The sequence below is a fragment of the Halostagnicola kamekurae genome (genome assembly GCF_900116205.1).
In the GTDB taxonomy this organism is placed as follows: domain Archaea; phylum Halobacteriota; class Halobacteria; order Halobacteriales; family Natrialbaceae; genus Halostagnicola; species Halostagnicola kamekurae.
This window is the reverse complement of sequence record NZ_FOZS01000001.1, coordinates 1,456,964-1,498,774: the sequence shown is the minus strand read 5'-3', so window position 1 is coordinate 1,498,774 and position 41,811 is coordinate 1,456,964. Positions and strand designations below refer to the sequence as shown.

Genomic DNA, 41,811 nt, shown 5'->3' with positions numbered 1-41,811 from the left:
CGTTCGGCCGTCGGGGTTCTCACCCGACTAACGCTGCTACTATGACCAGAATTTTCGTTACTGCACGGTCCACACGAGATCTCTCCCGTGCTTCCACCCGAACAGTATGCCAACCTACGGAATCACCCTCTGACGGGTGTCGCTCGGTCTCGGTGGTGGACTTGAGCCCCGATCATTTTCAGCGCGCCGAACCTCGGCCGGTAAGCTGTTACGCTTTTCTTAGAGGGTAGCTGCTTCTAAGCTCACCTCCCGGCTGTCTAGGGCTCGGCACCACTTTCGATCGCACTTAGTCCACACTTGGGGACCTTAACCCAGCTCTGGGTTGTCTCCCTTACGGTACACAGGCTTACCCCGCGCACCGGTCTCCTCACGTCAACAGCGTTCGTAGGTTCGGAGTTGGACAGGGAGGCGAACTCCTCTCGGAGGCCGGTCTCCCAATCCGTCGCTCTACCCCACAAACTACCTCGGTGAAGGTCATGCTTCGACATGTTTCGGTTGGAACCAGCTGTTTCCGGACTCGATGGGCCTTTCACCCCTACACATAAGTCACGAGAGGGTATTGTAGGACACCAACTCTAACGGGCCTCCACGTGCCTTTCGGCACGCTTCGCCCTGCTCATGCGTAGATCGTCCGGTTTCGGGTCGTGTCCGGTCGACTCCCCGCGCTTGAACACGGTGACCCTGGTGCAAAGCACTGCGGTCATATCGGTTTCCCTCCGCCTTCCCCGATGATCGGGTTAGACTCGTCGAACAGACACACTCTCTGGTTCGTTTTTCAAAACGTACGACAGAACACCGGCTTCCCACACGGCTTACTACAGGTTCGCACCTGATTCATTTCGTGTCGGACCTTTCGTGCCCTGTCGTTCTATCGCCAACTGATTTCACGCCCTATTGCACCTCCCTTCTTGGGGTGCTTTTCAGCGTTCGCTCACGCTACTTGTTCGCTATCGGTCTCAAGGAGTATTGAGTCTTTGCGGTCAATGCCCGCAACATTCACGAGGAATATCCAATCCCCGCTACTCTGGTACTGACACACACCATACTAACCTACAGTACGGGACTGTCACCCTGTCTCGTACTCCATTCCAGGAGATTTCTCATAGATGGTCTGGTGCTGCAAGTCAGCCCGAACACCACATTGCCCGTGAAGGCTTCGGTTTGGACTGTGTCGGGTTCACTCGCCGTTACTAACGACATCGCGAGTTGCTTTCTTTTCCTGTCGATACTAAGATGTTTCAATTCTCGACGTTCCCCATTGCGCGAAGCAATTGCGGTGGGGATTCCCATTCGGAAATCCTACGTTCTTCCCCTCCGTGCGGGTCCCGTAGGCTTATCGCAGCTTGGCACGTCCTTCTTCAGCTCTTGAGCCGAGCGATCCACCAGCTGGCACAGTAGCCACGTTCTTTCGGATCAGTAGTGACCCGGGAACGGGTCCAGTGGACGCCTGGACTACACGTACACACGGTCTCATCTGCACGCCCGTAGACAGCGGGCCTGCATTAACCCTTCCCACCCACGCTTGCGCGGAGTGGTGCATCGGTTCTTGCTTCGGATTAGATCACAGCGCCGTCACCCACTTAAGGGGCACGATTCGCTTCGACCTAACCCGACTCATGGACCCACAGGGATTCGAACCCTGGGCATCCTCCTTGCAAAGGAGGCACTCTACCACTGAGCTATGGGCCCACCCCCGCCTCAACGAGGCCGGGGATCAAACGCGACGTTAGCCTTGACAGTTCTAAGGTGCTCGCTCGGCCCTGCGCGGGTCCGAACTGTGGACGCACGACTGCTGCTGTGGGCCGGGGCAACGCCCCGGTCCCGGTCTGTGGAGGTGATCCAGCCGCAGATTCCCCTACGGCTACCTTGTTACGACTTAAGCCCCCTTGCGAAGCCCAGATTCGACCGCCGGATGACGGCCTCATCCGGACCTCACTCGGGTGCTTTGACGGGCGGTGTGTGCAAGGAGCAGGGACGTATTCACCGCGCCCTTCTGAGGCGCGATTACTACCGAATCCAGCTTCATGCGGGCGAGTTTCAGCCCGCAATCCGAACTACGATCGAGTTTCGGAGATTAGCGTCGCCTCTCGGCGTAGCATCCCACTGTCTCGACCATTGTAGCCCGCGTGTAGCCCAGCACATTCGGGGCATACTGACCTACCGTTGCCCGTTCCTTCCTCCAGTTTGGCACTGGCAGTCCTCTTAATGTACCCAACCACCTCAAGGGTGTTGCTGGCAATTAAGGGTGCGGGTCTCGCTCGTTGCCTGACTTAACAGGACGCCTCACGGTACGAGCTGACGGCGGCCATGCACCTCCTCTCAGTGGCTCCCGTAAGCTCATCACACTGACGTTCACTGCACACTGTCGATGCTGGTGAGATGTCCGGCGTTGAGTCCAATTAAACCGCAGGCTCCTCCGGTTGTAGTGCTCCCCCGCCAATTCCTTTAAGTTTCATCCTTGCAGACGTACTTCCCAGGCGGTCTGCTTCACGGCTTCCCTACGGCACAACACAGGCTCGTAGCCTGTGTCACACCTAGCAGACATCGTTTACAGCTCGGACTACCCGGGTATCTAATCCGGTTCGTGACCCGAGCTTTCGTCCCTCACCGTCGGATCCGTCTTTCCAGAGCGCTTTCGCCACCGGTGGTCCGTCTCGGATTACGGGATTTCACTCCTACCCCAGACGTACCCTCTGGATCTTCCGGTCCCAAGCCACACAGTTTCCACCGGACGCCTCTCCGTTGAGCGGAGAGATTTCCCGATAGACTTGCGTGGCCAGCTACGGACGCTTTAGGCCCAATAATAGCGGTCATCACTCGTGCTGCCGGTATTACCGCGGCGGCTGGCACCGGTCTTGCCCAGCACTTATTCTGTGACCATCCTACGGTCACGAAAAGCGAGGACTATATGCCCTCGCACCTGGAGTCCCCTTATCGCACTCGCGTGCAGTGTAAAGGTTTCGCGCCTGCTGCGCCCCGTAGGGCCCGGTATCTTGTCTCAGATACCGTCTCCGGGCTCTTGCTCTCACAACCCGTACCGATTACTGGCACGGTGGGCCGTTACCCCACCGTCTACCTAATCGGCCGCAGCCACATCCTATCGCGCCTGAGCATTTCTGGCTCGCGTCACTCCAGACGCCGAGCCGTATGCACTATTAGCCTCAGTTTCCCGAGAGTATCGTGCTCGATAGGGTAGTTTGGCCACGTGTTACTGAGCTATCTGCTACGAGCCTCAACTCGTACAACTAGCATGGCTAAATCGGACTCCAATAGCAATGACCTCCGGCAGGATCAACCGGAATGCTATAACTCCCTCGAAAGGGAGGGTTTGGCGGTGAATGTTAAAACACACTCACACATTGCGTGGTCCACAGTCCAGTGACCCCATCGCCGACCGATCGAGCGTCACCGAACTGTCAAGGCTAACATCAGATCCCATCTTAACGGCGGACCGCAGGGGTGGAATCCTCATCTCCTTCGGACTCAATCATACGCCCTCAGGGGTACAAAACCCCTTCGGACCCAGACCGTCCGACCCGGCACGCCGACCATATCGGCCACCGGCCACGTGTTCGTTGCGTTCACATCCGAACCGACCCATCCATATAAGGCCGTCGGATCACACCCACGCCGAGAACCACACCCCGGCGCCGGCATCCACGTACCCAACCAAAGACCACGGCCCCATAAAAGGCCATCGTCTTCACCTCGACCACTACCGGCCGAGCACGAGTACGTGTCAACGCACGCGAACCAACTCAACCCTCCGTGCTGGAACGCAGCCAGAGGGGACGTGACATCCCGCGTCACGTCGATTACATCCTTACCGAGAAGACATCCACATAAAAGGCCGTCGAACCAAACCCGGTTCGAAAGCCGATACCATGAGACGCTATTCCAGAGACTCGTTCTAACAGAACGCCGCTACTCGTGTGCCGCGTCCCACTCGGTCGGCTTACGGAAGTTCCCACACTGGTTGCACTTGATCCGGCCCATCGAGTCCATCGCGTTGTCGATCCGCTCGCAGTTCGCACAGAACCAGCCGTATCGTCGATCGCAATCTCGAGACTCGTATGCGACGAGAAACGGCGCTTTCGACCCCGTATCACCTTCCCGCTCGGAGACGAAGACCGTCCCGTCGTCGGTGGATACCGTTTGCATACGCCATCGTAGGGGCGCTCGAGGTAAATGCGTATCTCTCCGTAATCGTTGCGTGCACGGGCACGCGCTAGCAACGGTGAGAACGAGAACCGACGGAACCAAGCCGGTAGTTTCGTAACATCCGGCGAATGTCTGTCCGGCTGGTACAGTACTCCGACGTCGAAAACGCGTGTGACTACCCGAGACAGATCGGACGTCTCGTCCGGGCGATCCGCGAGCGCTCGAGCGAAGACGCGCTCGTTCTCGGGACCGGAGACAACACGTCGCCCGGAGTGTTACCGCTCGTAACCCGGGGAAAACAGGCGATCGAGTTCTACGATGCGGTCGAACCGGACGTCGAAACCTTCGGCAACCACGACTTCGATTACGGGGTCGAAGCGACCCTCGAGATCGTTCGGAACTCGCCCCAGCAGTGGGTGAGTGCGAACGTGTTCCGGCACGGTGAGCCCTTCGGCGCCGAGGTCGGGGTCGAGCCGTGGGTGACGATCGAACGAAACGCCACGACGGTCGGGGTGACCGGTGTCACGACGCAGCGAACCGGTTCGCTGAATCCGACGGCGACGGAAATCGAATTTCGGGATCCGATCGACGCTGCGGAGGAGGCCGTCGCCGACCTTCGCCGCGAGGGTGCCGATATCGTCGTGATCTGTTCGCACCTCGGCCGGGGCGACGACGATCTCGCGCGCGAAGTCGACGCGGACGTCATCCTGGGCGGACACGTTCCGAGCACGCGACTCGAGCGGATTGAGGGGACGCTGGTGACTCGCCCCGGCGATGGAGGGGACGCGATCGTCGAGGTGCGCACCGCGAGCGACTCCGAATCGAATATCGTCCGAACCGACGCGTACGCCCCTGCGATGGATGCGGTCGAGACGTTTCGAGATCTCGAAGCGTCGGCCGGCCTCACGGAGGTGGTTGCGACCGTCGACGAGCCGATCGAGCGGACAGAATCGACGCTGTTCGGTGGCGAGAGCCGCGTGGGGAACTTCGTCGCCGACGCCTACCGGTGGAAGACTGGCGCCGACCTCGCGCTGCAAAAGAGCGGTGGAATCCGTTCTGGGGAAGCGCTGGCGGGCGAGGTGACCGTCTCGGAGCTGATCGGTCTGGTCCCGTTCGACGAACCGATCGCGACCGCGTCGCTCACGGGCGAGCAACTGGCGGCTGTGTTCGACGGCGCTGTCGGTCTCGACCTGGGGTTCGCCGAAACCGACTGGTGGCACGCCCACGTCAGTGGAGTCCGCCTCGAGTGGGACCCGAACGACAACGATGTCTCGATTACGCAAGTGAACGGTGATCCGTTCGACCCCGACGTGACCTACGAACTGGCGACGTCGGAGTATCTGTTTCACACGGACGACGAGTTCCCGGTGCTTCGAGAGGGGGCACAGACGGAGATCACCGACAGCACTCAGTACGAGGTGCTGGTCGAGTACGCGCGCGAACGCGGCATCGATCCGTCGATCGAAGGGCGAGTCAGACGCCGATACTGAAACGTTTACCATCGCGGCTACTCTTGGAGTGGGTAATGACGCTGGTCGTGGTTCCTGTTCGATATCCCTTGACTTCGCGATCGAAGCAGACACTCGAGCGGGCTATCGGAGTCGCACGCGAACGCGACGGTTCGCTGACCGTCTTGCACGTCAACCTGTACCAGAACGGAAAGAACGTGACGCGGACGGAACTGAAAAAGGCGGTCGAACGCCACTTCGGACAGCTCGAGAACGTGCGCTACATCGTTCGGTCGGGCTTTTTGATCGAAGAGAGCATCCTCGACGAGATCGCGGCCGAAGAGGCGGACGTAGCGGTGATCGGCACCAAACAGGTGAGCCGACTTCGGCGGATATTCAGGCGGTTCGCGGGTAACCCGGACATCGACGACTACCTCCGTTCACACCTCGATTGTGAGATCATTACGGTTGATGCGGCCAGAGAGTGAGCCGCCGCTCGTTTCTCACCGAGACGGACCGTTCCTCGACCGATCGATCAAACGTCGCGAACGACGAGCACCGGGATAGACGCGTTGTCGACGACTCGCTCCGAGACGCTCCCGAGGGAGACGATTTTTTCGCGCGGACTCTTTCCGTGCGTCCCGATCACGATGAGATCGATATTCCGCTCGTCCGCGTACTCGAGAATCGTCTTCGACGGAATCCCGCGCTCGAGCGCGGTGGTGACGTCGATCTCGCGTTCGTCGGCCGCGCGTTCGATCGCTTCGATCGCGACCGTTCCGTCCGACTCGAGCGATTCTTCGAGATCGGTTCTGGTATCGTCGGTCGCTGCGGTCGTAATGCGGGTGTCGACGACGTAGAGTCCGTGGACGGTCGCGTCGTTGTCCGTTGCGATTGGGAGAGCGTGGGCGAGCGTCTCGGAGACGGTATCGCTGCCGTCGGTCGGGACGAGGATATCGTCGTACATCTGTCGTTCTAGGGACGAAGTCGAACTCCGGGTGTATAAAAGAACCCCAGCGGCCCCCTACGATCCCGTCGAATCGGGGTTGGCATCGGTCGGCGGGCCCGTATCAGACGGTTGTCTCGAGTCCGGTCGCTGGCCTTCCTGTGGAGATGGCGGCCCGGAGGCGTACCCGCTTTCGATGGTCGTTCGGGCGACGCCGCTCGTTTCGTCGAAGACGTGATGGGTGTGAGGGTACGCGAAGTCGATGTCGTGTTTCGCGAACCGCCGTTGGATCTCGTCTTGGACGTCGGAGCGGGCGATCGTTTGCTTGTATGGGTGTTCGGTCCAGAACCGGACCTGCAATCGAACGCCGTGCTCGGCGAACTCGAGGATGTCACAGATCGGGGCGGCGCCGTATCGCGCGCTGCCGATCCGGATATCCGGTCCGCCGGAGATGACGGTATCGATGCTGCGTGCTGCCCGCTTTGCGTGGCGTCTTGCTGCGTCGAGATCGCTCTCGTAGGTCACGTCGAAGGCCACGGAGACGCGCGTTCGCTCGTCTTCGGCCGAGTAGTTGATGACGTCTCGACGGTGGATTTCCGAGTTGGGGATCACGAGAAACGTGTTCTCGAGCGTGAATATCTTCGTGTACCTGATAGTGATGTCCTCGACGAACCCGCGGTGGCCGGCGTCGGAAACCTCGATCATGTCGCCGATCTCGAACGGCCGGTCCGAGAGGACAAAGACGCCGTTGATGAAGCTGCTGATAAGCGGCGCGAGAACGACACCGACCACCGCCGAGAGGACGGCGACCGAGAAGAAAATCTCGCCGCCGCCGACCCCGAAAATGGTTGCGATGAGCGCGAACGTAACCAGGAGGACGCTAGCGCGGACGCCTCGAAGGACCGTTCGAGTCACGCTCGGTCGATCGATCTGTCTCGCGACGGTCCGACCCGTGAGGCGAACGGCCAGTTTCGAGATGTACCAGCCGATACCGAAGATAATACACGCGAATGCGATGTCGAGCCCGATGGTGACGAGCGCGTCCGAGTTCCAGTCCGGAAGTCTGCCGAGGAAGTCCTCGAACGCCGTCTGTTGACCGATCCGTGACTGTCCCTCGAGCATACGTCACAGTACCGGTGGCGCTGGTTAAGCGTTCTGACCACCGCACGTCGACAACCCGATTTCGAAAACGAGTGTTACTCAATCCATAATAAATCATTTAGCCTTCGAGAGCCTAGGGGAGGATATGTCACAGGACGAGCTTCGCTCGACGGTCGAGCGCGTCGGGGACCGGTTCAACCTCGGCGAGTACGAGATCGATGCCTATCTGACGGTCCTAGAGCAGGGCCAACTGACCGCGAGCGAGATCGCGGATCGAACGGACATTCCCCAGCCGCGCGTGTACGATACGGTTCGAAGCCTGAGCGATCGAGGACTGGTCGAACTCCGAGAATCTCGTCCGATGAAAGTCGTCGCGATAGATCCCGAGGAGGCGTTCGAAAACGTCCAGAGCTCGCTCGAGCAGATGATCGACGAACTCGAGTCGCGGTACACGGCGCCCGCTCGAGACACGGAAGCCGTCTCGCTCGTCAAATCCCGATCGACCATTCTGCGCTATCTCGAGGAAGTGATCGACGCCGCGGAGTACGAACTCGCGCTCTCGCTGACGCCCGATCTGTTGACCCGCTTCGAGGATGAGTTGCGAACGGCCGTCGACGCGGGTGTGAGTATCGATCTGATCGTGACGCCCGCGGCTGAGGCGCCCGACCAGGCGGAGTTCGACTACCTCGAGGTCGCGACGACCGTGCGCGCGCGACGCGGGATCACCACGCCGGTCGTCGCCGTCGCCGACGGAAACTACTCCATCTACGCGACGCAGGACGCGTTGCGTGACGATCAGGACAGATACGGCGTCATCTTCAATCGATCCGCGCTCGGATTTCTGGTGTCCGGGTTCTTCGGTACCGTGCTCTGGACGACGGCCGAACAGACCCTCGGCGAGAACGGGAAGGGGCGGCCGTATCCGCGTCGATACGCTTCGATCCGTCGCTGCGTGAAAGACGTCATCGACGAGGGCGGCGAGTTCTACGCGACCATCGAGGGACGAGACGTCGCCGTGGGCGGGTCGCGCGTCGTGCAGGGACTCGTCACCGACGTCTCCTTCGAGGTCTCCGAGGAGGTCGCGTCGTTGACCCTCGAGACCGAAGACGAGCAGCTCACGATCGGCGGTCGGGTCGCCGCCTTAGAGGACATCGAAGCACACGAGATCAGAATCGGTCGACACAAGCCGCCGGCGCTTGAGGACTGACCTGACGATCCGCTCACCGGATCGCACCTCCGTCCGATCGCTCGTCCGGCGAGGGATCGTTCGTTTCCAACGGTATTTTTCCCGCCGGTAAACTCGATGAGAGCGTTCGTCATCGGCCAGGTTCGTCCGTTCGAGTGGGTATCGAGCCGAAATAGATCGAAACGAGTAGCGCAGCGATCGGCGCACTGGACGCGTCACCGACGCAACGTAAGCCGGTATTAGACGAGTGGCGAATCCGGACAGTCAGCCTTTATTACACCGTTGCCTGCGAAGGATTATACGGGAGAGGAGCCTCTATTGTGAAGCGATGGCCTCGAAGCCGACCCCCGATCGATCCGCACGCGGGATATCCCGTCGCACGTTCGTCAAAGTAGCGTCGGCGTCCGCGGGTGCGGCGGGCGTCGCCGTCGCCGGATGCCTGGGACGGGCGCGCGAACCGGGAACGATCGTTATGTCCGGGGACACGGACTTCGAGAGTATCATGCACACCGAGGGGGACGCCCCGTCGGTTCAACAGGCGCTCTGGGACGCGGGCCTCGACGAGGACATCACAGTAGAGGTGCAGGCGGGGGTCGACGACTCCGCCCAGCGGATGCAATCGTACCAGTCTGCGCTGCAGGCCGGTCGATCGCCGCCGGACATCTTCATGATGGACAGCGGGTGGACGATCCCGTTTATCCTCAGAGAACAGACGACGCCGCTCGAGGAGGCACTCGCGCCAGAGGTACTCGCGCGCGTCGAAGACGAGTATCTCGAGGCGGCTCTGGAGACGGCGCGCGATCCGAGGACCGACGTCCTCCACGCGCTCCCCCTGTTCCCGGATTTTGGCCTAATGCTGTACCGACAGGACCTCATGGCTGATGCGGGATACGAGACGGACGGATGGGCGACGGAGCCACCGTCGTGGCGGGAGTTCTCCGAAGCGACTGCCGACGCCCGCGATGAGAGCGGCATCGATTTCGGCTTCACGACGCAGGCGGCGGCCTACGAGGGGCTCTCGTGTTGTACGTTCACGGAGGAGATGTCGACCTGGGGCGGCGGCTACTTCGGCGGCACCGAGAACCTGTTTACCGCCGGCGACCGCCCGATCACCGTCGAGTCGGAACCGGTCATCGATGCGATTCGAATGATGCGGACGTTCATCCGCGGGGCCGACGACGAGTACGCCCTCGAGGGCTATCGGCAGATCTGTCCGTCGGCGATCGTCCAGTGGACCGAAGAGCAGTCCCTGAGTCCGTTCGCGAACGGGGACGCGGTCGCGCATCGAAACTGGCCGTTCGCGGTCTCCCAGACGGGCGCGGAAGGCGCCTTCGGCGACGATCTGGGAGTCATGTCGATGCCGTACGCGGTCAGCGAGGACGAGGCAGAGTTCGAGGGCGTCGGCGGGACCGCCGCCGGGCTGGGCGGGTGGCATCTGACGCTCAATCCACACTCTGACCGGCTCGAACGGGCCGCCGATGTCCTCGAAGCGTTTACGAGCGAGAACGTCATGCTCACCATCTTTGAGCAACTGGGGTATCTCCCGCCCGTACTCGAGTTACTCGAGCAGGCGAGCGCCGACCAGATCGGCCCCGTCGCGCGGTACACAGAACAGATACGGATGGCCGGAGAGAACGCGGTCCCGCGGCCGGTCACCGACCTCTGGCCGGAGCAATCCGCGCTGATCGCCCAGGAGGTAAACGCAGCGTATCGAGCCGTAAAGCCGCCGGACGAGGCCATGTCCGACTTAGCCGAGCGTCTCGAGGCGAGCGAAGCGAGCGTGGAGGGACAGAATGGCGACTGATACTGACACCGAGGGAGGGGGACTGGTCAGCGGCGGCGGTGACGAAGCCGAGTACGACCGAACCGGGAACCCGGTCACGAACTGGATGGAGGGGTTGAGCGAGGCGGCCTACGCCTACCTGCTACTGCTTCCGGCGTTCGCGCTGCTGTCGTTTATCGCCTTCTACCCGCTTCTTCGGACGTTCGTGATGTCGCTTCGGGAGAATCGGACGCGGGGTCACGCGCCGCTGGGAGAGTTCGTCGGAATCGAGAACTACGTCGACATTCTGACCGGAAACGCGCGACTCGCGCGGCAGTTTCTCGACGTCTCGATCTCGTCGTCGTTCCCGTTCGTCGAACTCGGGGTTCCGTTCTTGCAGCAGGCGATTTTCGTCACGCTCGCGTTCGCCGTCGTCAGCGTCGTCCTCGAGACCGTGATCGGGTTCGGGCAGGCCTACGTCCTCGATCAGGACTTTCGCGGCCGGCGATGGGTTCGGGTCGCGATCATCCTGCCGTGGGCCGTGCCGATCGTGATCCAGGGGATGATCTTCTTCCTGCTCTTTCAGCCGACGGTCGGCTTCGGAAGCGACCTCATGCAGTCGATCGGACTGTTCGGAGCGACGCCGCTCGCGAACAGCCGCGACTCGTTCATTATCATCCTCATCGCCGACATCTGGAAATCGTCGGCGTTCATGGCGCTGCTCATCCTCGCCGGCCTCCAGAGCATCGATCGAAGCCTCTACGACGTTGCAGAAGTAGCCGGAGCGTCGCCGTGGCAGCGATTTAAGCTGATCACGCTCCCGCTGGTGTTACCCGCGTTACTCGTGGCAATGTTGTTCCGGACGATGGATGCCATGCGAGTGTACGGGCTTATCGAGTCGACTGCGGGCTGTACGACGGTCCCATCGTTGACCTGTCTGGTCGTCGAAGCGATGTTCGGCGGGACCCGCATCTACGCCACTGCGGCGGCCGTGGCGTTCGCGACGGCGCTGGTGATCGGACTGATCATCGGGGTGTACGTCGTCCTGTTCCGAGATACTGAGAGAGGTGTCTACTGATGACAGACGACGACTCGAGAGACGAGACGAAACCCGAATCGACTACGAAACGGATCGGCCGTGGATCTGCAAACACAGGCGTTCCGGGCGACGAATTTCCAAACGCGGGCATCCCGGACGGCGGACGCGCAGGTTCGCCCGACACGGACCGTGATTCGACGGGCGAATCCGCGGCTATCGACGGCTCGAGTGACGAACCCCTGCGTCGCGGTCCCTTCCAACGGTGGGTCGACGAGTCGATTTCGAACCCGGGTCGCCTCTACAGGTCGCTGTTCTACGTGGTGACGATATTCTTCCTGCTGACGACGCTGTTCCCGTTCTACTGGCTTCTGATGGTCGCGCTGACGCCGGAGGGGCGCCAGCAGGACATCTTCCTCACGCCGAACGGGTTCAACCCCGGCGCGTTCGTCGAGGTCTTCGAGGTCATCCCGTTTCACTGGTACATGTTCAATAGCTTCGTCATCGCGAGCGCGTCGACCATTGTAGTACTCGTCATCGCGAGCCTCGCGGGCTACGCCTTCGGTCGCCTCGAGTTCCCCGGAAAGGTGCCGCTGTTGTTGCTCGTGTTGGTGATCTCCTTTTTCCCGCCGGCGGCGTTTTTCATCCCGCTGAACGATCTGTTCAACACGCCCGTCGGCATCCTTCGCCCGATCACGGGTAACGGAACCCTCTACAACACGCCCGGCGCGATGGTCCTGCCGCTGTCGGCGATCTTCATGCCGCTGTCGATTTTCATCCTGACGACGTTTTACTCCCAGATACCGGAGGGGCTCGAGGACGCCGCGCGAGTCGAGGGGACCACGCGACTGGGGGCACTGATCCGGGTCATCATCCCGCTGTCGGCACCCGGCGTCGCGACTGCGGGCGTATTGACCTTCATCGCCGTCTACAACGAGTTCTTCTTCTCGTTTCTGATGACGGACGGCCAGCCCCAGAACTGGGCGCCGATTCTCGAGGGGATACTGGCCTACCAGGGTCAGTACGAGGTGCTGTACCACCTGATGGCCGCCTCGAGCATCATCGGGGTCATTCCCGTCGCGATACTGGTTATCGTGGCACAGGAGCGAATCGTCAGCGGACTCACCGCGGGCGCACTCAAAGAGTAAGAGACCACCAATGGCACGAGTACGACTCGATAACGTCACGAAACAGTACGAAGACATCACCGCAGTAGACGAGATCTCGCTCGACATCGAGGACGGGGAGTTTCTCTGTCTCGTCGGCCCGTCGGGTTGTGGGAAATCGACGACGATGGAGACCGTCGCCGGCCTGACGAAACCGACCGACGGCTCGATCTACATCGGCGAGCGCGAGGTCACGAACCTCGCGCCGAAAGACAGGGGCATCGCGATGGTGTTTCAGAACATCGCGCTGTTTCCCCACATGAACGTCTTCGAAAACATCTCCTTCGGGCTTCGTCTCAGAACCTACGACGACGAGGAGATCGAACGGCGCGTCTCACAGGCCGCGGACATCGTCCAGCTAACTGGCATGGAAGAGCGAATGCCCAACGAGCTATCGGGCGGCCAGCGCCAGCGGGTCGCCATCGCTCGCGCCATCGTGCGGAATCCGGGCGTGTTTCTGATGGACGAACCGCTGGCGAACCTCGACGCGAAGCTTCGGGTCCACATGCGAACCGAACTCCAGCGGCTCCACCGCGAGTTACAGACGACGGTCATCTACGTCACGCACGATCAGGCAGAGGCGATGACGATGGCCGACCGGATCGCGGTCCTCGACGGCGGGCGACTCCAACAGGTCGATCCGCCGCTTGGCTGTTACAACGAACCGGACAACCTGTTCGTGGCCGGTTTCATCGGCTCGCCCTCGATGAACTTCGTCGAGGGCGAACTCGTCGATGACGGCCTCGAAACGCCGAATTTCCGCGTCGCGTTCGACCCGTCTCGAGTACCCGACGTGGCCGTTGGCCGCGAGGTGACACTCGGCGTCCGTCCGGAAGATGTCCACCTCTCTGCGAGTTCGGATGCCGTTTCCAGACCGACCGAGACGATCTCGGCCCGGACCGACGTCATCGAACCGATGGGCGACGAAGTGTTCGTTTACCTGTTGCTCTCGGATACCGTCGACCGCGGTATGGACCGAGATCCAGCATCGTCGCCGGACCAGTTACTGATGAGTCTCCCTGCCGACACGCAGATCACGGACGACCAGCGGGCCGAGGTCGTCTTCGACGCCGCGAGGATCCATCTGTTCGATACTGAAACGGGAACGGCACTCACACACGGACTCCCCGAGTCTGATGGGACGGCCGAGGAGGGGACGATGACCGAGGCAGACGGGTGATAGACCCGGTTTCTACACCGATGGGGTGCGAACGGCCGCGTGCTTCTTCACCGGCGATTCCCGAGATTCGGTCGGCACAGATCGTTGCCGTTCGTTCGTGCAAACCTCCGACGCTCGTTCGGTGCAAATCGGCGATGGACCAAAGACCACAGAGATACTATGATCGGTACTGTCGGCCAATCGGTACGCACGCAATCGCCGACACGCGCGATACGCACCCAAATGGGGCTGATCCGTCCATATGACTCCCGATCGAAGCGACATCGAAACCGGAATCGTCGGACTCGGAAACATCGGCCAGTACCACGCCGAGCGGTTGCTCGAGCTCGAGGTCCCGCTGGTCGGCGGGATGGACGTCGCCCCGGAGGCCAGAGAGCGCTTCGAGAACCGCTACGGCGTGGACGTGTACGATAACTACGAGGATCTGTACGAGACTGTCGACGCCGTCGTCATCACGACGCCGAACAAGTTTCACGAACAGTACGCAGTCGCGGCCCTGGAGGCGGATCTTCACGTCCTTCTCGAGAAGCCGCTCGCTCACACGCTCGCGAGTTCCGAACGAATCGCCGCGGCAGCGGCCGGCTCCTCGGGCGTCGCGATGGTGGGGTTCAACAATCGCTTCGCAAACACCGTTCAGATCGTGAAAAACCGGATCGATCGTGGCGAGTTGGGAACCGTCACGCACGTCGAGGCGAACTACGTTCGCAGGCGGGGCATCCCGGGTCGAGGGTCGTGGTTCACCCGGCGCTCGATCGCGGGCGGCGGCGCGCTCATCGATCTGGGCGTGCACGCGATCGACCTCTCGATGTACCTCCTCGAGTACCCCCCGGTCGCGGAAGTAACCGGCGTCTCTCGCGGCGAGTTCGGTTACCGCGACGAGTACGCCTACCTCGACATGTGGGGGACCGATTCCGGGTCGAACGAGTTCGACGTCGACGACTCCGCGAGCGCGTTCGTGCGCTGCCCCTCGAATCGAACGATCTCCCTGGAGGTCGCCTGGGCGACGAACCGACCCGAAAACCACGAGTTCGTGGTTCGAGGGACCGACGCAGCCGCCAGATTCGATCTACTCGAGAACGAGTTGACGTTCCACGCCGCGAGTTCGAGCGGTCCGGACCATCTCGAAGACACGTCGATAACGACGCGACAAAACGACACCCACACCGACGAACAGATCGCGTTCTTCGACACGATCGCGACCGGCGACGATCGCGAAAACAGCGTCGACGAGGCGCTCGAAGTCCAGCGAATCGTCGACGCGATCTATCGCTCGAGCGATCAGGAACGCACGGTGTCGCTTTCGAACTGAGAGTCTCGGAGACGATCGTGAGGTCTTCGAAGGCGATCAGTGTGTGAAAGGGATTCTACGGACCGCTCATCGCTCGAGCGCTCGACGCGTCGACCGAAATCAGTTTCCGAGAGAATTTACCCTCCCGTTGGAGGAGGTCGCCTCCGAAACGCTGACCTGTCCGTCGCCGTAGACGACGATGTCGTATCCCTCGTAGACGAACGAGACACGCGTTTCGGAATTGCTTGCGTCGTTCGGGTGGGCGAACAGGAGATCGAGCGCTTCGGGATCGACCACGGAGTATAGCGGTTCGTAGGCGGGTGGTCGCAAATCGATCACATCGACGCCCTCGGCGTTCGCGACGGCCTCGATGATGGCTTGGCTCGGGGGAAGCTGCCGACCGACCGGGGAAGTGTCTGTCGGATCGACCATATCCCATGGTAACTTTTGACAAGGTATAAGTTTGCTGGTTGCTTTCGCGCGAATACGACGTTGTATCTCCGGGAGAGGGATCAATTCTTTCACAAGACCGGCTTACACGTCGTCGATTCAATCGCGATTTATACTCCGAGCGAGGGGTCGGTTCGACCTCGGTACGTTCACGGATCGATGAGAGTATTGATCGATTGACTGTCTTTTCATCGATCGTATGTGGCCCATAACAATACTCCAGATTCCGGATTTCTCGAGCGTGGAAACCGTTCTCGACCCGACCGGGCAGGCACCGCACCGGTCGATCGCGGAGAACGGCCACAATCGCAAGCTATGAAACTCGCACTCATCGGCTTCGGACAGGCGGGCGGGAAAGTTGTCGACGAGTTCCTATCGTACGAGCGGACGATCGACGGGAACTTCGTCGAATCGGCGATCGCGGTCAACTCCGCGACCGCGGACCTACACGGGCTCGAGGAGATTCCGACGGAGCATCGGGTTCTCATCGGGCAGACGCGGGTCAAAGGCCACGGCGTCGGCGCGGACAACGAACTCGGAGCGACGGTCACCGAGGAGGATATCGATGAGATACAGGGCGCTATCGACCGAGTTCCGGTCCACGAAATCGACGCGTTCCTGATCGTCGCGGGGATGGGTGGCGGCACCGGTTCGGGCGGCGCGCCCGTCCTCGCGAAGCACCTCAATCGGATTTACTCCGAACCCGTGTACGGACTGGGAATCCTGCCGGCGACCGACGAGGGCGGGATCTACACGCTCAACGCCGCCCGGTCGTTCCGGACGTTCGTCCGCGAGGTCGACAACTTGCTCGTCTTCGACAACGACGCCTGGCGACAGACCGGCGAATCGGTTCGCACCGGTTACGGAGAGATAAACCGAGAAATCGCAGAGCGGTTCGGGCTCCTCTTCGCGGCGGGCGAGGTCGAAGAAGGAGACCACGTCGCCGAGAGCGTCGTCGACTCCTCGGAGATCATCAACACGCTCTCGGGTGGCGGCGTCTCGACCGTCGGCTACGCTCGAGAGACCGTCGAGAACGCGAACGACGGACTCATCTCCAAGTTCCGAGACGGGGATTCGCCCGACGAACTGTCGGCGACGAGTCGGATGACGAGTCTGGTTCGGAAGGCGGCCCTCGGCCGCCTGACGCTGCCCTGTGACGTCTCGAGTGCCGAACGCGGGCTCGCGGTCGCGACCGGTCCGCCCGCCCACCTCAACCGGAAGGGAATCGAACGCGGACGCACGTGGCTCGAAGAGGAGACCGGTAGCATGGAGATCCGTGGCGGTGATTTCCCGCTCGTCGGCGAACGCGAGGTCGGCTCGATCGTGTTGCTCACCGGCGTGACGTCGGTCCCGCGGATCGAAACGCTCCAGCAGGTCGCGATCGACGCGAAAAATCGCACCGCGGACGTCCAGGCACAGAGCCAGGAACAGTTCTCGTCGCTGATGGATACCGGTGGAGAGATCGACGCGCTCTTCTGAGCGGCGATCGGTCCGTGCACACTTCGGCGGACTATCGCGCTACTTCGACCGGTATCGTCACTCGAGACCGACTGCACTCGCGTCGATCGATTCCCGGTGGCCGTCGAGAACGGAAAACCGCTCGTTTCGTCGCTGTTCGAGCACCGCCAGAAGATCCCTCGCCCAACGGAGTTTTTCGGCTTTCATCGGGTCGACGGACGGATCGTCGAAATCCCAGCCGACGAACTCGAGCCTGCGAGCGCCGAGCGCATCGGCGAGAAACGCCGCCCGATCCCCGTCCGTGAAGCCGCCAAAATTGCGAACGTGGCCGGACGGTTCGGCCTGAGTCGTCGGTAGCACGCACTCGAGTCGACACCGCGGAACGACCTCGCGTACCGCCGGAATATTGTCCCCGTGTGCGTGAACGGCGACCGGCGTCCCGCGCTCGGTCAACCGAACGACCGTCTCCGGGTTCTTATCGAGATCGGTCACCATACAGTCGACGGCGATATCGTGCGCTTCGAGAACGTCGACGGCAGTCGATGCACCGAATACGACGTCGCACGCTCGCGCGCGCTCGAGAGCCGCCCGCGACTCGAGGGACGGCCCCGCGCCCGCGATCGCGACCGTCGCGTCGCGAACCGCGCCGATTTTTTGGAGGTCGAACGGATCGGTTAGCGCCGCGAGCGTCTCCCGTGCGCGTTCGTCGGCCGTTCGGTCGAAACCGAAATCTGCCAGAATCGCCTCGTAAATGGGTTCGAATTCGTTGTATTCCATAGGGCACTGAGTGACGAGCGTTTCCAGTGTGATCGGTTCGGACCGCGGCCGTCACTGGGTACAGTTGCCACTTCGGAGCGTAGGACCACAATAATTCCGTGTTGTGGGCCGGGGGTCGCCTCCTAAGTACCCCTACCCGGGAGGCCGCCCGGCGTCCACTCCCCTCTTTCGAATCCTCCGGCATAAGCTTTCTCTTACCGCCATGGTGACTTGGAGTCGACATATCTCGAGGAAACACCGTCGTTTTCATATCGTAGAGCGCCTGAACGTCACGAACTATAATCCGCGGAGAGGAGAATCCGAATCGACGCGGTTCCGTGGGCCCGTATGTGAGTTTGTCTCTTGAGGACCGTCCATCGGGCTGTCAGCCGTGGATCGTGTGGTAGTCTATCGTCCGCGGATCATCCGTTGGTCTATCGGCCGTGGGTCATCCGTCACTCCGACTCGGACGATAGATCGCTACCGTCTCGAGTTGCTCGATCGGCGAACGCCGATCCGATCCGCGCGGCGTCGCGGGTTTCGGCCACGTCGTGGGTGCGAACGATATCCGCGCCGCGCTCGATAGCCATCGCGGTCGCCGCGAGACTCGCCGGGAGTCGATCCGCAGTGTCGCGACCTGCGATCTCGCCGAGGAAGTTCTTCCGGTTGATCGAGATCAGCATCGGCCGCTCGAGCGCGCGAAACTCTGACAGTCGGCGGAACGTCTCCAGATCGTGTTCGATCGTCTTGGCCTCGCTCCAGCCGCCGAACGCCGGATCGACGATCGTCTTGTCCGTGAGTCCGTTCCGTTCGAGCGCCTCGTAGATCATGTCGACGTAGTCTGCGGAGTCCGCCCACGCCGCGGATCGGCGACTCGCCCAGTCGGTTTCCTCGACGGCACCCGGCCGCTGTAAGTCTGGCGGACTGGCCATCTTGACCACGGCGGCGTCGTGCTCTCGACAGACGGTCGGCATCTTCGGATCGGCGAACCCGCAGATGTCGTTGACCATGTCGAACCCTCGAGAGAGCGCCTCGTCCGCGACGGTCGCGTACCGCGTTTCGATCGAAAACACTGCGTCGCCGGCGACGTTGTCGATCGTCTCGAGGGCGACGTGGAGTCGCTCGAGTTCTTCCTCGGCCGTGAGGACGTCGAACCGTTTGTTCGCCGACTCGAGGCCGATATCGACGATGTCGGCTCCCTCGTCGATCAACGCCTCGTCGACGTAGGCGGCCGCTTCGACCGGATCGTCGTACACGCTCGGATCGTAGGGCGATTCCTCGCTGACGTTCAGGACGCCCATGATCCGAGCCGGGTACTCGTCGCCGATACCCACTCCAGCGGCGTCGACGCTGTTCATACCTGCAGTGAGGACGGCAGACAAAAAGGTATCGCGGTACCGGCCGATTCGATCCGGACGAATCGCTCGGAGTACTTACCGCCCGGAGGACGTCTCGGTATCCGCGTTTTCATCGAGTAGTGCGAGCCGAGAATCACGCAGGAGCACCTTCTCGACGATCGACGGGTTCTCGAGCAGTCGGTGTTTCGCGTGCGCGCCGCGACCGCGGCCGCGGCCGGTTCGCTCGGACTGGATCACGTTGAGGAAGTTCTGTTCCTGCAGGATTTCCTGAACGCGCCGTTCGGAGAGGATGTCGAAATCGAGCCGTCGCGCCAGTTCCTTGTACTGGTTGTAGATTATCTTCGTCGGGAACTCCTTCTGAGAGCTGTTCTGGGTCAACACCGTCAGCGCGTACAGGATCGCTTTCGCCTGCTGGGGCGACCCTTCGATCAGTTCGTTGAACCGATCCGCTTCGGTCTTTTCTTTCGCCTCCCGGACGTTTTCGGCGGTGACCCGCGCGTCGTTCTGTTTCTTCGCGAGCCGCCCCGCGTTTCGAAGAATGTCGATCGCCTTTCGCGCGTCGCCGTGTTCCTGTGCCGCGAGCGCGGAGGTCAGCGGAATCACGTCGTCCTCGAGCACGCTGTCGTGGAAAGCGTCCTGGCGTTTCTCGAGGATCTCGATCAGCTGGTTCGCATCGTAGGGCGAAAAGACGAGTTCGTCTCGCGAGAGACTCGACTTGACCCGCTCGGAGAGGTGATCCGGAAAGTCGATCTTGTTCGAGATGCCGACGATCCCGATCGCCGCGTCCGAAATTCGTCGGTTTTCGCCGGCCCGGGATAGTTTTCGAAGGATCTCGTCGTCCTCGAGCATGTCGATTTCGTCGAGGATAACGATCGTTACGTCGGTGCAGTGATCGATCGTCTGCCAGAGTCGCTTGTAGTAGTCCCCGGTTCCGAGCCCGCGATCTGGAACCGTGATACCGCTGTTGTCGGGTTCGTTGATGATCTGAGCGATGGTCTTGACGACCGACGCTTCGGTGTTTTGCTCGCCGCAGTCGATGAAGGCGTACTTGACCGTGACGCCGTCGCGTTCGGCCTCCGTAATCACTCGCTGGGTGACCGACCGCGAGATGAGCGACTTCCCGGTACCCGTCTTCCCGAAGATAAACAGGTGGTTTGGCTCGCTCCCGAACACCGCCGGATTGAGTGCGTCGGCGACCCGCTGCATCTGCTCGTCTCGCCCGACGATCCGGTCGGGTCCCGGAAGATGCGTGATCTCGAGCAAACGCTCGTCGGCGAAGATCGGATCGTCGTAGCGAAAGAGCGGGTCCCGGTCATCGTTGGAGGACATTCCAATACTGCGGGAATACTAATTGGGATAAGATAAACCCATAGGGTTACCTCGCGTGTGTAAATGTTATATGTAACCCTTCGTTAGAGGCCAGAGATGGGTAATTAGGCCATCTCGGGAGAGTTGCTACTATCGCGTTTCTATGTCTCTCCGTACCGTGGCTGTGGGATGTCCCCGTCGACACCCCCCCCCCCACACCAGCGTCGCGCGTGTAACTGTGTTGATGCATGGGTGAATGGGTGCGAGCACAGATGAGTGAATGGGCGTGAGTGCAGGTGAGTATTCAGGATAGTTTCGAGATCGACCCGCGGGTAGTGAGGACGTGACAATGCTAACCGGTTTCAAACTGAAGCGATGAACAAGAGAATCACCGCTCGAGCGGGTGAGACGGCCACTCGACCGATAACTGAACTCGAAACTGTGCAATGAGGGGACACACACCCCCGTCGCGTTTGTAACGCCAAATGTGGGGGAGGGGGAGCAGATATCCCCGGATTTGCCGATTTAAACTCATTCTATAGACATATTTACATCCGCGACAGAGGTGTGTTGCACAACAGAACCCCCACACACATTCACCGTTACAAACGCGATGCAGGTGTGTGTCCCCCTCGAAGTCGCCATACAAAGCAGCCACATAGAGCAATCACGCAGAACAGAATGGGTCACAAACCGGCGTCTCAAAGGCGAGACGGGCCAATATCTGGAGAGTAATCCTATCCTGAGAGTAGTCTCATCCGTAGAACAGTGTCTTCCGCCAACTCATCCCGATACGTTGTACGGTTCCACTGAATTGCACACCGTACGTTCTAGTAGTGTTCACTAGACTAGTTCACCTAGGCTAGTCTAGCTAAACTAGTCTAGGGAGGATAGTTGACGACAGTTAGTCGTAACAGGTCCGCTAGCATTCGTCCACTTCGATTATCCCCACTTCGATCGCCTCGCCCCGAACAGACTTCTTTTCCCTATCCACGAATAGCCGAGTACATGGACACGCGGGATCCGCCTTCCGTCGCCGTCGTCGACGCTGAGACACCGGGGAACGTGGGCACCATCGCTCGAGCGATGAAGAACTTCGGCTTCGAGGACTTACTGTTGGTCGATCCGCCGGAACTCGATCCGGACGGCGAAGCCTACGGGTTCGCTGGACACGCTCGAGACGACGTCTTACCCGACGCGACCGAACTCTCGTTCGACGACCTCGTGGAGAACTACCACACCATCGGGTGTACGGCCGTCACGAACGAGGACGACGAACACCACGTTCGGTTCCCGTACTCGACGCCCGCGGAACTCGCCGAGCGATTACCGACCGTCGACGCCCCGACCGTCCTCGTTTTCGGTCGCGAACGCGTCGGCCTCATGAACGAGGAGCTGAGCCGAATCGACGAGATCTGTTCGATCCCCGCGAGCGCCGAGTATCCCGCGCTCAACCTCGGACAGGCGGCGACGATCACGCTCTACGAACTCCGCTCGCTCGCGCTCGCAGACGGCGACACGCAACTCCCAGACAAAACGCGCGTTCGCGCCCCGGAACCGCTGCTCGAGCGACTCTACGATCAGTGGGGAGACCTGCTCGCCGAACTCAACCACCCCGAGGAGAAACGCGAGAAGACGATGCGGATGATCCGCCGCGTGTACGGCAGGGCGGACCCGACGGAAGGAGAAGTCAACACGTTACTCGGATTGCTTCGACGGGCGACCGAGCGGCCCGACCTGCAGGGATCGGACGACCGCTCGGATCGATAGCAGTTGTTTTAGCGTGATTTCTCTGCGACGGGCGATTCTCGTACGAGGGCGACTCCAGCGAACACTCCTCCAGCCCAGATGCTACCTAAAAGGAGGACGACGGAGGGATCGTAAGGGATGAGTGGACTAAACGGCGCGAATATCATTACCGGAACTGCACCTAATCCGGAAAGGCTGTACCAAAACCTGGAGTATCCATCCGGGGCGGACCATCTCGTTCGATATTGCGGATACGCGAAGATCCCATAGCCAGCTATCGACCACATGAGTGTGATACAGCTACCAATCACCAATCCCCCAGATCGTACACCAAACAGATAGCCAAACAACACGCCCAGGACAATTCCGAGTACCCACGAATATCGCTTGTCCATATGTGGCGGTTATGTCTACACATTTATAAATAACCTACCTCTGCACACCTACCTCCCCACCCCTACCCCTCCACACCTACCTCCCCACCCCTATCTCTCTCTACAACTGACTCTCCGTATTGGAGTTTGGACTAACACTCTGTACAGAGAAACTGCACTGACAACTACTGCTGGGCACCGACCCTCCTCAGGCTCGCTTTTGAATCTCTTCGCGGAGCAGTTCGCTCACGAGGTCCCCATCTGCTTTCCCACGGAGCGCGCCCATACACTCGCCCATCAATCCGGAGAAGGCCTGCATACCCTCTTCTTCGACCTGCCCTTCGTTTCGCTCGACGACTTCGACGATCGTTTCCCGAACCTCGTCCTCGCCGGCGGAGCCGAGTCCCGCGTCCTCCGCGGCGGCCGCCGGCGACTGGTCAGGCTCTTTCGCGAGCACCGAGAGCAGATCCGGAATCCCCTCGTTCGGTAGCTCCCCGCTCTCGGCCATCTCGAGTACGCCCTCGAGGTGATCTTCGGTCAACTGATCGACCGGCACGTCGTCGCGTCTGAGTTCGGTCAGCGTCGACTCGAGGGTCGTCGCCGCCAGCGTCGGATCGATACCATCGTCGACCACGGCCTCGAAGAAGGGCATGTACGTTCCGTAGGCGACCTGCTCGGCCAGCCCCTCGCCGAGGTCGTACTCCTCCTGGTAGCGTTGGACCTTCTCGGTCAGGAGCTCCGGTTCTGGCACGTCGCTCGGATCGGGTTCGACCGGCGGAACGTCGGTTTCGGGGTACATCCGGGCGGCACCGGGCAGCGGACGGAGGTACCGTGTCGTCCCGTCGTCGTTCGCCCCGCGGGTTTCCTCTGGGACGCCCTCGAGTGCGGTCCGCGCGCGGTCCGCGACGGCATCGATGGCCGATTCCGCGACGGTTGTCTCGGCGGCGACGATGGCGACGGCGTCGTTCTCTCCGGCACCGACCGCGTCCCGAAGCGACTCGACCTCCGCCTCGGTCACGCCGTAGGCCGGAAGTTCGTCGGTGTGGAAGATGCCGCCCGCCCCGTGGCGTTTGGCGTGATCCGAGAACTCGGTTCCGAGCCGGCGATCGGGAGCGATTTCGCGCCCGACGAGTCCGTCGAACCCGTACAGCGGAACGGCAGTTACCGAGCCGCCGGATGAAAGCGCGCCGCCGATCACGCCGCTGTCCGTTCCCTCGAAGACCTCCGTCACGGTCTGTGGATCTCCAACACTGGCATCCCGATTGTCGAGTTCCGCCACGATTTCGACGAGTTTCGCCTGGCGTCGGACCTCGTTGCGGACGATGTCGTCGATGTCGTCCAGGCTCTGGACGCCCTTGATCTCGACGCGCGCACCGTCCTCGATGGAGACGTTGACGTCCTGGCGAATCGTTCCGAGCCCGCGCTTTACTTTCCCCGTCGAGCGCAGCAACATCCCGATTCGCTCCGCCGCCTCGAGCGCCTGCTCCGGCGATCGAATGTCCGGGCTGGTGCCGATCTCGACCAGCGGAATCCCGAGCCGATCGAGACTGTAGGTGACGCCGTCGTCCGTCTCCTCGACGCGCTGGGCGCTCTCTTCCTCGAGCAGGAGATCCTCGATGCCGACCGCGCCGTCGCTCGTCTCGATCTCCCCGCCGGTCGCGATCAGCGTCGAGCGCTGGAAGCCCGACGTGTTCGAGCCGTCGACGACGATCTTTCGCATGACGTGGGCCTGATCGACCGGGTTCATGTCCATCAGCTGGGCGACCTCGAGCGTGGTCTCGAGGGCTTCTTCGTCCAGTCGATGCGGCGGCTCGTCGTCGGCTTCGACGAGACACGTCGAGTCGTAGGCGAGGTACGTGAACTCGCGCTCGACCATGCTCTCCTCGACGGCGGCGTCGTCGAGTTCGCCGAGTTCGCTGCGCGTCGGATGGAGGTAGCGGGTGAACTGACGCGTTGCGTCTTCGGGTTCGCGAATCGCCGTCGGGCACTCACAGAACAGCTTCGTCGCCGTATCGAGTTGCTGGTGGATCTCGAGTCCGGCGACGAGTCCGAGCGCTTCGTAGTCGTACTCGTCCTCGGTCATTGTCGGTCACTGGGTGGCCGACGGGTAAAAAACCGTTCAGTTCGTCCGGGCCGTTCCGGTCGTCGAATCTGCTGACCCCGTATCTTTCTGCTCGCAGTCGATCGACTCGTCGTGTTTCGCGACCGCCCACGAAACGGCCTTGAGGACGCCCGCCGGAGCCTCGAGTATGCCCGTTGACCCCTCGATCACACCCGTACTACCCATCTCGCGTGCGCGCGACCGACACGCCTCATACAGTCGCCTCGCCTCGTCGCCGGCGAAGTGTCGCTCCTCGAACGGCCGCGTCTCGACGACGACGAGCGGCGTTCCGGCCGATAGGTTCTCGAGAAGGAGCTGATTCCCCGAACTCACCGTGACGTCTGCGAGTACCACCGCGTCGCTGGCGGTCACAGCCGCTTCGAACGCCGCGATATCACGCTCTGAGATCGAATCGAACGGCGGCGCTTCGATTCGGTCTATCTCGAGCCGGCGCGCCGTTTCCGCGGCGATGTCCCCGCTCGGAACCGGGCCGAGAGAGGTTCGAACGCCCGCGTTGTGCAATCGCGCGAGCGCGCCCGTCGCCGCCGATCCGGAGCCGAGGACGTGGACGCGCTCGGGTATCGAAGCGGGAGCCATCGAGTCAGAACCGGCCGCTTCGCGGTCGTCGTCACGGGCGGAAATCTCGGCATCGGGGAGGGCCGTGACCGTCTCGGTTCCGGTAACCGGATTCTCGGTGACGGCCGCGTTCGTATCGAACACGTTCGAGAGCGTGTCCGCGGAGAGCACGTCCGCAGGCAGCCCCGTTCGGCGAACGCCGCCGTCGGCGAGCATCACCAGCCGGTCACAGTACCGCGCCGCCAGATCCAGGTCGTGGATGGCCGCACAGACCGCCCGCCCGCTATCAACCAACTCTCTGACCAACTCGAGCGTCTCGATCTGGTGATTGACGTCGAGACTCCCCGTCGGTTCGTCGAGCAAGAGCGCGGGCGTTTCCTGCGCGACGGCTCTGGCGAGGACGACCCGCTGGCGCTGTCCGCCGCTGATCTCGTCGATCGGCCGATCCGCGAGCGCCTCGGTTCGGGTCCGCTCGAGGGCTCGATCGATCGCGTCCCGATCCGCCTGTGTCGGCGGCGAGAACCGCGACCGGTGGGGATACCGCCCCATCTCGACGACGTCTCGAACGGGGAACGAAAACGAGAGGTTCGTATCCTGCGGGACGACCGAGACGAGCCGACTCGAGGCCCGGGACGAGGCGTCGTGGATATCGACGCCGTCGATCGTGACCCGTCCGGTATCGGGCTCGAGCGCGCCGCTTATCGCACGCAATAACGTCGTCTTGCCGGCCCCGTTCGGCCCGACGAGTCCGACGAATTCGCCCGGTTCGACAGCAATCGAGACGCTCTCGAGGACGTTCACGTCGCCGAACGAGAGACCGACGCTTTCGACGGTGATCGGACCGGAATCGGCGTTTTCACTCTCGATCATACCGAATGCACCTCGCGTCGGGTGAGCAAGAACAGGAAAAACGGCGCGCCAAGCGCCGCGGTGACGATGCCGACGGGGACGACGGGCATCCCGAACTCGATTCCGAGCGGCAGCGACACCGAGTCCAGTCGCGCGATCGTATCCGTAGCGACGAGGAAGGAACCGCCGGCGAGCGTACTCGTCGGGAGCAATATTCGGTGATCGGGACCGACGAGCAGTCGCATGATGTGTGGGACGACCAACCCGACGAAGCCGATGACGCCCGCGACCGCGACTCCCGCCGCCGTGACGATGCTCGCGAGCGCGAGCAAGAGTAACTTCGTTCGCTCGACGTTGACGCCGAGATGCTGTGCGTCCTCTTCGCCCAGCAGGAGGACGTTCATCTCTCGAGTGAACCCGCCGAGGACGAGGACGCCGACGAGCGTGACCGGCAGCGCGAACCCGACGTCGCCCCAGGAACTGTTCTGGAGGTGTCCCATCATCCAGACGGTCGCTTCCCGCAGGTCGTCGCCGCTGTAGACGAGCATGTAGGAGATGGCCGCGCCGAGAAACGCCTGCACGGCGACCCCCGCCAGCAACAGTGTCGCGACGGGGGTCCGCCCGCCGTCGGTCGCGATCGCGTAGACCAGAAAGGCGGTTCCGAGCGCGCCGACGAACGCGGCGAAGTGCAGGCCGCCGAAGGGAATCAACGCGGGAAACGCGATCGCCGCGACCGCGCCCGCGGCCGCCCCCGACGAGACGCCGATTATCGACGGGTCGGCAAGTGGGTTCCGGAAGAATCCCTGCATCACGGTTCCGGCGGCCGCCAGCGCGAACCCGACCGTCGCAGCCAGCGCGATCCGGGGTAGACGCAGCGTTTCGACGATGACCTGGTCCGTCGTCGCGACGTCGAACGAAAAGATGCTCGCGTACGTCGGGTCGGGGAACGGAATCGTTCCGCCGATCAGCGGCACGGCGGCGCGTTCGATCTCGACGCCCGCGGGGACGACTATCGCGTTGAGAATCGCCTTCGCGACGATCTGCGGTTCGATCCAGACCGATCCGAGTCCCGCGCTGACGACGACGACCGCGACGAGGAGACAGCCCAAGCCGGCCGACCAGGATACGGTTCGGACCGATCGCTTCATCGACACCAACCACGGTTGGAGTAGCCAAATATTTGTTGAAGTACCGTGGATACACAGCCGAATGCAACGGAAACTGGCAGTATTATTGACCATTACGCTCATCACGTCGGCGTTCGCTCCGCTGGCCGCGGCCGGTGTATCCGCCGAAGCCGACGCAAGCGAGCGGTTGGGGGCGACCAGCGCGGCGGACGCGCAGTGTGAGTTCCCGGGAGAATTTACTGACGCGACGGGCGAAACGATCTCGCTCGAGCGAGCGCCCGAGTCCGTCGTCGCGCTCCAGCCGAGCGACGCGCAGACGATGTTCGAAATCGGCGCCGAGGATCGACTGACCGGAATGCCCGAGAATCCAGCGACCGCCGACCTCGAGATGGGCGACAGGCAGGCGGTCACCGATGGCTACGACGTGCTCGTCGAACAGGTCGTCGCGCTCGACCCGGACGTCGTTCTCGCGGCCAATACCACCCAAGACGGCGACGTCGAACAGCTTCGCGAGGCCGGACTCGACGTCTACGTCTTCGGCGAAGGCAACTCGATCGAGGACGTCGAGGAGAACGTCCTCACCACCGGCGAACTGGTCGGCGAGTGCGACGGCGCGACTCAGACGGTCGAGTGGATGGACGAGCGCATCGACCTGCTCGAGAACGCGACGGCCGACGATTCCGAGAATCGACCGCTCGCGTTCTACGACATGCGCAAAGGCTCTACCACCGGGACGAACTCCTTCCAGCACGAAGTGCTCACGACCGCCGGCGTCGAGAACATCGCCGAGCGAGTCGGTCTCGAGCGGTCGTGGGGAGAAATCGATTCCGAGCAGATCGTCGAGGAGGACCCCGACTGGATCATACACCCCACCGGTTCGGAGGGCGAGTATCCGTTCACTTCGGGAGTGGAGAACACGACAGCCTACGCCGAGGGTAACGTGATGGCCGTCGACGACAACGCGATGAGCCAACCCGCCCCTCGGGTCGTCTTCGCGATCGAAGAGATCGTCCAGAACGTCTATCCGGACGCCTACGCAGAACTCGAGGCGAATCTGACGACCCTCGACGAGGAACAACGGGTGTACGACCCCGGCGAAGCCAGTAACTCGAACGACGACGACGGCGACGACTCGACTGCCGGCGGCGAACCGATCCCCGGACTCGGCGTTCCGGTCGCTGTCGCGGCCATACTCGCGGCGGGCGCGTTCGCGCTCCGACGGCGTTGAAGTGTAAGCGACACACCTGCGGCCCGCCGCTGCTTTGTACCGGTCGATTCTTAGTCCGCCGACAGCCGATGAAAAGGGTTTACTCGCCGGCCTTCGCAGGGATGGACATGGTCGAAAACGTCATCTGGCCCGCCTATCTCGACGCGACCTGTTCCCGGGCCGACGGACGCCGGGTTCCCGAGGATCTCGCCGTCGACGAGCCGACGGTCGACGAAATCGCGAAGGCCGTCCAGCAGATCGGCTACGACGCGATCGTCGAGCGCGATAAGTCCTACTCGAGAGCGCCCTGGGACGAGCGGGGGCGGGTCGTCGTCCGCGGCGCGGAGGACTCGACGAAGAACGATTTGGTACAGGCCGTGGCGGCCTACGTCGTCGCCATGCGCGAGTGATGCAGCGAGTTGGTCAGGTCGTTCGAATCGCGCAGGGACTGCTCGTCATCAGACCGGAAGACGAATCTGCAGGCGTAACAGGAGAACGCGACAACGTTGACGACACGATCGGTACGATGGTTCTCGACGACAGCCTGTCGGAGGTCGGTCGCGTCGTCGACGTGTTCGGGCCCGTCGACCGGCCGTACTACGCGGTGACGCCCGACGACGGCGTCCACCAGCCGTCATTGGTCGGGTCCACCCTCTACGCGCGTTGATCGCTGCGGTTCGTTCTCGAGTGTCCCGATCTACCGCCTCGACCTCGAGGAACGACTCGTCGAACGGTTCCGAGAGAGGAAAACACAGATACCGGAGGGGTTCGAACGGCCGGCTATGAACCAACGGGCACGAATGGTCCTCGCCGTCGGGATGACGGTCCTGCTGTTTCTCACCGTACAGTTCGGTGCGCTGGCACTGGTAGAGCCGTTTTACGATGCCGACCGACAGGCCGTCGACGATCCAACGGATCCGACCAACAGCGCCATTTACTTCGCCGTTATCCTCGTCGCCACCGGAATCATGCTCGCGGCGTTCAAGTATGATGCCGAACGCCTGATTCGCGGACTGATAATCGCCGTGAGCGGGATGCTCGCCTACTACGTCTTCACCGAGGTGATCCCCCCGGCGGTCTCGGTCGGATCAGTGAACGCGCTCGCGCTCGTCGCCGCCGTCGGCGTCGCCGGCGCGCTCCTGGTCTATCCGGAGTGGTACGTCATCGACGTCGCCGGGGTAGTGATGGCCGCCGGCGCTGGCGGACTGTTCGGTATTAGCTTTGGGTTGCTCCCGGCAATCCTGTTTCTCGCCGTGTTGGCGATCTACGACGCGATCAGTGTCTACAAAACCGAACACATGCTCGATCTCGCCGACGGAGTGATGGACCTCAACATCCCCGTGATCTTCATCATCCCGACGAGTCTCCCCTACTCCTATCTCGCCGAAGGCAGCACGGACGGCGTGCTCGAGGACGACTCGAGCACGACGGACGGATCAGGCCACGGCTCGAGTGCTACCAACGACTCGAGTACGGGCGACGATACTCCGACTGTCACCGATGGGTCGAGTGCCGACAGCAGCCACACCGGTGCGGATACCTCGAGTGGCGGGGCGAGTTCGGACGACGGCCAAGGGAGCGGGCGTGACGCCCTCTTCATCGGCCTCGGCGATGCCGTCATCCCGACGATTCTGGTCGCGAGCGCCGCGTTCTTCCTCGAGGGGGGAGCGATCGACGTTCCGGGAGTCGCGTTGAACGTCCCGGCGCTCGGAGCGATACTCGGCACCACCGCTGGCCTTCTCGTACTGATGTACATGGTGACGAAAGGTCGCGCACACGCCGGCTTACCGCTTCTCAACGGCGGCGCGATCGGCGGCTATCTCGTCGGCGTGATCGCAAGCGGGATACAGATTTCGACCGCACTCGGGCTGTAAGCCCCGCTCGAGACCCACCTTTGTTCTGCAGTTAGTCGCCCCCGCTCTCGTGTTCGACTCCCTCGATCAACGTGTCGATGCGGTCGGCTTCGTCCGGAATGTCCTGCGGGTAGACGCCTGCAAAAATCAGATGGTCGTCGCCGTGATCGGGCTGGGTGACGTCGACGAACACGTCGACGTTCTCGTCGTCCTCGAGCGTCGCTTCGCCTTCGTAGGTCGCTATCGAGACCGTCTGTGAGACCGCATCGAGTTCCCGGGTGGCGACTTCCGCGTCGCTCGCTACCGAAAGCTCCCCGTACCGATCCTGTAGATCCGCGAGGAGTTCGTCGTGGTCCATCTCCCCGACCGGGTTGTAACTCTCCCCGGCCACCTCGACTTTCGGCGTCGAAATCGCGCCGAACACGCCGGCTCTGATCTCTCCCATTCCGAGGACCGAGAGATCGATCGTTCGGCTGTACTCGTTTGCGTAACTCGTCACCGTCACCGTTTCGGTCGCGAACGACTCCTCGTCGGTCCACCGGTCGGTCTCGTCGTGTTCGTAGCCGGTCGACTCGAGCGCGGCGTCCGAAACGGTGGCGGGGGCCGCCTCATAGGTCGTCAAATCCTCGAGAAAGCCACCGATACATCCCGCGGTGAGTCCCGCGCCCCCGACGCCGACTGTCGCGATGAACGCGCGGCGGTTCATACGCTCGAAGCACTTGCAGCGGCAGTAAAAGTATCGTGGGCCCTCCCGAATCCGGCGCGCTATATCCCGTCGTTACCAGCGTCCCGCAGACTCGCAATCGGAGTTATTCGTCGGTTTCGAGTCGGTAGGTTGCGCCGTCGTCGGTGTCTTGCACCTCGACGCCGAGCGCCTCGAGTTCGTCACGTAACTCGTCTGCGCGCTCGTAGTTCCCTCGCTCGCGTTCCTGCTCGCGAACGTCAAGGACGAGCTCAACGACATCGCCTGCAAGGGCCGCCGATCCGGTCGTCTGACCGTCGAACGAGAGCCCGAGAATTCCGCCGTACTCCTCGAGCGTTTCGACGGCGCGGCGAAGCCCGACGTAATCGTAGCCGTCTCCCCCGTCGGCATCGTCGACCGAGTCCAGATGGCGGTTGATCGCCGTCGCCACTTCCAGCAGCGCCGACTGCGCCTCGCGGGTGTTGAAGTCGTCGTTCATCGCGGCTTCGAAGGCGTCTCGAGCGTCGTCGACGGCGGTTCGCAACGACGTGTCCGAGACCTTGGTCGCCGCGTCCGGCGAGTCGACGGCCGCGACGGCCGCGTCGTAGGCTCGCTCGAGGCGATCCCAGCGCTCCCTGGCTTCGGAGATCGTCTCGTCGGAGTAGAGCTGTTTGCTGTTGTAGGAGCCGGCGGTGAGGAAGGTCCGCAGCGCGTTCGTCCCCCAGGCGTCGACCGCCTCGCTGACCGTGACGAAGTTGCCGAGACTCGAGGACATCTTCTCGTCGTCCATCTGGAACAGCTCGCAGTGGAGCCAGTAGTTGGCGAACCGGGCGTCGGTCGCCGCCTCGGACTGGGCGATCTCGTTCTCGTGGTGGGGGAAAACGAGGTCGCGGCCGCCGACGTGGACGTCGAGCGTCTCGCCCAGGTGGGTCATGCTCATCGCCGAGCACTCGATGTGCCAGCCGGGACGGCCCTCGCCCCACGGCGAGTCCCAGGTCAGCCCCGCCGGTGGCTCGCCGGAGACGCCCTCGTGGCGATGTTCTTCGACCGCGTCCGGATCGACGCCGCCCGCCTTCCAGAGGGCGAAATCGGCCGGATGGCGCTTCTCGCTGCGCTCGTCCGGTTCGCCCTGCGATTCGATTTCGTCGAGATCTTGGTTCGAGAGTTTGCCGTAGTCCTCGAATTCCGTGACGTCGAAGTAGACCGACCCGTTCGACTCGTAGGCGTAGCCCCTCTCGACGAGCGTTTCGACCAGATCGACGATCTCCGGGACGTGTTCGGAAACCCGTGGGTAGACTTCCGCCCGCAGGAGGTTGAGCGAGCGCATGTCCGAAATCGTCCGATCGATGTACGTCCGGGCGACGGCTGATTCGCTGTCGCCGAGGTCGTCTTCGCCCACGCGAGCGACGATTTTCTCGTTAACGTCGGTGAAGTTCTCGACGTGACGGACGTCGTACCCGAGGTGCTCGAGCCAGCGATGCATCACATCCACGTGAACCCATGAGCGCGCGTGCCCGAGGTGGGGCGGATCCGAAACCGTCAGGCCGCAGTAGTAAAGCAGAACGTTCTCGGGATCCTGCGGCTCGAACGGCTCGAGATCGCCCGTCAACGTGTTCGTCACGTGCAGGGTCATTACCTCACCGTATCCGTGGACGGAAGTTAAACCGTGTGATGCCGTACCGGCGGTTCGGCTGCGATTCGGCGGCGGTGGGTTTGCGACGGTGGCTGGTTTGTGACGCCGGTGGTCTCGAATTCACTCGTTCGACCCGCTCTCGAGTACCCGTTCGATGGCCCGAACGGCGTTCGCGCCGTCCAAGCGCTCGACGACGATGAGCAGATCCTCGCCATCGAACCCGGCTCCGGCAACGTCGATCCCCGCGAGATCGAGGGCCGCCAGCCCGCACGAGAGCGACGACGCGTCGATCGCCCCGCTCGCGACGATCGCCGTGTATCCCTCGCCGCCGGGACCGAACGCCGACCCGCCGACCGCGAGCGTGCGATCGCCGCCATCGGATTCGGCGTCGGCCGGGTCCTCGAGGGGGCCGATCCCGCTCGTCATCGTGACGCGAACATCTCCGGCAGACGACTCGTACTCGGGTAGCTCCTCGGCGTATCGCCGGAGTGCGGTCGCGACGGCGTCCGTCTCCCCGTCGACATCGAGAAACCGCGCAGCGGCGGTGTAGTTGACGACGTCCGCTCGAAGCGCTGTGATCAAAAACGGGTGGTTCTCTGCTGCCCGACGCGTCTCGCTCGCGAGCGACATACTCGAGACCGGGACTCCGATCGGCATAAACACGCGGGATCCAACCCCGCCAGCCGGACCGCGGCCCTTTTGGCTCGAGACGCGAAACGATCCCACATGGATCCAACCGACGTCGCGGACATCATCGAATCGGAACTCGAGGACGCGGAAGCGACGGTCACGCGCGCTCGCGGGAAACACGACGACGACCACCTCGCGGCGACGGTCGTCTCGCCCGCCTTCGACGGGCTCCCGCTGGTCCAGCAACACCAGCAGGTCTACGACGCCCTCGACGGCCACATGACGACCGACATCCACGCGCTCGAGTTGTCGACGTACACCCCCGACGAGTACGACGAGACCGAATAACGCACTGACGGGCGTACCGGCGCGCATGCGAACGACAAATCCAATCAATAAACCGTACATTCCCTCGTGCGAGAAGGTACCCTACTTTTATCCTCACGAACTAATACCGTACTGATATGGAATCCCTCCACTCGCGTATTCGGTTGCTCTGGATCGCCCAGGGGGCGATCGTCGTCGCCGTTCTCGGCGCGGTGCTGGTCGGCGTCGATCGAGTGATCCCCGCGATCGACGTTCCGGTCGCCGCGATAGCCGGCGTGATCGGGCTCGCCGGCGCGCTGGCGGTCGCCTACGCCGTCCGGCTCTACCAGCGCTGGCAGTTCGAACTCCAGGACGACGCGCTCTATCTCGAGCGCGGCGTGATCACCGTCGTCGAAACCGCGGTGCCGTTCGTCAGGGTCCAGCACGTCGACACCCAGTTCGGCCCGATCGAACGCGCCCTGGGGCTCTCGAGCGTAGTGGTCTACACCGCCGGGACGCGAAACGCGGACGTCCGCGTTCCCGGACTCACCCCCGACCGCGCGCGACGCCTGCAGGATACCCTCCGCGAGCTCGCTATCGAAAGTGACACGGACGACGCAGTATGAATCGACTCCATCACCTCGCGGCGGTCACGCACGGGTTCCAGCGTGCGCTTGCCGGGCTCTTCGTCGCCACGTCGCTCGTCACGCTGGGAACGACGTTCCTCGAGTTCGGATCGGCCACGTGGACGATCGCGGCGGCTCCGATCGGGTTCGTTCTCGGCGGCATCTACGGCGTCGCTTACTACATGCGCTACGAGTACGAAGTCACCGACACGACGTTCGACGTCGCGTCCGGGGTCTTCTCGCGGCGGTCCCGCGAAATCCCCTATCGGCGAATCCAGAACGTCGACGTTCGAATCAGCGTCCTCCACCGACTGCTCGGCCTGGCCGTCGTCTCCATCGAGACCGCGGGTGGCGGCCAAACCGAGGCGAGGCTGAACTTCGTCTCCGAGGAAGAAGCCGACCGACTCCAGCGCGAGATCCGTCGCCGGACCGCTCGAGCGACGGAATCTCGATCTGAGACTGGCACTGAGCACGACGGCACTCGAGAAACTGATCCCGAGGCCGACGCGAGTGCCGCCGTGACCGAGCGACCGGGAAGTGATACCTCGGCGTCCGCAGACGAAACCGCCGCCGAGCGCAACTCGGTCTCGAACGAATCCGACGCGAGGAATCACGGCGTCGGAACGCAGTCTGCTAGTCGCACGCGACACGACGACCGAACTCGGTCGCTGTTCGAACTCGAGGCGCGAGAGCTGTTGTTGTACTCGTTTACCTCGTTTCGGCCAGCCCTGGGCGCGGCGCTCTTGTTTTTCGTCTTCATCGCGATCGATCCCGTCATCGATCACCTGTTGACGGTCTCCCAGCCCATCGGCGGTCCAGCGGATCTCGAGACCGCGAGCATCGGGAACTACGGCGTTCTAACGCTCGTGTCGTTCGCCTACGGTGTGATCATCACGTACCTGGTGAGCGTCGCCTACACCTTCGGCGCGTACTACGGCTTCACCCTCAGCCGCGCCGGTCGTGATTTCGTCTACGAACGGGGATTGCTCCAGCGATACAGCGGTTCGATCCCCTCGGAGAAGATCCAGTCGGTCACGGTCACGGACAACCCCCTCCAGCGCCTGATCGACTACGCGGGAATGTGGATCGAGACCGCGGGCTACGGCCCGGAAAGCGGGACCGGAAGCCAGTCGGCCGTCCCGCTTGCCCAGCGAGATCGCGTCTACGAGTTCACCGAGCGACTGACCGGGTCCGAAACGCCCCAGTTTCACAGCCCACCGACGCTCGCCCGACGCCGATACGTCGCGCGCTACTCGATCATCGCCGGCGTCTTCGTCGCCGCCATCTTCGGCGTGACGCTCGTGACCTCCCTCGAGCAGTGGTATCTCGCCGCGATCGTCTTCGTCGCCGTTCCGCCCGCGGCACACCTTCGGTACGTCAACATCCAGTACTACGTCGGCGAGGACCACCTCGTGATCCGTCGCGGATTCTGGCGTCGGCGAACCACCGTCATCCCGTACTATCGCGTCCAGACGATCTCGACTCGCCGGTCGATTTTCCAGCGGCGGCTCGGACTCGCTTCGGTCGTCGTCGATACGGCCAGCTCGAGTTCGTTCTCGCTGGCCCCGCCGACGATCTACGATCTGTCGCTCGAGGACGCACGCGACGTACGCGAAACGAGCCGAGAACGGCTCCAGCGGTCGTTGCGTGAACGCGCAGGTGACGACGAGCTCGGGCTCACCGTGGATTTCACCTGATCGATCCGATACCCGCTGGACCGATCTGATTATCTTCGAGCCGGTCTCTCCCGACCACTTCGCGAGGAAAACGCTGCGTCGAGAGCGTCATTCGACGCGCACACCCGAGTCGCGGTTTTCCGTCGGCTGCGTCGAAATCGCTTCTCGCGGATCACGTCGCACCTCTTTCCGACCGCGTCGTCCCCTTCTTGTCGGCCGCTTCACCCCTTTCTTGTCGTCCCTGTCTCGCCGCTCACGTCGTACTTTCGGTGGCTTTTACCTGACTCACCGCCACACTCCGCGTATGGCAGACGATGACGAGTTCCGCATCGAGGAGGACAGTCTCGGCCAAATGCAGGTTCCGAAAGACGCATACTGGGGCGCTCAGACCCAGCGGGCGATTCAGAACTTCCCGATCTCGGGGATTTCGTTCGGCCGCCGCTTCGTCCGGGCTCTCGGCGTCGTCAAGAAAGCCGCCGCACAGGCCAACCGGGACCTCGACCTGGTCGACGACGAGATCGCCGCGGCGATCATCGACGCGGCCGACGAAGTCATCGCCGGCGAACACGACGATCAGTTCCCGGTCGACGTCTTCCAGACCGGGTCCGGAACCTCCTCGAACATGAACGCAAACGAGGTCATCGCGAACCGCGCCGCCGAGATCATGGGCGCGGAGGTCGGCGACCGAGTCGTCCACCCTAACGATCACGTCAACTACGGCCAATCGAGCAACGACGTGATTCCGACGGCGATGCACGTCGCCGCCCTCGAGGCGGTCGAAAAGGACGTCATCCCCGCCCTCGATACACTCCGCGAGGCCCTCGAGCGAAAGGAAGACGAGTTCGACGACGTCGTCAAGACCGGGCGAACCCACCTGCAGGACGCGACGCCGGTCACGCTCGGTCAGGAGTTCGGCGGCTACCGAACCCAGGTCGAGAAGGGTCTCGACCGCGTCGATTCGGTCCGCGATCACCTCTCGGAACTCGCACTCGGCGGCACCGCGACCGGAACCGGCCTGAACACCCACGAGGAGTTCCCCGGCCGCGCCGCAGAGTACATCACCAAGGAGACGGGCGTGCAGTTCCGCGAAGCCGACGACCACTTCGAGGCCCAGGCAGCCCACGACGCGATGTCCGAGGCCCACGGCTCGCTTCGGGTCGTCGCTGGCTCGCTGAACAAGATCGCGAACGACCTCCGACTGCTCGCGTCCGGTCCACGGAACGGACTCGGTGAGATCGAACAGCCCGAGAATCAACCGGGTTCGTCGATCATGCCCGGCAAGATCAACCCGGTCGTCGCGGAGGCAGTCAACCAGGTTCACAAACAGGTCATCGGCAACGACGCCGCGATTTCCTCGGCCGCCGCGGAGGGACAGATCGACCTTAACCTCTACAAACCCGTCCTCGCGCACAACTTCCTCGAGTCGGCGGAACTCATCTCGAACGCGAGTTCGACCTTCGCCGACCGATTCGTCGACGAACTGGAGGCAAACCGCGAGCACTGCGAGTCTGCGGTTCTCCAGTCGATGGCGCTCGCGACCTCGCTGAACGTCCACATCGGCTACGACAAGGCCAGCGAAGTGGCGAAAGCAGCGCTCAAAGAGGACAAGACCGTTCGCGAGGTCGCCCTCGAGAAAGACTACCTGACCGAGGACGAAGCCGACGAAGTGCTCGATCCCGCGAAAATGACCGAACGCGGCATTCTCGGTCGAGACGAGTAATCGGCTCGCTCGAGCGGGCCGATTCGAATGGTCTCTCGAATCAATTCTCGTCTCTCACTCGCTCGTTTTTCGAGTGCGCTCCGCTGCTGGCTATACCGCATAGACCCCTCGAGACGCGGACAGGCGCGAATCAGAGAACCCAAGCAGTTTTCACGGATGCTGTCGTCTGACGAATCATGCACACCTGTCGTAACTGCAATCAGTCGTTCCAGACTGAACTTGCCCTCGAGTTGCACCGGGACTCGTGTACGAAATCACAACTCTGCTGTCACGTCTGTGGCGAGCGCTTCGCGGAGGGCGAGGCGACGCGCGACGGGTGGCACTACGAGTGTCCGAACGACGACTGTGACGGAAACGGATTACAAGAGGATATCTTCAACGTCGACGACGTCCTGACGGCAACACACTAGCGGCGAAATCGACAGGCTACTCGAACGACACCGTCGGTACGCGCTCACTTTTGGGATATATTCACCCCCACCAGGTCACACAGCATTATGGCGTTCGCCGTCCTACAATAGGGGATGGCAGACGACAAGAACGCACGAGACAAAAAGGCCGACGACGCAGAGCGCCGACAGCGAGAGCGAGAACTCGAGGAAGCGCGCGACCGCGCCGACGAACCCGAGCCAGTCGAGTCCGGGTCCACTGATCAACTCGGCGAACTCGACGACGAACTTGAGACGTTGGAGTATCCGGCGACCACCGACGATATACTCGAGGCCTACGGCGACAGTGAGGTCGACGCACAGAACGGGTCGAAATCCGTCGGGGAGGTACTGCGGCCGGTCGACGACGAATCGTACGAGTCCGCCGACGACGTTCGGAATCGGATTCTGGGATTGCTACAGCGGTGATTGGCACTTCTCCGTTTGTCAATCCTGCTTTCACGCAGATCGCGACCTTACTTCCATCTCGAGTCGAATCGTCGTACGTTCCCCCATCGTGGGCGGACAATATGATATAGCGGAATACGATATACGTGTTCCATTCAAACCAGTAGATCATCAATGCGATTACAATTTCCTATGACCTAAGAGTTGATTACATATAAAATCTAGGAGAAAATAGTATAGATGTTCGACTCGTATACCATCCGAACCTGATCGCCCCAGTTGTGGGTGTACGTGTCGATTACGTCGCTCGCGACGTCTCCGCGGAGGTACTTCACGACGCCGCGGTCGCCGGTTCGATCCCTGAGGTGTGTCGTAAAGAAGTGTCTGAAGTAGTGCGGCGTCACGTTTTCGGTCGCGCCGCCGCCCGTTCGGTACCAGCCCCGCTCTCGAGCGTGTTTCTCGACGATATAGCGAATATCCCCTGGTGTAAGTCGCTGTCCCCACGACTCGCCGGTGTCGAGAAAGAGCGGTTCCGCCGGCGATCGGCTATCTGGGCGGATCGCGAGCCACCGCTCGAGGGTCCGTCGAAGCTCCGCATCGACGGGAACGATCGTATCGCGTTCGCGCTTGTTCGAGGCCGTCCGCTCTTCGCCGTTGACGGTGGCCCCGCGAGCGGGCCTCGCGGAGACGAAAAGCGAGTCCGCTCGCCGCTCGAGCTCTACGCGCGGCTGTCGGTCGTACTCGAGTCGCGAAACGTCGATGTGCAGATCACGAAGATCGAGATTGCAGAGTTCGCCCACGCGCATCCCGGTTTTGAGCAGCGTGACGATCACCGCGCGCTCGAGCGGATGGCCGATCGAGTCGACGAACGACCGCATTTCGGAAACGGAGATATCGCGGCGTGTGGGGTTCGTATCGATGGATTCGGACATCTCCTCCATCACAAGCGCCATCGGGTTCTCGTCGAACTCCCCGACCCTGTTCATGTAGTCGTAAAAGCGTTTGAGATACGAGGCGTAGGTCGCGATCGTACTGGGTTTTCGAGCACCGCGAAGGGAGTGAATCCAGGCCATACACTCGCGCCGGTCGGCGTCGCCGGGCGATTCGACGGCCTCGAACTCCGAACTGACGTACGCCTCGAACTCGTGGAGAACGCGGTCGTAGGCCGCGAGCGTCCGCTCGCTTTTGCCGTGATAGCGCTGGTCCTCGAGGAAGTACTCGATGGGGTCGGAACCGTCCTCGGTCGCGTCGGCGTTAGTCGCCATCCGTATCCTCGATGACGGTGTATCCACCGTGGCGACCGCTGTAGCGGATTCGGTTTTCTTCCTGTAGTTCGCTGAGCGCTTCCTCGAGTCTCGCTTCGATGTCGTCGCTGACCGCCTCGAGGAGTTCGTCCCATGAATACGTGTCAGTGGACAGTAACTCGAGGACCCTGCTTTCGAGGTCGTTACCCCTAGGGTCTGCGCTCGCAGAACCGGGTTCCTCGTCCGCCGGTTCGAACCCGTTTCGTCCGGCCTGGACCATCGTCCTGACGAACTCGCTCTGGCTCATTCCGAGCGCTTCGGCGTGGGATCTCCACTCGTCTTTCTGGTACTCGGGAAGGTAGGTCTTTACGGATTTCCGAGTAGTCTCGACGGATTCGGACATACGAGACGCATTCGATTGTGGCACCTTCAAAGTATCCCATATTTCGAGCTAAGGGATTTTATCTCGAGCACTATGGCGTTACTGGCGCTATATGTGGTCCTGCAATTCTAGATAAATAGTTCTTCTAGGGCAAGGAGTTGAGATCTAATCTTCGCCTCGAGATCACGATCATCTTCTCCACGCTTCGACCCGCCGACACGTTTGTTCTAGCTAACACATTTCATAGGTATTGTAGGCAGCAGTATTTCCTCGGGGAAAACGTCGAACGAACCGTCGCCGAATGCGGCGTTTCCGACGAGAGTTTCGCGATTCGGTAACAGTGACGGCCGATCGTCGACTGGCCACCCCGATCGCGAATGCCGGCGGAAACAATCGGTCCCACCGTCGAACCTGGTCTGCGATGGGACTACCCGACCGCCCGGTACTAATCGATCTCCTCGCGTAGTTCATCAAGCATGCAGTATTCAGCGAAATCTCTCGGGGCCGTTCTTCGACGATTTCGCCCTCCATCACAACCAAATATTTGCTTGGGCCGCACAGGCGAAGGAAACGCATACACGAACCGCTCAACGGCGTTGAACGGTCCGTACGTGGGATCCTCACGGCGTTCGAGACGCCACCAGTCAATCCTGTGGCCGGTCCAGTGGGCACTGGTTAGATGAGAGTCGAGGGATGAATAAGTGGTGGCAAGAAGCGCCTACGCAACTCGACGACCTGCTCTGAGAGACCGTAGACGTGGATATGGTGGAGTTTGGGAAGACGAGTGCACCGCAAACACCTAGAGAGGTGTCGGGGTGGGTCTCTATTCGATGGAGTTGTCGGCTCGAGCCGTCGTCGAAGTCCTCGAATTGCTCGGTACTGGCCGATATCACGGCCCAATCTGGGCTGGACGCATAACGTCTCAGAGACACGGAGCGATCCTCCGGCAGGACAGCCATCCGGAGCTGCAGTCGCCAAGAAGCAGATCGAGGATGACAACGAGAGAAGGTGGCCATACGCTACGCACGATACAGAACCGAAGCGCTGCTGGAAATCGATGTCTTCAGCCGACCCCAGAACGTGAGGAGACTTCGGTGTACGAACGGGACGCTGTGTCACGCCGATGCCGCGGGGCTGACCGCGCGCGTTCACGACCGCTGTGATAAGCACGATCGACCGAAACAAGCATCGAACAGCCGAACACGTGCTGAGGAGGTGCTGAACTCGATAGTGCCGTCCGGTGTACGCTTTCGCACCCGTACAGCGTCTCAAAAATCGAATTCCGTATCTCACCGTAGACGCTTCATCCACCCAGTTGAACGGAGGTGACGTCGCTGTGGGTCCCAAAACCAGCCTGATAGCGTCGTAGCCCAAGTTAGAAACTGCCGCGTTCACGGGCATCTTCCCGCGCTACGACGTTCTGTGCTTGCCACCAGTCGATATTGCCTCGACTTCTACAGTGGTCGGACGCCTGTGTAAACTGAGTACTGTTCGATCGACTCGAGTGGTTTCAAATCGTTCTCTCTTTCGTATACTGATGACGGACAGCCACTCGAGGAGGGTTCGGTGCCCATAGCTCTGTGCCCCGATCGGCTGTGTGAACGTGCCTGAGATTCGTCCCGTCACACGTTCAATC

General features: G+C 62.0%; 34 protein-coding genes, 1 tRNA gene, 2 rRNA genes and 1 pseudogene. 20 read left to right on the top strand and 18 right to left on the bottom strand.

The features are described 5' to 3' along the window. From BM348_RS21645 to BM348_RS07670, 4 genes are all read right to left on the bottom strand, one after another. Positions 1 to 1,407 (bottom strand): 23S ribosomal RNA (locus BM348_RS21645); the annotation flags it as partial. 210 nt (positions 1,408 to 1,617) lie between these two features. Then, positions 1,618 to 1,689, bottom strand: a tRNA-Ala gene (locus tag BM348_RS07680). Between the two features lie 140 nt (positions 1,690 to 1,829). Next, positions 1,830 to 3,302, bottom strand: a 16S ribosomal RNA gene (locus BM348_RS07675). Between the two features lie 622 nt (positions 3,303 to 3,924). Beyond that, the gene (locus BM348_RS07670; protein WP_092903485.1) at positions 3,925 to 4,161 is read right to left on the bottom strand and encodes a DUF5816 domain-containing protein; all 237 of its coding nucleotides are present in this window, start codon (positions 4,159 to 4,161) and stop codon (positions 3,925 to 3,927) included. A gap of 128 nt (positions 4,162 to 4,289) precedes the next feature. On the opposite strand from BM348_RS07670, the gene BM348_RS07665 reads away from it, so the two are divergent. Together BM348_RS07665 and BM348_RS07660 are read left to right on the top strand one after the other, a co-directional pair. After that, positions 4,290 to 5,651 (top strand): bifunctional metallophosphatase/5'-nucleotidase, encoded by a 1,362-nt coding sequence (locus BM348_RS07665; RefSeq protein WP_092903483.1) that lies wholly within the window; start codon positions 4,290 to 4,292, stop codon positions 5,649 to 5,651. Positions 5,652 to 5,686: 35 nt separating this feature from the next. Then, positions 5,687 to 6,097, top strand: a complete 411-nt coding sequence (locus BM348_RS07660) for a universal stress protein (protein ID WP_092903481.1) — start codon at positions 5,687 to 5,689, stop codon at positions 6,095 to 6,097. 47 nt (positions 6,098 to 6,144) lie between these two features. Here the strand turns inward: BM348_RS07660 and BM348_RS07655 are convergent, their stop codons facing one another. Together BM348_RS07655 and BM348_RS07650 are read right to left on the bottom strand one after the other, a co-directional pair. Next, positions 6,145 to 6,576 carry a universal stress protein gene (locus tag BM348_RS07655; RefSeq protein WP_092903479.1) on the bottom strand — a complete coding sequence of 144 codons (432 nt, stop codon included), beginning with the start codon at positions 6,574 to 6,576 and terminating at the stop codon, positions 6,145 to 6,147. Between the two features lie 57 nt (positions 6,577 to 6,633). Beyond that, entirely contained in the window at positions 6,634 to 7,677 is a 1,044-nt protein-coding gene (locus BM348_RS07650; protein WP_092903477.1) for a mechanosensitive ion channel family protein, read from the bottom strand. 124 nt (positions 7,678 to 7,801) lie between these two features. Here BM348_RS07650 and trmB point away from each other — a divergent pair, with 124 nt between their 5' ends. From trmB to BM348_RS07620, 6 genes are all read left to right on the top strand, one after another. Beyond that, positions 7,802 to 8,863, top strand: coding sequence for an HTH-type sugar sensing transcriptional regulator TrmB (trmB, locus tag BM348_RS07645; RefSeq protein WP_092903475.1), 1,062 nt, complete (start codon positions 7,802 to 7,804; stop codon positions 8,861 to 8,863). A 307-nt stretch (positions 8,864 to 9,170) separates the two neighbouring features. Beyond that, the gene (locus tag BM348_RS07640; protein WP_092903473.1) at positions 9,171 to 10,646 is read left to right on the top strand and encodes an extracellular solute-binding protein; all 1,476 of its coding nucleotides are present in this window, start codon (positions 9,171 to 9,173) and stop codon (positions 10,644 to 10,646) included. Continuing rightward, on the top strand, positions 10,636 to 11,682 hold the full coding sequence (locus BM348_RS07635; RefSeq protein WP_092903471.1) for a carbohydrate ABC transporter permease: 1,047 nt from the start codon (positions 10,636 to 10,638) through the stop codon (positions 11,680 to 11,682). The genes BM348_RS07640 and BM348_RS07635 overlap by 11 nt, the downstream gene beginning before the upstream one ends. Next, positions 11,682 to 12,788: a carbohydrate ABC transporter permease gene (locus tag BM348_RS07630; protein ID WP_092903469.1), complete on the top strand. Its 1,107-nt coding sequence runs from the start codon at positions 11,682 to 11,684 to the stop codon at positions 12,786 to 12,788. The genes BM348_RS07635 and BM348_RS07630 overlap by 1 nt, the downstream gene beginning before the upstream one ends. A gap of 10 nt (positions 12,789 to 12,798) precedes the next feature. Further along, complete coding sequence (locus BM348_RS07625) at positions 12,799 to 13,986, top strand: ABC transporter ATP-binding protein (protein ID WP_092903467.1); 1,188 nt, start codon at positions 12,799 to 12,801, stop codon at positions 13,984 to 13,986. Between the two features lie 241 nt (positions 13,987 to 14,227). Next, positions 14,228 to 15,295: a Gfo/Idh/MocA family protein gene (locus BM348_RS07620; protein WP_092903465.1), complete on the top strand. Its 1,068-nt coding sequence runs from the start codon at positions 14,228 to 14,230 to the stop codon at positions 15,293 to 15,295. 99 nt (positions 15,296 to 15,394) lie between these two features. On the opposite strand, the gene BM348_RS07615 is transcribed toward BM348_RS07620, so the two are convergent. Beyond that, the gene (locus BM348_RS07615; RefSeq protein WP_092903463.1) at positions 15,395 to 15,706 is read right to left on the bottom strand and encodes a HalOD1 output domain-containing protein; all 312 of its coding nucleotides are present in this window, start codon (positions 15,704 to 15,706) and stop codon (positions 15,395 to 15,397) included. A 219-nt stretch (positions 15,707 to 15,925) separates the two neighbouring features. On the opposite strand from BM348_RS07615, the gene BM348_RS07610 reads away from it, so the two are divergent. After that, complete coding sequence (locus tag BM348_RS07610; RefSeq protein WP_394328088.1) at positions 15,926 to 17,203, top strand: tubulin/FtsZ family protein; 1,278 nt, start codon at positions 15,926 to 15,928, stop codon at positions 17,201 to 17,203. Positions 17,204 to 17,260: 57 nt separating this feature from the next. Here BM348_RS07610 and BM348_RS07605 read toward each other — a convergent pair whose 3' ends face one another. The 3 genes and pseudogenes from BM348_RS07605 to BM348_RS07595 all read right to left on the bottom strand — a co-directional run bounded on the left by BM348_RS07605 (position 17,261) and on the right by BM348_RS07595 (position 20,625). Beyond that, positions 17,261 to 17,959, bottom strand: a complete 699-nt coding sequence (locus BM348_RS07605; RefSeq protein ID WP_092903459.1) for a 6-hydroxymethylpterin diphosphokinase MptE-like protein — start codon at positions 17,957 to 17,959, stop codon at positions 17,261 to 17,263. 449 nt (positions 17,960 to 18,408) lie between these two features. Further along, positions 18,409 to 19,296, bottom strand: a pseudogene (gene folP, locus BM348_RS07600) (dihydropteroate synthase); the annotation flags it as partial. Positions 19,297 to 19,371: 75 nt separating this feature from the next. After that, positions 19,372 to 20,625, bottom strand: a complete 1,254-nt coding sequence (locus BM348_RS07595; protein WP_092903457.1) for a Cdc6/Cdc18 family protein — start codon at positions 20,623 to 20,625, stop codon at positions 19,372 to 19,374. 987 nt (positions 20,626 to 21,612) lie between these two features. On the opposite strand from BM348_RS07595, the gene BM348_RS07590 reads away from it, so the two are divergent. Beyond that, complete coding sequence (locus BM348_RS07590; protein WP_092903455.1) at positions 21,613 to 22,374, top strand: RNA methyltransferase; 762 nt, start codon at positions 21,613 to 21,615, stop codon at positions 22,372 to 22,374. A gap of 561 nt (positions 22,375 to 22,935) precedes the next feature. Here the strand turns inward: BM348_RS07590 and gatE are convergent. The 3 genes from gatE to btuC are packed head-to-tail and all read right to left on the bottom strand — an operon-like array spanning position 22,936 to position 27,401. After that, the gene (gatE, locus tag BM348_RS07580; RefSeq protein ID WP_092903451.1) at positions 22,936 to 24,810 is read right to left on the bottom strand and encodes a Glu-tRNA(Gln) amidotransferase subunit GatE; all 1,875 of its coding nucleotides are present in this window, start codon (positions 24,808 to 24,810) and stop codon (positions 22,936 to 22,938) included. A gap of 36 nt (positions 24,811 to 24,846) precedes the next feature. Continuing rightward, entirely contained in the window at positions 24,847 to 26,274 is a 1,428-nt protein-coding gene (locus BM348_RS07575; protein ID WP_092903449.1) for an ATP-binding cassette domain-containing protein, read from the bottom strand. Then, on the bottom strand, positions 26,271 to 27,401 hold the full coding sequence (btuC, locus tag BM348_RS07570; protein WP_092903447.1) for a vitamin B12 ABC transporter permease BtuC: 1,131 nt from the start codon (positions 27,399 to 27,401) through the stop codon (positions 26,271 to 26,273). Before btuC ends, BM348_RS07575 begins: the two co-directional genes overlap by 4 nt. 61 nt (positions 27,402 to 27,462) lie before the next feature. Here btuC and BM348_RS07565 point away from each other — a divergent pair, with 61 nt between their 5' ends. The 4 genes from BM348_RS07565 to BM348_RS07550 all read left to right on the top strand — a co-directional run bounded on the left by BM348_RS07565 (position 27,463) and on the right by BM348_RS07550 (position 30,461). Then, complete coding sequence (locus BM348_RS07565) at positions 27,463 to 28,608, top strand: PGF-CTERM-anchored ABC transporter substrate-binding protein (RefSeq protein ID WP_092903445.1); 1,146 nt, start codon at positions 27,463 to 27,465, stop codon at positions 28,606 to 28,608. Positions 28,609 to 28,715: 107 nt separating this feature from the next. Further along, positions 28,716 to 28,997, top strand: coding sequence for a signal recognition particle subunit SRP19 (srp19, locus tag BM348_RS07560; RefSeq protein WP_049954026.1), 282 nt, complete (start codon positions 28,716 to 28,718; stop codon positions 28,995 to 28,997). Continuing rightward, positions 28,997 to 29,254 carry an H/ACA ribonucleoprotein complex subunit GAR1 gene (locus BM348_RS07555; protein WP_092903443.1) on the top strand — a complete coding sequence of 86 codons (258 nt, stop codon included), beginning with the start codon at positions 28,997 to 28,999 and terminating at the stop codon, positions 29,252 to 29,254. The genes srp19 and BM348_RS07555 overlap by 1 nt, the downstream gene beginning before the upstream one ends. A 115-nt stretch (positions 29,255 to 29,369) precedes the next feature. Beyond that, positions 29,370 to 30,461, top strand: a complete 1,092-nt coding sequence (locus BM348_RS07550; protein WP_092903441.1) for a presenilin family intramembrane aspartyl protease PSH — start codon at positions 29,370 to 29,372, stop codon at positions 30,459 to 30,461. 31 nt (positions 30,462 to 30,492) lie between these two features. On the opposite strand, the gene BM348_RS07545 is transcribed toward BM348_RS07550, so the two are convergent. From BM348_RS07545 to BM348_RS07535, 3 genes are all read right to left on the bottom strand, one after another. After that, positions 30,493 to 31,146, bottom strand: a complete 654-nt coding sequence (locus BM348_RS07545) for a DUF6517 family protein (RefSeq protein ID WP_092903439.1) — start codon at positions 31,144 to 31,146, stop codon at positions 30,493 to 30,495. 103 nt (positions 31,147 to 31,249) lie between these two features. Then, a complete protein-coding gene (gene cysS, locus BM348_RS07540; RefSeq protein ID WP_092903437.1) occupies positions 31,250 to 32,755 on the bottom strand; it encodes a cysteine--tRNA ligase in 1,506 nt (501 codons plus the stop codon). A gap of 120 nt (positions 32,756 to 32,875) precedes the next feature. Next, positions 32,876 to 33,385, bottom strand: a complete 510-nt coding sequence (locus BM348_RS07535; RefSeq protein ID WP_092903686.1) for a DUF7523 family protein — start codon at positions 33,383 to 33,385, stop codon at positions 32,876 to 32,878. Positions 33,386 to 33,481: 96 nt separating this feature from the next. Here BM348_RS07535 and BM348_RS07530 point away from each other — a divergent pair, with 96 nt between their 5' ends. From BM348_RS07530 to BM348_RS07505, 6 genes are all read left to right on the top strand, one after another. Further along, positions 33,482 to 33,733, top strand: a complete 252-nt coding sequence (locus tag BM348_RS07530; protein WP_092903435.1) for a BolA family protein — start codon at positions 33,482 to 33,484, stop codon at positions 33,731 to 33,733. Between the two features lie 116 nt (positions 33,734 to 33,849). Further along, the gene (locus BM348_RS07525; protein WP_092903434.1) at positions 33,850 to 34,317 is read left to right on the top strand and encodes a PH domain-containing protein; all 468 of its coding nucleotides are present in this window, start codon (positions 33,850 to 33,852) and stop codon (positions 34,315 to 34,317) included. Next, positions 34,314 to 36,014, top strand: coding sequence for a PH domain-containing protein (locus tag BM348_RS07520; RefSeq protein ID WP_092903432.1), 1,701 nt, complete (start codon positions 34,314 to 34,316; stop codon positions 36,012 to 36,014). The genes BM348_RS07525 and BM348_RS07520 overlap by 4 nt, the downstream gene beginning before the upstream one ends. Positions 36,015 to 36,297: 283 nt before the next feature. After that, positions 36,298 to 37,713, top strand: coding sequence for a class II fumarate hydratase (locus BM348_RS07515; protein WP_092903430.1), 1,416 nt, complete (start codon positions 36,298 to 36,300; stop codon positions 37,711 to 37,713). A 176-nt stretch (positions 37,714 to 37,889) separates the two neighbouring features. Beyond that, positions 37,890 to 38,123, top strand: coding sequence for an HVO_2901 family zinc finger protein (locus BM348_RS07510; RefSeq protein WP_092903428.1), 234 nt, complete (start codon positions 37,890 to 37,892; stop codon positions 38,121 to 38,123). Between the two features lie 114 nt (positions 38,124 to 38,237). Then, positions 38,238 to 38,570 (top strand): DUF5789 family protein, encoded by a 333-nt coding sequence (locus BM348_RS07505; protein WP_092903426.1) that lies wholly within the window; start codon positions 38,238 to 38,240, stop codon positions 38,568 to 38,570. Between the two features lie 200 nt (positions 38,571 to 38,770). On the opposite strand, the gene BM348_RS07500 is transcribed toward BM348_RS07505, so the two are convergent. Then, positions 38,771 to 39,814, bottom strand: a complete 1,044-nt coding sequence (locus BM348_RS07500) for a tyrosine-type recombinase/integrase (protein WP_092903424.1) — start codon at positions 39,812 to 39,814, stop codon at positions 38,771 to 38,773. Continuing rightward, a complete protein-coding gene (locus tag BM348_RS07495) occupies positions 39,804 to 40,196 on the bottom strand; it encodes a DUF5805 domain-containing protein (RefSeq protein WP_092903422.1) in 393 nt (130 codons plus the stop codon). The genes BM348_RS07500 and BM348_RS07495 overlap by 11 nt, the downstream gene beginning before the upstream one ends. Positions 40,197 to 41,811 lie beyond the last annotated feature (1,615 nt).

Excerpts from the sequence above, each read along its gene's own strand:
- BM348_RS07670 (WP_092903485.1), bottom strand. The coding sequence starts at position 4,161 with ATGCAAACGGTATCCACCGACGACGGGACGGTCTTCGTCTCCGAGCGG.
- BM348_RS07665 (WP_092903483.1), top strand. The coding sequence starts at position 4,290 with ATGTCTGTCCGGCTGGTACAGTACTCCGACGTCGAAAACGCGTGTGAC.
- BM348_RS07660 (WP_092903481.1), top strand. The coding sequence starts at position 5,687 with ATGACGCTGGTCGTGGTTCCTGTTCGATATCCCTTGACTTCGCGATCG.
- BM348_RS07655 (WP_092903479.1), bottom strand. The coding sequence starts at position 6,576 with ATGTACGACGATATCCTCGTCCCGACCGACGGCAGCGATACCGTCTCC.
- BM348_RS07650 (WP_092903477.1), bottom strand. The coding sequence starts at position 7,677 with ATGCTCGAGGGACAGTCACGGATCGGTCAACAGACGGCGTTCGAGGAC.
- trmB (WP_092903475.1), top strand. The coding sequence starts at position 7,802 with ATGTCACAGGACGAGCTTCGCTCGACGGTCGAGCGCGTCGGGGACCGG.
- BM348_RS07640 (WP_092903473.1), top strand. The coding sequence starts at position 9,171 with ATGGCCTCGAAGCCGACCCCCGATCGATCCGCACGCGGGATATCCCGT.
- BM348_RS07635 (WP_092903471.1), top strand. The coding sequence starts at position 10,636 with ATGGCGACTGATACTGACACCGAGGGAGGGGGACTGGTCAGCGGCGGC.
- BM348_RS07630 (WP_092903469.1), top strand. The coding sequence starts at position 11,682 with ATGACAGACGACGACTCGAGAGACGAGACGAAACCCGAATCGACTACG.
- BM348_RS07625 (WP_092903467.1), top strand. The coding sequence starts at position 12,799 with ATGGCACGAGTACGACTCGATAACGTCACGAAACAGTACGAAGACATC.
- BM348_RS07620 (WP_092903465.1), top strand. The coding sequence starts at position 14,228 with ATGACTCCCGATCGAAGCGACATCGAAACCGGAATCGTCGGACTCGGA.
- BM348_RS07615 (WP_092903463.1), bottom strand. The coding sequence starts at position 15,706 with ATGGTCGATCCGACAGACACTTCCCCGGTCGGTCGGCAGCTTCCCCCG.
- BM348_RS07605 (WP_092903459.1), bottom strand. The coding sequence starts at position 17,959 with ATGGAATACAACGAATTCGAACCCATTTACGAGGCGATTCTGGCAGAT.
- BM348_RS07595 (WP_092903457.1), bottom strand. The coding sequence starts at position 20,625 with ATGTCCTCCAACGATGACCGGGACCCGCTCTTTCGCTACGACGATCCG.
- BM348_RS07590 (WP_092903455.1), top strand. The coding sequence starts at position 21,613 with ATGGACACGCGGGATCCGCCTTCCGTCGCCGTCGTCGACGCTGAGACA.
- gatE (WP_092903451.1), bottom strand. The coding sequence starts at position 24,810 with ATGACCGAGGACGAGTACGACTACGAAGCGCTCGGACTCGTCGCCGGA.
- BM348_RS07575 (WP_092903449.1), bottom strand. The coding sequence starts at position 26,274 with ATGATCGAGAGTGAAAACGCCGATTCCGGTCCGATCACCGTCGAAAGC.
- btuC (WP_092903447.1), bottom strand. The coding sequence starts at position 27,401 with ATGAAGCGATCGGTCCGAACCGTATCCTGGTCGGCCGGCTTGGGCTGT.
- BM348_RS07565 (WP_092903445.1), top strand. The coding sequence starts at position 27,463 with ATGCAACGGAAACTGGCAGTATTATTGACCATTACGCTCATCACGTCG.
- srp19 (WP_049954026.1), top strand. The coding sequence starts at position 28,716 with ATGGTCGAAAACGTCATCTGGCCCGCCTATCTCGACGCGACCTGTTCC.
- BM348_RS07555 (WP_092903443.1), top strand. The coding sequence starts at position 28,997 with ATGCAGCGAGTTGGTCAGGTCGTTCGAATCGCGCAGGGACTGCTCGTC.
- BM348_RS07550 (WP_092903441.1), top strand. The coding sequence starts at position 29,370 with ATGAACCAACGGGCACGAATGGTCCTCGCCGTCGGGATGACGGTCCTG.
- BM348_RS07545 (WP_092903439.1), bottom strand. The coding sequence starts at position 31,146 with ATGAACCGCCGCGCGTTCATCGCGACAGTCGGCGTCGGGGGCGCGGGA.
- cysS (WP_092903437.1), bottom strand. The coding sequence starts at position 32,755 with ATGACCCTGCACGTGACGAACACGTTGACGGGCGATCTCGAGCCGTTC.
- BM348_RS07535 (WP_092903686.1), bottom strand. The coding sequence starts at position 33,385 with ATGTCGCTCGCGAGCGAGACGCGTCGGGCAGCAGAGAACCACCCGTTT.
- BM348_RS07530 (WP_092903435.1), top strand. The coding sequence starts at position 33,482 with ATGGATCCAACCGACGTCGCGGACATCATCGAATCGGAACTCGAGGAC.
- BM348_RS07525 (WP_092903434.1), top strand. The coding sequence starts at position 33,850 with ATGGAATCCCTCCACTCGCGTATTCGGTTGCTCTGGATCGCCCAGGGG.
- BM348_RS07520 (WP_092903432.1), top strand. The coding sequence starts at position 34,314 with ATGAATCGACTCCATCACCTCGCGGCGGTCACGCACGGGTTCCAGCGT.
- BM348_RS07515 (WP_092903430.1), top strand. The coding sequence starts at position 36,298 with ATGGCAGACGATGACGAGTTCCGCATCGAGGAGGACAGTCTCGGCCAA.
- BM348_RS07510 (WP_092903428.1), top strand. The coding sequence starts at position 37,890 with ATGCACACCTGTCGTAACTGCAATCAGTCGTTCCAGACTGAACTTGCC.
- BM348_RS07505 (WP_092903426.1), top strand. The coding sequence starts at position 38,238 with ATGGCAGACGACAAGAACGCACGAGACAAAAAGGCCGACGACGCAGAG.
- BM348_RS07500 (WP_092903424.1), bottom strand. The coding sequence starts at position 39,814 with ATGGCGACTAACGCCGACGCGACCGAGGACGGTTCCGACCCCATCGAG.
- BM348_RS07495 (WP_092903422.1), bottom strand. The coding sequence starts at position 40,196 with ATGTCCGAATCCGTCGAGACTACTCGGAAATCCGTAAAGACCTACCTT.